A 54,267-nucleotide genomic window follows, 5' to 3' on the forward strand; every position below is an offset into this window, starting at 1 on the left:
CGAGAACTAATCGGCCAAGCCACACACTCATACACTACATCGCATTGGATCCGTGACGCGTGAACGGGTCCGGACGCAAACTGGACTACACGTACATTCGGTCTTGGACACACCACCGATATTGGCATGATCGCGGTTCGATTCCGTGAATCGGCGTTACGGCGGCCATAGCGGCGAGGTACCTCCCGTACCCATCCCGAACACGGAAGATAAGCTCGCCTGCGTTTCGGTCAGTACTGGAGTGGGCGACCCTCTGGGAAATCTGATTCGCCGCCACCATTCATACTCACATTCACCCCCGAACAGCCACTGCTATCCAGTGGCTGCTCGGGGTTTTCTGCATTTATCAGAAACCGAGACGGTTCCGATACTTCGATCGGTGCTATTAGAAATCGGGTAGCTACTGCACCGGGCTGAGTACCGAAAATTGATTCCCGCCTATTACATGCTCGTTCTTTCCCGCAGTCGGTAGCGAAGGATCTCAGTAGTAGTGGAAATGTCGCCCGGAACACTAACGTCCAGCCTCATCCCGTGGCGGCGTGCCGCGTCGGCTGGCTAACCCTCGTGCCGGGCGGAAGGACTCGAGGAGCCCTCCAGTAACTGACTGTCGCGTGCCCGGGTTCGCCGTGCTGTCATCGCACCCGAAACGGGTTTGCTCGGACGGGGACTGAAGGCACGCACCGGACCTATGCGCGTGGCCCGTTTAACTCTTGTAGCTCAGTCCCGTCCGCGAACGGAAGGTCAACCGGGGTCGGGTGCGTCCGTGATGGTGCCCTCGTTGGCTGCCAGCCATTCGTCGTAGGTGTCGCGCTCGACGACGACGATGGAGCCGTCCATCCGGGAGTGACCGGCCCCACAGAACTCGGCACAGACGGCGTCGTAGCGGCCGGGTTCGGAGACGGTCGTGCGGGCGCGAGTGTAGTCTCCCGGGAAGGCGTCCTGTTTGACACCCAGATCGGGGACGAAAAGCGAGTGGATGACGTCGTCGCTGGTGAGCCAGAACGTGACGTCCGTGTCGGCAGGGATCACGATCTCGGATTCGGTCGTGACGTTGGCCTCTGGGTAGGTGGCCTGCCACTCCCACTGGTAGCCCCGGACGTGAACCTCTTCGTCGTCGGTGTCGGGGAGGTCCGCGAACGAGTCGAACCCGTCCTGACTTGTGTCCTCGCCCTCGAGGGCCTGCGACGGGGAGACGTAGGGGTTGACGAGGACGCTGTAGCCCGAGAGGCCGACGAACAGGAGGATGAGCGCGGTCGCGACGGTCCAGGTGATCTCGAGGGCGGGATCCTCGGTGGTCGGTTGGGGGTCGTCGTTGTCGTGGAACTTGACGGCCGCGTAGACGAGGATCAGGAGGACAAAGAGCGTGAGCGGCAGGGCGACGTAGAGCAGTTGGTACTCGAGGCCGTCGATGAGGTCACGGTTTTCGGATTGGGCGGCGACCGTGCCCATCGCGAGAAGCAGCGAGAGCGCCGCGACGATGAGCGCGACGAGCGTGCGTCGACGGTCCATTGACGGGGCTTCGACGACTGGCGGGATATACGGCCTTCGTGGTTCGGTAAACTGTCACGACCGCGTAGTGGTCGTAAGCGGTGAATACTCCCAAACGGCGTATCACGGGCGGTGACAGTCAGGGAAACGCCGGCCCATATTTATTGGAACCGATGGTGAGGCAACCGCTATGTGCGGCCGAGAGCGGGGCGCTCGAGCGATGGGGGGTGACCGGTGGCGATGAACCGAGCGCTCGCGGAGGTGTCGCTGTTCGGCCTCGTCCTCGCGGGCTGTCTGCTGACGGTCGCGCTCGCCAGCCGGTGGCGAGCGGAGGCGTCGCCGGACGGCGGGTACGTCCGGGAGCAGCCGCGACGGATTTCGCTGGCCGACGCGAAGGCGGCGGCCGTTCGTTGGACGACGACGACCAATCATCGCGAGATCGGACTGCTTTACATCGCGTTCGGTACCGTCGCGGCGATCTGGGGCGGGATCGACGGGATGATGATCCGGACGCATCTGCTGACGCCCGAGGCAACTCTCTGGACGGAGGGGACGTACAACGAACTGTTCACGATGCACGGGCTCACGATGTTGATCTTCTTCGTGACGCCGGTGTTTTTCGGGATCGGGAACTACTTCCTGCCGCTGTTGATCGGGGCCGACGACATGGCGTTTCCGCGGCTCAACGCCGTCGGGTTCTGGCTGTTGCCGCCGTCGCTGTTGCTCGCTCGGTTCGGCATCATCGCCGAGGTGACGGGGGCGCTACTCGCGGTCGTGGTCCCGGCGGACCGGTTGTCGGTCTTGCTCGCGTTCAAGGAGCCGGCGATCGGCTGGACGGTGTATCCGCCCTTGTCGCTGGCACCGAACCCGCAGACGAACTTCCTGCTGCTAGGACTGCATCTGAGCGGGATCGCAACCACGATCGGCGCGCTCAACTTCATTACGACGGTCGTCTACGAGCGCGACGAGTCGATCGGGTGGGCGAACCTCGATATCTTTTCGTGGAATATGCTCGTCACGAGTGCGATCATCATCTTCGCGTTCCCGTTGCTCGGCACCGCCCTGTTGATGCTGTTGTTCGATCGTAACTTCGGGACGACCTTCTTCGCGGTTGAGGGCGGGGGACCGATCCTCTGGCAACACCTATTCTGGTTCTGGGGTCATCCGGAGGTGTACATCATCTTCCTCCCGGCGACTGGGCTGATGAGTCTGATCTTGCCGAAGTTCGTCGGCCGCAAGCTGTTCGGGTTCAAGTTCATCGTCTACTCGACGATCGCCATCGGCGTCCTCTCCTTTGGTGTTTGGGCCCACCACATGTTCGTCACCGGCGTCGACCCTCGAGTCCGGGCGAGTTTCATGGCGACGTCGATCGCCATCGCCGTCCCCAGCGCGATCAAGGTCTTCAACTGGATTACGACGATGTGGAACGGTGACGTTCGACTGGCCGCGCCGACGATCCTCTGTGTCGGCTCGATCGGCCTGTTTATCGTCGGCGGCGTCACCGGTATCTTCCTCGCGGTGATCCCGATCGACGTGATCTATCACGGCACCTACTACGTCGTCGGTCACTTCCATCTCATCCTCATGGGGATCATCCCGCTCATGATGTTCGCCGCCAGCTACTACTGGTATCCCCTGCTTACGGGTCGGATGTACGACCGCCGACTCGCGATCTTCCAGTCGTCGCTTTTGGTCGTCGGGTCCGCGCTCACGTTCATGACGCTGATGGCGCTCGGTTTCCTCGAGTTACCCCGCCGGTACGCAACCTATCCGGCCAAGTACTCGGGGCTGCAGGTCGTCGCGACCGTCGGTGCCTTCCTCATCGGCATCAGCGTCCTCATGTGGCTGTACAACATGCTCTGGTCGTACTTCCAGGGAACGCCGGTCGAGACGGCGGATCCCTGGGACCTGAAAGCAACCGAGCAGTTCACCCCCGAGTGGCAGTGGTTCGAGGACCGCCTCGAGCGCGAGCGCGGCGTCCCGCCCAGCGAACCCGAGGCGGTCCGGCCGTCGTACGTTCCGGCGCAGGGGGAGCGCCCGCTGTCGCTGTACGGCCGGATCGTCCCGGTGGCAAAGCGGGTGGCGAACGACGCCGGGACGGGCGCAGCCGGTGGGTTCGTCGGCACGATGTTGTTGACCGGTACCCTTCTCGTGGCAGTAGCCTTGGGATCGTTCGATCTCGAGGCGTTTGCGACGCTGGCGACGTTCATCGGGCTGCCGGCGAACCTCGCGCTCGGCTACGGCCTGTTCCTCCTCGGGGGGATGACGGTCTGGCCGCTGCTCTTTCTCTCGCTGGGCGAGTACCTGCCCGGCGAGTTGACCCTGGTGACGGGGCTGTGGTACGCGACGGTCATTGCCTCGGGCTTCGCGCTTGCCTTCTACACCGGCCAGTCCGGCCTCGAGTTGGTGACGTACGTCCTGTTCGTGATCGTCGCCCACTGGGTCTACGGGCTGGGTCTGGCCGGGACGATCGCGGTCTTGGGCGGCCGCCAGCGCCGTCCGTCGACGGGGGACGACGGATGAGTGCGGACGACGAGCGGGCGACCGACACGACGGAGTCCCCTGCCGCCGACGGGACGGGGCCGCTCGAGCCCACGGCGGCCGCGGAGTCGCTGGTGTTGACCTACGCTGTGCCCTTTCTCGGTGTCGTCCTGATCGCAGTAGGACTGCCGCTGGCGATCGTCGGCGGCTACGTCGTGGTTCAGGACGGGATCGGACTCTGTGGCGAACCGACGATCTCGGCGACGTCGGTCGACGAACGCGAGGGCTCGCCCTCGACCGTCGAAGAACTGCCCGCCGCGGCGCTTTCGACGGCCGAGCAGCGGGCCCTCGAGGAGGCGATCGACAGCCCGCTTCGGGAGGCGAAAGTCGACGGCGAGGTGCGAAACCGGGCGGCGCTGCTCGAGGGGGCGGTCGTCGAGTACGAGGGCCAACGCTACTACGTCCGGATCACGTCCCAAAACAGCTGTCTCGAGGTCGCGCCGCTTTTGTTCCCGATCGGGGCGATCGCGATCCTGATCGGGATCGTGGGCGTGTTGACGCCGCCGATCTATCGGAAGATGGCTGGCTTCGAGGAGCGGGTCGGCCGCGACCGGTCGGACTGAGATGACGCTCGCGTTCGGCGGCGGTCACTCGGCGGGGCGGCGCTACTGATCCGTCCGGTTCGGGTCGTCGTTTGTCATCGGATCCGGATCGGGGGCGGCGACGTCGCCGTCACCCGGCTGCTCGGCGGCATAGGAGAACTGGCCTTTCCCGTCGGGAGCCTCACCCTCCGTCCAGGGGTAGCCGGGGTCGGGCTGTTCCTCACGGCGGGTCGACATGAACGTGTAGTTGACGTCCTGATTCTCCTGTTCTTGCGGGAAGCTTGCGGGAACTGGAACCGGGTCGTCGAGGGTCTCGAGGGCCTGAAGCCACTGGTTCTGGTGCATCGTGTCCCGGGCGATGAGATAGGAGAGCATGTCCTTCATCCCGGGGTCGTCGGTGTAGTTCCAGAGCCGCGTCGCGAGGGTACGGCCGGTCGCCTCGGCCATCACGTTCGCGTAGAGGTCGCCGGCGAGGTTGCCGGAGGCGACGATGTAGTTGCCGGTAAAGGGTGCGCCGTTGCTGTCGACCGGCATCGCCGACTCGCCCGCCGAGAGGAACTGTCGCGGGCCCTGCGCGGTCATCGACTCGGCCATGTCTGCGGTCTCTCGGACCTCCTCGCTCATGCTCTTGGCGGACCCTCTGAGGTTCTTCGTGACTGCCGTCGCGAGCATCTCGATGTGGCCGAGTTCCTCCGCGGCGGTTTCCATCAGCAGGTTCCGATACTCCTCGTGCTGTTCCGGCACCGCCCACGCCTGGAACATGTACTGGAGCGCGACGCGCATCTCGCCTTCCTGTCCGCCGATCGCTTGCTGGAGGAGCTTCGCGAAGTGGGGGTCCGGTTCTTCGACGGTGACCTCGTACTGGAGTTCCGGTTCTTGGAAGAACATCCACTGGTCCTGCCCACGACCGAGGTGATAAACCACTGTTACGACCGGTGCTGAACGTGTAACCGACTGGTAACTAATCGATACGAACCACTCGGATGGCGTGGCAGACGGATCGAAGGCGGCAATCTCGAGCCCCGCCTCGTCGCCGACTCGCCGCGGGGGGAGATCGCTCGATCCACAGTGTCGGGGAGCGACATGGCCGTGAACTCGCCGGGCCCGAGTCCCGATACGCGTTCCTCGAGACGACGCGGTCCCCCGTCACGGAACGGCGGCCGGGGTTTTTCAACGGTGGCTGTGGTACGGTTCGCCGCGAGGTGACCCCGGTGGCTAACACCGATGAGAAACACAGAGCCGCCGCGACGTGTCCGCGTTGCGGGGAGATCGGTATCGTGCAGGTCTGGCCCGACGGAACGCTTCAACCGCTCGGCCAGTCGGACTTCTGTGAGTGTCCCTCGTCGACGCTCCGGGTCCTCGAGACCGACGCCGACGAACTCCCGTAGTGGCGGCCCCTGCCGATCAGACCGACGCCCCGACATAGAGGACGGCCACGAGGACGAGCCAGACGAGATCGACGAAGTGCCAGTACAGCGAGACGGTCGCGACGGAGGTGTTCCGGTCCGGCCCGTAGTGACCCCGCAGCGCCCGCCAGCACAGGACCGCGATGGCCCCGACGCCGAGGGCGACGTGAAACCCGTGGAGCCCGGTCAGGCCGTAGAAGGCAGTCCCGAAGGCACCGCTATCGAGGGAAAAGCCCTCCACGGCGACGAACTCGTAGTACTCGTAGGCCTGCCCGGCGAGGAAGACGAGCCCGAGGACCAGCGTCGTCCCGAGTAACCCGAGGAAGCGCCGCCGGTTCCCCGCCTCGAGGGCTGCGTGCGCGTAGTGAACAGTGACGCTGCTGGCGAGCAGGATCGCAGTGTTGACGGCGACGAGCGAGCCCACGAGCGGCGGGAGTTCCGCGGGCGGCCATGCGCCGACCCTGACGAAGGCGTAGTAGACGAACAGCGCCCCGAACGTCGAGACGTCGGTCGCCAGGAAGAGTACGGTCGTCGAGACGTACGACTCGCGGGACTCCGGTGACCCCGCGTCTCGAGCCGGTACCAGAAACGCCTCCCGGAGCCAGCCGCCGATGCCGGCCAGCAGGACGACCGCTCCGAGGACGGCGAGGGCGACCCCGACGAGCGGTGGTACGAGCCCGGTTTCGGTACCCAGAACGGCGATCGCGACGCCGGCATAGAGCCCAGCGGCTCCGGCGGCGGCGATCAGCGGCCACCGGCTTCGATGCTCGTGGTCGTCGCCGTCACCGCGTCCGCGGTGGTCGCCGTACTCCTCGGGTGCCTGCCCCTCGGGGACGTGATGGCCGGAGCCGTCGGCTCGAGGGGGCGGAGTGCGGTCGGAGCCGTCACCGGTTCCCATAGGCGCGCTTCCACGTCGACGCCGAAAAAGGGTCGCTGCGGACGCGTGGGTAGGGTCGGCGTACGGCGACGGTGCCGATCAGTAGAAGTAGTCGTCCTCGGCGAGCTGGACGTAGCCCCCGTCGCGGTACGTGAACTTCGTACGCTTGTAGGTCGCGGCGATCTTCGCGGCGTCGAACCCGGCAGTGTACTTCCGCGCGATCAGGCCATCGTCGGTGCCGTTGCCCTGCATGTCGTTGACGGTCGAGAACGCCCAGTCCCAGTCGTCGGGGCCGTAGTCGGCGACGATGTCGGCGAAGGCGACGTTGCGGAGGATCTCGTCGCCGATGGCGTCTTTCCAGATCTCGTTGTAGTTCTCGAGCGAGTCCGTTCCGGCGAGCCGGCCGGCGATCTTGCCGGTGCGGACGGCGACGTGGTAACCGCCCTCGTGGAAAGCCGAGGTAGTACCCATCGCACCGCCGGCGACGGCGATGTTCGCGCCGACGGGCGAGTCGATCGGCCGCGTCGAGGAGATCGGGTAGGTCTCGGTCCCCTTGGACTTGCCACGGTCCTCGACGCGGGGGATGTCTTCCTCGATATCGTACTCGTCGCCGTACTCCTGCTCGAGTAGGCGGCTGATGTACTCGGCACCGGAGGGAATCCGGTCGTCGTCCGGCCGCAGGAGCTTGTAGGAGCCGGGATCCTCGATGTCCTCGAGCGTCATCCCGATCGGCATCGTCAGCCCGACGCGGGCGACAGTACCGTCGTTGGGGAAGACCCACGGGTAGGCGGTTTCGCCGGGCATGTATCCCCACCAGAACTTGAGTCGGTCCTCGAACTCCGCGAACAGTTCTTCCGGGAACTCCCGGTACTCCTGATAGGCGATGTGGTTGGCTTCGGGCGGCGAGAGGTGGTCGGAGACGCTGCGGCCGGGCGCGGTGAACTGATCGAGGGCGTCGAGCGTGATCCGGCGCTGCGGGCCGTCGGCCAGCACGACGTACTGGGCCTCGATCTCGTCGCCGTTCGACAGCGTCAGCGTGTGGGTGGGCCCCTTCGGGCTCGAGGCCCGGAGATCCGTCTCGAGGTCCTTGACGCCGACGCCGACCCGGAGATCGGCCCCGGCGTCGGTCGCACGCTCGTGGAGCCAGTCGTCCATGCGGGCGCGATGGAAGGTGTAGCCGAACTTCGGATAGCTGGCGTCCATCCCGGTCGAGGTCAGTTCGACGGCGCTGTTCGGGCCGATGAACTCGGTGCCCTCGAGTTCCCGGTGGATGACGTCGTCGGGAATCTCGCGGTAGTCGAACTCCATGAGGTCGATCCAGTAGTCGAGCATTCCGGCGGCGTCGGTCGAGTCGGGACCCACTCCTTCCCGATCCTCTCGGGGGACCCCCTGCTCGAAGAGCACGGTTTCCGCGCCGTGGGCTGCCGCTTGCTCGGCCGCGGACGCACCGGCGGGGCCGCCGCCGACGATCGCGACGTCTACGCGTTCCATACGACGTTCGGACTCAGCGCGTCATTATAAAAACTGCGAGGCGGACTGTCCGTCGAACGGACCGGTCGCAGTTAGAAGAGGCCTCTGGCCAGGACGAGCAAGACGCCGGAACCGATGATGAACCCGAGAAAGCCCGCGAAGATGATCGCCGCCTGTCGTCCGGTGAGCGATTCGCCGTCGAGAAACTCGTCTGAAGGCATACTGTCGGCGTTCGTGGCTCGCTCGCTTAAACGTGATGGTCACGTCATTTGATGGGTGGGACGCTGCCAGCGACTCGACCCCTCGAGGGGCGGCCCCGACCGCCCGCAGTGCCGCGAGACGAACGCTTTTGATCGCACTGGACGAGGATGGGGACATGAGTGAGGCCGACGCGCCGGACGTGCTGGTCCTCCGGCGTGGCACCCACGGGATGCCGGTCGAACAGTACGCCGACGCGATCCGCGAGCGGCTCCCCGACCGCAGCGTCGAACTCGCGCGGACCCCTGCCGCGGAACGCGAGGCGATCCGGTCGGCGACGTTCGCGACCGGTATGACACTCGAGCGTGATCTCCTCGAGTCGGCCGACGCGCTCGAGGTCTTCGCCTGCGCCTACGCGGGGACGGGCCATCTCCCCCTCGAGGAACTCGAGGAGCGGGAGGTTGCGGTGACCAACGCCTCAGGCGTCCACGGGCCGAATATCGGCGAACACGTGCTGGGCGCGATCCTGGGGTTCGTCCGGCGGTTTCACGTCGGCCGGCGGCGACAGGATCGCCGGGAGTGGCGCCACTATCAGGCCCACGAACTGCAGGGGTCGGCGGTGACGATCGTCGGTCTCGGCGCGATCGGCGAGGCGGTCGCCGAGCGGCTCGAGCCGTTCGGCGTCGAGACGATCGGGGTGCGATATACGCCCGAGAAAGGCGGGCCGACCGACGAGGTAATCGGGTTCGAGGGTGAGGCGTTCGACGACGCGCTCGCGCGGACGGACTATCTCGTCCTCGCGTGTCCGCTCACCGAAACGACGCGGGGGCTGATCGACCGCGAGGCGCTGGTCACGCTCGACCCCGAGGCAGTGCTGGTCAACGTCGCCCGCGGCCCCGTCGTCGACACCGACGCGCTGGTCGCGGCGCTGCGCTCGAACCGGCTCCGCGGGGCCGCGCTGGACGTTACCGATCCCGAGCCGCTGCCGGAGGATCACCCGTTGTGGACCTTCGAAAACGTACAGATTACGCCCCACAACGCGGGCCACACGCCCGAGTACTACGAGCGACTCGCTGATATCGTCGCCGAGAACGTCCGCCGGCACGCGAACGGCGACGACGCCCTCGAGAATCAGGTCCGTCCCTGAGACGCGCCGGCCGTGCCGTCCGCCGCCAGTCGATTCGACGCACCTTTTTGCCCCTTTGCGACGAACGGCGCGTATGGACAGCACAGACTGTGTGACTCGAGCGGACGCGTCCGTGTGGACGGGAGGCGGACGATGGTACTAACGTTCGACGGCCGGGTCCTCGTGCCCGTCGCCGACCCCGACGACGGCGAACGTACGGCGGCGGCGCTGGCACCGTATCTCGGCCCCGAGAGTTCGGTACTCTTCGTCAACGTCATCGAGAAGGCGGGCGGTGCGCCGGACAAGGCCTCGGTCGAACAGCGCGAGGACTACGCCGAGGAGATCTTCGAGCGTGCCCGCGGGCCGCTCGCGGATCGAGCGGCCTCGGTCGAAACGGCGATCCTCTTCGGGACGGACGTCGTCGAAACGATCTTCGACGCGGCCGAGGAGCGCGATGTCGAAGCCGTCGTCTTCGAGCCTCGCGAAGGGAACCGGTTCGTGGAGCTACTTACCGGTGACGTGGCTCGACGACTGGTCAAACAGGCCACGATTCCGGTGGTCGCGCTCCCGCGAACGGACGACTGACGGAGCAACGTGAAACACTCACTCGAGGGCGGCGAGTTCGACGCGGCCGGTCTGGTCGACGCCGACCCGGTAGCCCGCGTACTCGAACGTGACCGACCCGACACAGCGGTCGGCCCCCGCCGTCGACTGGAAGAGCGAATCGAGCGCGGACGGGTCGATCACGTCGTACAGCGGGCCGAACTCGTCGGCGAGTTCGAGGGCGTCGAGCGACGAGTCGGTCGCGATCGCGTCGATGACGGCCTCGCTCGGGGGCGTGTCCGGGTCGGCCTGGTGCGTACTGGCAGATTCGTGAAGCGTCAACCGGTCGGTGGTCGGCTCAGTTTCCATACACACGATACCGGCCGGCCGCGGGAAGCAACCACGATTGGAGGGCCAACCCTTCAAGTGGGGGCCGGTCCGCCGATCGTGTTCCGCAGGAGGTTGGCCTGCCCCCGCCGGAGGCGGGCGGACAGCGCCTGATCCGAGATGTCGAGTTTCGCGGCGACCGCGGAGAGCGTCGTCTCGCGGGGTACGTCGAAGTAGCCCTCCTCGAGGGCGACGATCAGTGCCTTCCGCTGGCGTTCGGTGATCCCGTACCGGTCCCCGGCGGCGGCCGATTCCTCGAAGATACGCTGGATTCGAAACGGAATCTCTTTCTCACGACAGACGTCCCGATATGCGAACAGCGCCTCTCGGGTCGGAACGCGGGCCCGAATGCTCGTCTCCTCGGTGACGGTGATCTCCTGATATCCGATGTCGTACTTCGCCGCCGTCGGATACGTCAGATGGGCCTGTCCCCGCTCCGACAGCGTGACGCTGTAGAGACGGCGATCGCCTGGATCCTCGAGCAGCGAGACGGCCGCGACCGTGGTGTCGTCGGCGAGCGCGGGTTCGACGTCCTCGAGGTCGTCGCCGTACATCCAGCAGACGAGTTTCGTCGACCCCGTCTCCGACTGATAGATCTCCTCGACGTCGATCCGGGAGACGGCGTCGACGGTCCGTCGGAGGATCGGCGTCCCGATTTCGAACTCGACGATGAGTACCATGGGGCCTTCGCTCGAGGTACGTCGCCGGGACTGTTATACTACGGCACTAACTGGGTTGGTGCGTGTCGACGAGAGAACCGATCGACCACTCGGCGGACGATCGAGGGGGAACGGCGTGTGCCGTTCAGATGTAGCCGTGTTCGAGCAGCAGTTCGCCGTTGAGAACGCTCGCGCCGGCGGCACCGCGGATCGTATTGTGGGCCAGACAGTTGTACTGCAGGCCGAAGGGCGACTCCTGTAGCCCGCCCGCAGCGATGGCCATGCCGTCGCCCAGCGTGCGGTCCATCCGGGGCTGGGGTCGGTCGGGCTCCTCGAAGACGTGGATGAGCGGCTCGGGGGAGGAGCGGAGATCGAGCGACGGATACTCCCGCATGGCCTCGGCGGCCGCGTCGGCGGTCAGGTCGTCCGCGGTCTCGACCCAAACGTTCTCGAGGTGGCCGTCGATGGTCGGGATGCGGTTGCAGGAGGCCGCGACCGACATGTCGTTGTGCGATAGTTCGGCCCCGTCGAACTCGCCCAGCAGTTTGCGGGACTCGGTCTCGAGTTTGTCCTCCTCGCCGCCGATGTAGGGGATGGCGTTGTCGATGATCTCCATCGAGGACACGCCGTCGTAGCCCGCGCCGGAGACCGCCTGCAGCGTCGAGACGTGAACCTTCTCGAGGCCGAAGTCGGTCAGGGCGGCGAGCGTGGGGACGAAGGTGATCGTCGAGCAGTTGGGGTTTTTGACCATCGCGCCGTCCCAGCCGCGCTCGTCGCGCTGGACCTCGAGCAAGTCGAGGTGGTCGGCGTTGACCTCCGGGATCACGAGGGGGATGTCGTCGTCCATCCGGCCGTTCGAGGAGTTCGAGGAGACGACGTAGCCGGCCTCACAGAAGCCGGGTTCGACTTCCGCACCGACGCTCGACGGGAGCGACGAGAAGATCAGGTCGACGTCGTTGGGGACCTCGTCGGGGTCGGTCGCCGTGACGGTCGTCTCGGCGACGTCCTCGGGAATGGGGCTGTCGACGCGCCACTTCGATGCCTGTCGATACGTCTTGCCGGCGCTTGCGTCGCTCGCGGTCAGGGCCGCGATCTCGAACTCCGGATGGGGGTCGAGCAATTGAATCAGTCGCTGTCCAACCGCACCGGTCGCACCGAGTACGCCTACTCGTACTGCCATTTTCCGGCACTCCGAGTCGTGTCCGCAAAACCGTTTGGGTTTTCGGTAGCGAGTGTCAATCGTCGAAGTTGCACACGTCGCCAACGCCGGCCGCCGACCGGCCGCGAGGATGGCGCTCCGAACGGATAGAAGATATTAAGAAAACGGAGCGGTACCTATCGATCGATGTACGACCGACAGGACCGACTCGAGGCGGCAGGCCAGAGGTGGTTCCGATGACGAGTTCGACCGCGAGTACTGGCGGGCTGTTCGATACCCCCTTTAGTATCGGTGCGACGGTGCTTGCGGCCGTCGCGGCGCTGGTCGGCGTCCTCTTCGCGTGGACGGGCTACTCCGCCGCGGGCACCGACGAGGCGACGGCGGCGCTCCCGCTTTTGGGCTTCGAACTGAACATTCTGACCGGCTTCGTCGGGCTGCTGTTCGCCTTCGGCATCGCCTTGGTGGCGCTTGTCGCCGCGCTCTACATGGAACCCGGCTTCGGCGAGTAACTCGGGTTTGCCGGCCCGGCCGTCGACCACCGAGCGGCCCGGTCACAACGCGCGACGACAGCGTTACGATGACTCACAGTAGCCGCGACAGCGGTCGCGGCGGAGACGCGTCGCTTCTCGGCTTGTGCGATCGATCTCGAGGTGAGAAAGCGAGTTATGCGGGGACTTCCGAGCCCTTCTTTCGGGTGACGTAGCCGGCGATCCGGTTGCGAACGCCCTTGGACTCGACGTTGGTGAGCTTTGCGACGCTTTCCTTGTTCTGTTCGAAGTCGGTCGTGAACGCCTCCGGGTACCGCTCGAGGAGGAGGGTCCCCGTCTTCTTGACGTAGGCCGGCTTGATTGCCATATCGAGTGGTTCATGGAGCGCGCCCTAAAGCCATTCGTTCTGCGGCGGCGACCGGTCGCCCACGGCCCCGCCACGACCGCGGTCGTCCGCATCGGTTCCGCGCCGTCCCCTCACCACCGCGACTGGTCGCGAACCCGCTCGAGAGCCTCCCGCTCTCGGGTGCCGCCGGCCCGCTCGACGACCGCGGCACAGTACTCGAGGCGGTCGCGTAACTCGCCCTCGTCGTATTCGTCGACCCCGAGCCGCGAGGCGGCGACGGTCGCCTCGACGACGGCCCCGAACCCGCGGTCGATCGTCGGGACCGTCTCGCGCTCGATCGCCGACTCGACGGGGCGAAGCGTCCACTCCTCCCAGTCGGTGCTGCCTTCGCTGCCCGCGTCGATCCGCTCGACGGTGACCCGCGCCCAGGCGCTGGCCGACTCGAGGATCGGGTCCTCGCGCTCGAGGATCGAGCAGGCGGCGTCGGCGAAGACGACGGGGTCGTCGACGAACTGGACGTAGGCCTCGCCTTGTCGGTGGAAGTTCCGCCGGGTGCGGGTGTTCCCCCACGTCCGCGCGGTGACGGGATCGCCCGCGTGGAGCCCGAGCGCTGCGGCGTTCCACAGCCCGTTCGGGCCGAGCGTGGTCACGACGGTTTCGGTGACGCCGGCGAGGTCGACGGGCCACGTCGCGGCGTCGCCGGTCTCTGATCCGCGCTCGCCGCTCATACCGTGATCGACCCCCGCTCGAGCGCGACGAACAGTCCCGCGGCCGTGATATCGGCCGTGGTCCCGGGGTTGATCCCCCGCTCGACTAGGTCGTCGGCGAACCGGTCGACGGTCCGGCGATCGGTCTCGAGGGCGTCGTCGTCGACCAGTGCCGCCGCGCGCTCGGTCACGTCCCGCGCGGTCGCCTCCCCGTGGCGCGTCGCGACGAGGGTATCGGGCCGCTCGGCGAGCAGGGAGAGAAAGACGGTGGCGGTCCGGTCCGAGAGCGGGCCTTCGGCCGCGGCGAGTCGGTCGGCGGCCGCGAACGACCGCTCGAACCCGTCGACCCACTCGCGGGCAACGCCGTCGCCGGGAACCGACCGCTCCATGATATCCAGCAGCGTCAGCCCGCGTTCTTCGAGAGCCGGGACCGCGTCGGACCCCCGGCGCACGTCGAGGGCGTCCAGTTCCGCTGGCGGGTCGTCGACGGCGACGTCGACGTGGTCGAACGCACGGTAGAACCCCGCCGCGTCGGCGACGGTCGTCTCGCGGACGACGGCCTCGGCGGCCGATCGGGTGAGATCTTCCTCGGCGGCCCGGACCAGCGGCACGAGCAACAGGAGCGCTCCGAACTGCGTGTTTCCGCCTTCCTGGGCGGCCATCCCCTCGACGGCCCGTTCGAAGGCCGACCCGATTGCCGCGCCCGATGCCGCCCGCTCGAGTCCGTCCCGAGCGCCGACGGCCCCGGCGAGGAAGTGTTCGAACCGCAGGTCCGCGAGGTCGCGCTCGCGGTCGACGTTGCCCGGCTTGGGCGTCCCCGCGACCTCGAGGAGCAAGGCCAGTTCCGCGTTCTGGGCCGACGTTCGCATACGGATCGCTGTGTGCCGAGGCGGCTTAGGGGTGGGGGTTCGCGGCGACTCGAGTCGCGTCGATCGACGGGGCGAGGGCCGTTCCCTGCAACGGGTTCGCCGTCCCATCGATTTAAGCCTCGAGGCAAGCATTCATCGCGTATGGGCTACGACACCGTCGCCAAGACCGATCCGGACTCAGTCATCGACGAGGAGTGGGGCGGCATGTGGTTCCTCAAGGAGCCACTCGCCACCGAGGAGTTGGGCATCTCGATCCTCGAACTCGAGCCCGGCGGCAAGGGGATGGAACACGCCGAGGCGGAGTCGGGACAGGAAGAGGTCTACTACGTCGTCGAGGGACGGGTCGACGTCGACCTGACCGACGCGGGCGAGACCGTGACCCTCGAGACAGACGAGGCGATCCGGCTCGATCCCGAGGAGTCGCGCCAGATCCTGAACCAGTACGACGAGCGAGCGAAGCTCGTGTTGGTCGGCGCGCCGTTGTGATCAGTTAGAATCATCGACTGGTTTCGAGGTGGTACTTTTGTGGTCGTTCGACTGAACCCTGTCCCGGAGTGTATCCTGAGAGTCACTCGAATACCGCAACCGTCCTGCTATCGTGGCAACACGGCGTAGCCACGCCCTCCCCAGCCGATTCGTTCGCTCCTTACAGTCGCTCACTCATCCCTCGCACGAGTTCGAATCGCGGTTCGCCGGTCAGCGAACCGCGATACTGCGAGCGCCACCGCATGCCGGCTGTCGAACCCGGCTCATGCGCGAAGAGCTATCGGCTCGCCTCGAGCCCGAGCCGTCGATCCACGGCGTCGCGGACCCGCTCGAGGACGGCGGGGGTGTCGCTGGGGCGGCCGACGCTGACCGCGTCCGCGCCGTAGTCGACATACTCGCGGACGGTCTCGTCGTCGCGGACGCCGTTGTTGGCGATGACGAAGAGATCGCTCGCATCGACCACGTCGGCGACGACGGACTCGCTGTCCATCGCGTCGACGTGGACGAAGGCCGCGCCCGCGCGCTCGAGCCGGGCGGCGAGGGCGGGCAGGTCGACGCCGGGGACCTCTGCGCGGACCTTCACGCCGACGGTCGCGCCGGTGTCGGCTGCTCTGGCGACGTAAGTTGCGAGGCGCTCGCCGTCTCGCAGCAGGGTTTCGCCGCAGCCGACGGCACACAGCTCGTCTTGGCGGCAGTGGGCGTTGATCTCGAGGTACGCGTCCCGGTCGCGACAGCTCCGGGCGGCGTCGACCACCGGTTCGATCGTGGTACTGCGGACGTTGAACGCCGGCTGGATCGGGACGTCCGCGAGCGCGTCGAGTTCGCCCTCGAGAAAAGAGAGCGGATCGTCGGGGAGGAACTCCGTCCGATCGCGGGCAACGAGTTCTCGCGCGGCCGCACGTGAGTCGTCGTCGAGTGCGATCCCGCCGAGGAACGCGGCCCCCGCGTACTCGGCCCCGGCCCGCGCCCAGTCGGCGTCGGCCTCGCCGCTGAGGCTGGCCAGCGCGAGCGGCGGTGTGAACGATAGCTCGTGGCTCATGCCACGCGCTCGATCGCCGCCTCGATCGCGCGGATCACGCGGGCGGCGTCCTCTCGGGAGTCGATCCCGATGTCGGTCCTGACCGCCGGAGCTTCGAAGGTGGCGTCGTCGCTCTCGTCGATCACGAAGGCGTCGGCGAAGGGATAGGCGGTCGCCAACCCCGCAGTGCTTGGCTTTGCGTTGACCGCCGCCATGAGGTCGCCGGCGGGCCCGGAGAACGCGTCGTCCCCGAGGAACGGCGAGACGGCGACGACCGTGGTCTCGGCGAGCGCCTCGGCGACGCCCGGCAACGCGAGCATCGGTCCGATACTGGTGACCGGATTCGAGGGGCCGATGACGACGGTGTCGTCGAGCGCCTCGAGGACGCCCGGTGCGGGCTCGGCCTGTGAGGAGCCCCGAAACTCGACGGTGTCGACGGTCGGCTCGCCCCGGTGGGCGACCCAGTACTCCTGAAAGTGCATCAGCCCCTCGTCCGTGTGGACGAGGCTGGCGACGGGATCGTCGCTCATCGGGAACAGGTCGATCGTGAGTCCGAACCCGTCGGCGAGTTGCCGGGTCGCCTCGCTCAGCGTGTACCCCTCGTCGAGGAGGCTGGTCCGTGTGATGTGGACGGCCCGGTCGCGATCGCCGATCGTCATGAACTCGGCGACTCCCGAAAAGCGCCGCCAGTTCGCGAGGTCGCGGCCGTCGGTCTGTTTCTCCTCGGGGAGGTACTGCGGGCCGTCGGGGAGCCCCGCGGCCGACGCGATGTCTTTCAGCGCCGAGTTCGTTCGATGCGTATCGCCCTCGATGCCCCACCACGTCTCCCTGTCGAGGATCCCACCGCCCTGAAACAACAGCGTATCGACGTCCGGCGAGACGAAGAGTCCGCCGAGTTCGATGTCGTCGCCCGTGTTGGCGACGACCGTGGTCTCCTCCGGCGAGAACGCGGCGGCAGCGCCGTCTAACAGCTTCGGCGTGCCGGTGCCCCCGGAGAGGAAGGTTACCATACCCGCAACTCTCGAGCGAGGGTACTTAATCGCTTTCGGCCGACCGCGGATGTGGCCGGTGACGGAGTGTGCGTGGTCGGATCGACGCGACTCGGCCAGTCACTCGACGACGACGGTCCCGACCATCCCGGCCTTCTCGTGAGGAATACAGACGTACTCGTGTTCGCCGGTCGTCTCAAAGGTGTGGACGTAGGACTCGCCCGACTGAACCGCGCCCTTGCCGTTCTCCCAGCCCTCGCGGGCGGCGTCCTCGCCGTCGAACCCACCCGAGGCCCAGTAGTCGGCGTCGTCCGGAATCCGGTCCTCGTAGGCCGTGACGGAGTGGGGTTCGCCGGCCGCGTGTTTCCAGGCGACGGTGTCGCCCTGTGCGACGGTAAGCGTCTCCGGCTCGAACGCGACGGCCTGCATATCGACGACGTGGTCGGCGTCGTCCGGGACGCCCGCGACGACGTTCGGCCCGCCCTCGAGGTCGGTCTCCGAACCGGACCCCTCGCCGGAGTCGCCCGTTCCGTCGCCGCTCGGGGCGGCGTCGGGCGCGCCGGCGACCGCGAACTGCGCTCGCAGTGCCGCCGTCGCGAACGTCTCGGCGGCCGCCTCGACGTCCGACCCGTCCTCGAGCGCACCGATGTAGTCCTCGAGCGCCGCCTCGAAGCCCTCGTAGATATCGTGGTCGGCCTCCTCGAGGAGTTCGTGGGTCCGCGCTCCCTCGAACGACGCGAGCGCGTCCGATGCGAGCGACGCGGCGGCGTCTCCGAACGAGCCGCCCGCGTCCGCGGCGACGGTATAGGTCGCTTCGATCGCCTGCTCGTTGAACGCCCGGGCCGCCGCGCTCACGTCCCCGCCGTCGGCGGCGGCGTTTCTGGCGTCGCCGAGCGCGCCCTCGAACGATTCATACCGATCGTGGTCGGCCTCCTCGAGCGCCTCGTGGAAGCCGCCGGCACCGCGCTCGAAGTCCTCGAAGATCTCTTGCAGCACGGTTTCCGCACGATCCGCCGCACCGAGGACGTCCAGTGCGGCCGCGTCGAACGCCCGAGCCGCCATCGCGGCGCTCTCGACGGCGCTGACCTGTGCGGTCGTCCCCGCCGTCGTCTCGAACTCGAGCAGCGTCGCCGCGAGGCCGTCGGCGTGGTCGGCGACGGCCGCGTCGTCCCCGTTCTCGAACGCGTCGATCAGCCCGTTCAGGTGTTCGTCCTCGAACGTCTCGTAGAGGTCGTGGTCGGTCTCCTCGAGCGTCTCGTGGAAGTCGGCCTCGTTCGCTTCGAAGGTCTCGAACAGCCCGCTGGCGATTTCGGCGGCGACCTCGCTCTCGCCGAGCCGGTACCGTTCGACGGCGTCGCCGAGCCGGGCCCTGAAGAAGCTCGCCTCGAGCAGGGCGGGTTCGACGCCGGTTCCCAGCGCCTCGATTCCGGTCACGAGCCCCTCGTCGACGGCGGTGACGGCACTCTCGACGCCTTCTGGGTCGTCGTTTTCGATAGCCGTCGCGAGCGCGTCGAGTCCGTCCTCCTCGAACCGGTGGTAGGCGTCCTCGCTGGCTTCCTCGAGGGCCTCGTGTGCGCGAGCGCCCTCGAAGTGGGCGAAGGCGTTCTCGACGACTCGCCCTGCCGCGTCTCCGTGTCCGCGCTCGAAGAGCCAGACGGCGTCGTGGGCCCGTGCCCGATAGCCGGTCAGTGCGGCCGCGTGTGCGAACGCCGTCGACGGCCCGCCTAGTCCCGAAAGCGCCGCGGCGTCCCAGCCACGGGCCTGATAGGTAGCGATCTGACCGGCCCCCGCCGCCGACTCGGACGGTGCGAGGGCGTACGCGCCCTCGTTGGCCGCCGCGAGCGTGTCCGTCGCACTCGAGCGGACGCCCTCGAGGTCTTCTTCTCCCGCGGCCGCCGCGACGGCCTTGAGGGCGCTCTCGAACCGCTCGTAGATCTCGCCGTCGGCCTCCTTGATCGCGTCGTGGACCGCGGCCTCCTCGAACCGCTCGAGCGCGTCGGTCGCGACCGTTTCGGCGGCGTCGAAGGCACCGGCCTCGGCGGCGACGACGGCGTCGGCCGTCGACGTACCGATCGACTGGAGGTCGAGCGCCTGTGCCGTCTCCTCACCGACGAGCGCCGTTTGGGCCTGGCCGAGTTCGTCGCTGCCGATGACGGTCTCCTCGCGTGCCCGGCCGACGTCCCCGCGATCGAGGCCCTCCGTCCGGAGTTCGCCGAGGGCTTCCTCGAACGCCTCGTAGCGGTCGTGATCCGTCTCCTCGAGGACTTCGTGGGCGTTGTACTCGCCGCTTGCGGTCTCGAACCGTTCGAACGTGTCGCCGGCGATGGCGGCACCCGTTCCGGCCTCCCCGGCTTCGCCCGCCGTGAGCGCGTCCCACAGGCGGGCCCGCATCGCGTTCCACTCGGCGGCGACGGCCCGCTCGGCCGACTCGACCGTCACCGACTGCTCGTCGCTGCTCGGGCCCCCGTCGTCCGTCGACCCGTCGTCCCCGTCGCCGTTCCCGGAACAGCCGGCGAGGGCGAGACTCGCGATTGCAGCACCACTCCCCTTCAGCCACGTCCGTCGTGTCTGTCGCATATTTTTAGGCTAGCCTAAAAGTACAAATGGTCTTCGATACTTTCCGGACAGAGAGGCAGAATAATAGTGCAGGCGGCGCTCTCAATTCCTCGTCCGCGATCGGGACGGCGGATCCTTCACCGAATATTTAGGCCTACCTAAATAACCTATCGGAAGAATTGCCGGTAGCAACATGAACGTTTTCCCGAATATGTTGTGAGAATCGCGTCGTCGGGGTCATGTACGAGTCCATCCCGGTGATACCGGTTCGATGGACTCGTTCGGTAGGGGAATACGATCACACTCCTTTCCGTACCCCAAAACGGACTCGTTCATCGGAGCTACCCTGACACGCCGGTCCGCGAGTCTCTCCCGCCGGCGGACCTACCTTAATTATTAATAATGCACAACTACATGTCCAAGCGAGGCGTATAGATACCGAGGGACAATGGCAGTAACAACCACTCCCGTAGACGACGGTGCAATAGACGGATTCAGCGAGGGGCTTCACGGCGAGTTGCTCCGTCCCGGGGATCCGAACTACGACGAGACTCGAGCGATCTGGAACGGCATGATCGACAGGCGGCCAGCGCTCATCCTCCGCGCGATGGGCGTATCGGACGTGATCGCGGCGGTGAACTTCGCCCGCGACCACGACGTGGTACTCGCGGTCCGCGGCGGCGGACACAACATCGCGGGGAACGCGGTCTGTGACGACGGACTAATGCTCGACCTCTCGGTGATGCGGTCGGTTCGCGTAGATCCGACAGAGCGGACGGCTCGAGTCGAGGCGGGGGCGACCCTCGCGGACGTCGATCACGAGACGCAAGCGTTCGGACTGGCGACGCCGTTTGGGATCAATTCGACGACCGGCGTCGCGGGGCTCACGCTCGGCGGCGGCTTCGGCTGGCTGACTCGCAGGTACGGAATGACGGTGGATAACCTGCGGTCCGTGGACATCGTCACTGCCGACGGCGAACTGCGTCACGCGAGCGAAGACGAAAATTCGGATCTCTTCTGGGGGATTCGGGGCGGTGGCGGCAACTTCGGCGTCGTCACCTCCTTCGAGTTCGACCTCCACGAAGTCGGTCCCGAGATTCTGTCGGGACCGATCGTCTACGCGGGCGAGGACGCACGGGACGTCATCCGGCACGTCCGGGATTTCAACGAGGACGCACCGGAGGAAGCCGCTGTCTGGATCGTCCTCCGGAAGGCACCGCCCCTGCCGTTCCTCCCCGAAGACGTCCACGGCGTCGGCGTCGTCCTCGTCGTGACGTTCTACGCCGGTGACATGGCGGAGGGAGCGGCGGTCTTGGCTCCGCTCCGGGAGTACGGCGACCCGATCGCGGACGCCGTCGGGCCACACCAGTACGCGGCGTTTCAGCAGGCGTTCGATCCGCTACTCACCGAGGGGTCCCGGAACTACTGGAAGTCACACAACTTCAGTGAACTCTCCGACGACGCCATCGATACAGCAGTCGAGTACGCAGCCGATCTCCCGTCGCCCCTGTCCGAGATCTTCTTCGCACAGCTCGGCGGCGCGATGGCCCGCGTCCCGTCGGACGCGACGGCGTACCCCCACCGGGACGCCGAGTACGCGATGAACGTCCACACGCGCTGGGAGGATCCCGCCATGGACGACGAGTGCATCGCCTGGTCGCGGGCGTTCTTCGACGCGATGGCACCGCACGCGACCGGCGGCGTCTACGCGAACTTCATCAGCGAGGCGACGGGCGAAGAGGACCTCGCTTACGGGCGGAACGGGGACCGGCTGGCCGAGGTCAAGGCCGAGTACGATCCGGAGAACCTGTTCCGGCTGAACCAGAACGTCGAACCGGCCCGGTAACCCTTTTCGTCCGCGACCACCGCGCTTCGAGTCGCTACTCGCCGATCCAGTCCGCGAAGCTCCCCTCGAGCAGCGTCTCCGACTGGCGGGCGACGTACGTCTGCTGCATCGTCTCGATCGCCGCCTCGAGGTCGGCTCCGTCCGCGAGCGCGGTCTCGACCTGCTCGCGCTTCCAACTGGCCGGGGTCACGCCCTGTCGGACGCGTCGCCGGAGCGGGTAGAGGTACTTGGCGGCGTCTTCCTCGCTCAGGCCGCGGTTGGTCAGCCCGTCCTCGGCGTGAGCCAGCAGGTCCTCGTAGAGCGCGAGCGAATCGGACGTTTCCTTCCCGTCGTTGGTGATCCAGGTGAGATCGGCCTCGAGCCCGTCGACCATCGCGGCGTAGAAGTTTTCCCGGGCGAGCTGCCAGTCGAGTTCGACGACGGGATGCTCGAGTCGGGTGAGACTCTCCATCAGGCCGGCAAAGGCCGCGAGGAACGCGACCGAATCGCGGACCGTCGGCTGGGCGGGAATGGGGCGGAACTCGATGCGGGCGTTGGCCGCCGAGCGCGTCGGACCGCCGAAGACCGGGCGGATCCACCGCCAGTAGGTGCCGTGTTTCCGGCTGAAGTGGGGGAACTGATCGTCGAAGCGTTCGCCGGGTTCGACCGGCATCGGGACCATGGTGTCGTCGGCGGCGATCCGATCGATCGCCTCGTCGACGGACGCGAGATCGCGCGGGAACCGGACCTTCCCCTCGCCCGTCGTCGGATCGTTGAGGACGGTCTCGAAGACGCTGATGCGGTGTTCCATCCAGCCGTCCCGGAGGATCGCCTCGGGGCTCGCGTCCTCGTCGTAGAGGTCGGCGGGGAAAAACGGCGAGTTGACACCCAGTGCGAGCAGCGGGCCCGCGACCCGCAGCGCGTAGTTGAAGTACTCGGGCAGGTCGGGGGCGTGGGGTACCTGGTAGTGGGGCTGGATCGACGTGATCAGGCTCTCGGGCATGACGGTGTCGCCCTGCAGCGAGACGTGGGGCGCTTCGATTCGCATCCCCGCGGCCTCGGCTCGGTCCGTGTTCGCCATCGCGTGATACCGGGCCGAGTCGCTCATGTTCGTCGCGACCCGGACCGCGCGTTCGGTTCCGTCGTCGTCCGTCGTCGTTCGCTCGACGCTGTCGGTGAGGTAGGTCGCCGCGTCCTCGCCTTCCGGCGGGAGCGTCCAGAGCGCGTCGCTGACCAATCGCATCCGCTCGGACTGGGTCACGTCGAGTGCCGTCCGCAGGCGGGCCTTGACCTCCGCCTCCTGGGCCGTCAGCCCGTCGGCGTTCAGCGGCTGCGGGCTCGTCGTCATCTCGGCGTTGTGCAGCCCCAACTCCTTCTCGAAGCCGATCAGCTCGAGCAGCCGGCGCGGAACCCGCCGTAGGGCGCAATCGTCGGCCTTGACCGCGTAAAACTCGTACTCGAGGCCGACGATCGCCTGCGGATTGTCGAAGACTCCCTCCTCGACGCCCTCTTTGATCACCTCGGCGTCCGCTTCGGCCGACCGGCGGAAGTCGTCGGCATCGACCGACAGGACGTCCGCGACCCGCGCGGCGAGTTCCTCCTCTGACATACCACCGAGTGCGTACCCGATCATCTTTAAAGGCGGCCATCGGGCTCCTCTCCGCTACCGCGCGTCGGTCCGGTCCCGACGCTCCGTCCGGTCTCAGAACCGTTTTACTCCCCCCGGCGATACACACCGCCGATGGAGTTCGCCACGTTCGCCGACCGTGCCGGGACGATCGACGCCGAACCCGCCGACCTCGAGATCGTCGCCCACGTCAGGGACCTGCTCGCGGCGGCTGACGACGAGATCGAGGTCGTCGCGCGGTTCGTCCAGGGGCGGGTGTTCCCCGCCTGGGACTCGACGACGCTCGATATCGGCCCGAGCGCGTGTTACGAGGCGATCGCCCGCGCAGCGGGACAAAACGTCAGCGGCGACGATGTCGAGGAGCGACTCGCCGACGTGGGCGAGATCGGCGACGTGGCGGCCAGCTACGAGTTCGGCGGTCAGCAGGGCCTCGGTGCGTTCACGGACGACGCCGGCGGCACCAGTGACGATCTCACCGTCCGCGAGGTCGCCGATACTCTCACCGAACTGGCCGCCGCCGAGGGATCGGGCAGCCACGACCGGAAGGTCGACCTCCTCTTTGGCCTGTTCAACCGCGCCTCGAGCGAGGAAGCCCGATATCTCGCTCGGCTCGTCCTCTCGGAGATGCGCATCGGCGTCGGCGAGGGAACGGTCCGAGACGCCATCGCCGCGGCCTTCGAGGTCCCCGAGGACCGCGTCGAACGCGCCCTGCAGGTGTCGAACGACTACGGACGGGTCGCCCGAATCGCACGAGACGAGGGCGTCGCGGGGCTCGACGCCATGGACCTCGCGGTCGGCCGCCCCGTCCAGGCGATGCTCGCACAGGCCGGGACCGTGACCGACGCCCTCGAGGCGTGGGACGAGGCGGCGGTGGAGTGGAAATACGACGGCGCTCGTTGCATTTCTGGGTATACGCCGATTTACACTCGCGAACGAGGACAAATCGCCGTTCGTGACGTCGAAGTCGGGGACAGCGTTCTCACACACGAGGGTCGCTTCAGGGAGGTCGTAGCAAAAAATAGACGAAGCATAGATAGCAAGGAGAAAGTGTTTGAGTTCTCAACGTATTTCGGTACAGAGTTTAAAATAACAGAGGGACACGAGATGTTGGTTTATGATTCAGGTGATACCGAGTGGGTTCCGATCGAAGATGTTTCCGAGAATGAGACTCTCGCCTTTCCGGTCCCTACCATCCGTCCTACTTTGACACCTCCCGACCGCCTGCAACTCAGTACCATCGATAATTACACGAAGGAGTTCGAACTATCGCCGTCTTTCTACCGGTTTCTCGGCTATTGGGTCGGCGACGGCTCTACGAACGACTACAACGGCAACAACCGAATCGGATTGATGTTTAGTAACACCGATGCGGATTTATTAGAAGAATACCGGTCGATTGTCGTCGATGCTCTCGGAATCTCTCCTGAGAACGTCCACACCTATGACCACGGTAGTGCGACCGATATATATTGGACAGACGGTCCACTATTTAAATGGCTATGCGAAAATTTCAGAAAAAAGGACCAAGATGGATGGAGAGACAAAACAGTACCTGACTGGTTTTGGAACTTGTCGGAGGACCAGTTTGATGCATTTCTCACGGGTTGGGAGGAAGCAGACGGATACGAAGACCCACAAGAGAGACGGTATATCACCACGAAGGAACGATATCTCGCGTCCGTAATACAGCTTATCGGATTGACGTTCGGACGAATTTTCGGAATTCGACGAGTGAGAAAGAACGACAAAACGTACTATCGACTGACGATATCTCAGTCCGACCGGTATGCACGAATCGAGGACGACTTCGTTGTCGTCGATATACTCTCTAAAACGGAACTCTCTCGAAAGAACCCACGAGAGGTAGACCCGCGCCAAAAGGTATACAATCTACAGGTCGCAGAAGACGAAAGTTACTGCGTTCCGCTCACCGCGGTACACAACTGTCAACTCCATTTCGATGGTGAGTCGGTCAGCGTCTTCTCGAGAAACATGGAGGAGGTCACCGACGCCCTTCCCGAGGTCGTCGAGTTCGCCGACGAGACGCTCGAGGCCCCCGCAATCCTCGACGGCGAGGTCGTCGCCGTCGACGACGACGGCTCACCGCTGCCGTTCCAGGAAGTCCTCAAGCGGTTCCGCCGGAAACACGACGTCGCGAAGGCCCGCGAGGACGTCTCGGTGCGCCCGGTCTTTTTCGACTGTCTGCACGCCGACGGCGAGGACCTGCTCGAGGACCCGTTGACGACCCGCCACGACCGGCTCCGGTCGGTACTCGCGGATGCCGATTCCGACGGCGACGACGGCACCGATGGGACGGCAGACGCCGATATCGAGGGCCTCTCCCTGCTCCGACTGACCGACGATCCCGACGAGATCGAGTCGATCGACGCCGCGGCCCTCGAGGCCGGCCACGAGGGGATCATGCTCAAGGATCCCGAGTCGACCTACTCGCCGGGCCGACGGGGGAAACACTGGCGCAAGCGCAAGCCGGACGTGGAGACGATCGACTGCGTCGTCACCGGTGCCGAGTGGGGCGAGGGGCGACGGGCGACCTTCCTCGGGACCTTCGAACTCGCCGTGCGCGCGGGCGACGAGTTCGAGACCGTCGGCAAAGTCGCGACCGGGATCACCGACGAGAAATTAGAAGAGTTGACCGACCTGCTCGAGCCCCACATCGCCGCCGAGGACGGCCAGGCGGTCGACCTCGAGCCCGCGGTCGTCTTCGAGGTCGGCTACGAGGAGATCCAGTCCTCGCCGACCTACTCGTCGGGCTATGCGCTTCGGTTCCCGCGGTTTCTGGGCGTGCGGTACGACAAGAACCCCGAGGGCGCGGACTCGCTCGAGCGACTCGAGCGGCTCCGTGATCAGTGACCGCTGCCCTCGGCTCGATCGTTCGGTTCCGACGGTCGACAGCTCTTCTACTCACCGCGATCGAGGCCGGTTCGGTACCGGTGAGTCCGGCAACCGTTCAGAGCCCCTCCAATTCGTGTCGAACCTGAAATAATTTAACCGCATCCGTATTCTTTCGAGTATGTGTGGCGTGGAAGTCGTCCGAATCCTCCCGGCGACGCGGTCAGCCGTAACGGCGCTTTTGACTCCCGAGACCGTCGTCCGACTCGAGGGGTCGCACGAGCCCGGGCACGTCATCGAGTCGGACGGACGGACCGTCGTAACGGCCCGTCCGTCCGGTCGTCTCCTCCCTCTGCAGTATACCTTCGAGTCAACCGATACCGGATTTCACTACCGACGGGACGCCGACGGACGACCGCTCATCACCGTCGAAACGGCGGTAGAACTGACCGCCGCGAACGGCGAGACCGAGATTCGACTGCGTTCGTCGGTCGATCCGGCCATTCCCCTTCCGCTCCTCGGCTGGTACGCCGAACGGCGACGACGAAAGCGGCTCGAACGGTTCTGTGACCGTCTCACCGCTGCCCTCCGCCGCCGTTGAGTCGACCGTCCGGTTTTCGCGACGGACCGGAGCCGTCGCGGCAGCGTAGACGGTCAGTCCCGAGCCACTGACCACATGTAAGCACCCTTAAGAGCCGTGGGAAACTGGAATCGCGTATGCAACCGCGCGACCTGTCCGATCACGTCGCTTACGAGGCGGGTCGAGGCATCGAGGAGGTCGCCCGCGATCTCGACCGGGACCCCTCCGAGTTCATCAAACTCGCCTCGAACGAGAACCCCCACGGCCCCTCACCGGCCGCCGCCGTCGCCATTCGGGAGACGGCCTCGAGCGTGAGTTCCTACCCCAAAGCCGCCCACGCCGATCTCACGACCGCCGTCGCCGGCCGCTGGAACGTCACCGACGACCAGGTCTGGCTGGCAAACGGCGGCGACGGGGCGATAGACTACCTCCACCGGACGGCGCTGGAACCGGCCGATGACGTCCTCGTTCCCACGCCCGGCTTCGCCTACTACGGGATGAGTGCCCGATTTCACCACGGCGGCGTCCATGAGTACGCTCTCTCGAAAGCCGACGACTTCACGCAGGACGCCGACGCCGTTCTCGAGGCTTACGACGGCGAGCGCGTGATCTGGGTCACGAGCCCCCACAACCCGACGGGCTCGACGATGCCCCTCGCGGAGATCGAACGCCTCGCCGACGAGACCGACGAGGAAACCCTGATCGCCGTCGACGAGGCCTACGGCGAGTTCGCCGACGAGGAAAGCGCCATCGCGTTGCTGGACGGGTGGGACGAGTTCGAGGCCCGCGACGACGTCGCGGTCCTCCGGACGTTCTCGAAGGCCTACGGGCTGGCCGGCGTTCGTCTCGGCTACGCCGTCGTGCCCGACGAGTGGGCCGACGCCTACGCCCGCGTGAACACGCCCTTCGCGGCGAGCGAACTCGCCTGTCGGGCCGGGCTCGCGGCCATCGACGACGAGGAACACGTCGTCCGGACCGTCGAAACTACCCGCGAATCCCGCGCGTACATGCGCGACAACGTCGACGCCCACGTCTGGGAGAGTCAGGGCAACTTCGTCCTCGTCGACGTCGGCGACGCCTCGGCCGTCGCCGCCGAGATGCAGGAACGCGGCGTCATCGTTCGTGACTGCTCGAGCTTCGGGCTCCCTGGCTGTGTCCGCATCACCTGCGGAACCGAGGACGAAACGGAACGGGCCGTCGCAACGCTCAACGAGGTCCTCGCCGACCTCGACGTCGAATCGTCCCCTGCGGACGAGTCGGACACGGAGGTCGCCGACACATGAGAGTCGCCGTCACCGGCACGCCCGGCACCGGGAAGACGACCGCGACGGAACTGCTCGCGTCGCGGCTGGCCGATGCGGCGACGGACGCCGACGGCGAATCGGCTCCCGATCTCGAGGTGATCCACCTCAACCGCGTCCTCGAAGAAGAGGGCCTCTACACCGAGGTCGACGCCGACCGCGAGAGCAAGGTCGCCGATCTCGAGGCGCTCTCCGAGTGGCTCGCCGGCCGGGACGACGCCGTCGTCGAGTCCCACCTCGCGCATCACTTCGACGCCGACCGTGTGGTCGTCCTGCGGTGTCACCCCGAGACGCTCGAGAAGCGCCTGCTCGAGCGCGGCGAGACCGCCGCGAAGGCCGAGGAGAACGCCGAGAGCGAGGCGCTGGACGTGATCCTCTCCGAGGCGGTCGAGGAACACGGCCTCGAGTCGGTCTACGAGGTCGACACGACCGATCGCGATCCGGACGAGGTTGCGGCAGCACTCGAGGCGGTCGTCGCGGGCGAGCGCGAGCCAAGCGCCGGCGAGGTCGACTTTATGGGGTATCTGACATGACGCTCGACAAGTTCCGGCCGTACGTCTCGCGGTTTCTCGACCCCTTCGTCAAGGGGTTCGACCGCGTCGGCATGACGCCAAACGGCGTGAGCGTCGTCGCCTTCGGGATGGCGATCCTCGCCGCGGTCGCGTTCGCACTGGGCGGGCTCGAGGACCCGGTCTGGTACGCCGTGGCGGCCGCGCTGGTCTTTCTCAATGGCTGGCTCGACATCGTCGACGGCGCGCTCGCGCGCGAACAGGAGGTTGCGTCAGCCGGCGGCGACCTGCTCGATCACGTCCTCGATCGCTACGCCGACATCGTCGTCATCGCAGGGTTGGCCGCGGGCGTCGAGGACTACCTGCTGGGCTTTGCGGCCGTGACCGGCGTCGTGATGACCTCGTATCTCGGCACGCAGGCACAGGCCGTCGGCCTCGATCGGGTCTACGGCGGGCTCGTCGGGCGCGCCGATCGGCTGGCGATCATCGGGATCGTCGGCTTTCTGGCCTATCCGATCACGGGGCCGATCGTCGGCGGGTTCACGCTCGTTGGGCTCCTGTTGGTCTTCCTCGCGGTCGTCGGCCACCTGACCGCACTCCAGCGCTTCTATTACTCCTGGCAAGCCCTCGAGTGAGCGCCGCTGTGGCCCGCTTCCGCCCTTTTTGACGGGCGGGAGCGCGCCGCATGCTTTATCCCTGATCACGATATAGGAACGGACATGGTTCAGTGTGAGATGTGTGGGGCCGAGACGTCGTCCCCGAAGACGATCAAAGTCGAGGGCGCGAAGCTAGACGTGTGTTCCGACTGTACGGACTTCGGCACCGAGGTCAAACAGCCCTCGAGTTCGAGTTCGTCGACGAAGTACTCGACCGGCTCGAGTTCGTCGTCCTCGAGCGGGGGCGGCCAGTCGTCCGGCTCCACGAGTTCGTCGAGTTCGGGTGGCTCGAGCCAGCGCCGCTCGGACATGTTCGACGACATGGACGAGCTGGCGACCGACTACGACGACCGGGTTCGCAACGCCCGCGAGAGCAAGGGTCTCAGCCAGTCCGAACTCGCGAACGAACTCAACGAGAAGGCGAGCCTGATCCGCAAGATCGAACGCGGCGATACCCTCCCGAGCGACCGAGTGCAGTCCGAACTCGAGAGCTTCCTCGAGATCAACCTGAACGCCGAAGGGGCGTCCGGCGAGGACTCGGAGTGGTCCGGCGGCTCCTCGACCGGCAGTTACACGCTCGGCGACGTCGTCAAGCGCAAGGACTAACGGCGACGTCCGGTCCGCCCTCGGTTCCCGTACCGCCGACTCGCAAGCTATTTCTTTCGTGCGGGTGGGGTTGCGGATATGTTCGTCCTCGTCAACCTGAAGACGTATCCGTGTGATCCGGTCGCGGTTGCGGAAGCCGTCCGCGACGTCGACGAAACGACCGACGCACGCCTGGCGGTCGCACCCGCGGCGACCCACATCGAACGGGTCGCCGAGACCGGAGCCGAGACGTGGGCCCAGCACGTCGATCCGATCGATCATGGGAGCAACACCGGCCACGCCCTCGCGGAACACGTCGCCGACGCGGGCGCGGTCGGGACCCTGGTCAACCACTCCGAGCGGCGACTGAAACTGGCCGACATCGACGGGACGGTCCGTGCGGCCCAGCGGGCCGACCTCGAGACGATCGTCTGTGCGAACAATCCGGCCCAGATCGGTGCCGCGGCGGCGCTCGGCCCCGACGCCGTCGCCGTCGAGCCCCCCGAACTCATCGGAACGGGAACGCCGGTCAGTCAGGCCGATCCGGACGTCGTCGAGGACGCGGTCGCGGCCGCGGCCGACGTCGATCCCGACGTCTCGGTCCTCTGTGGGGCCGGCATCAGTACGGGCGACGACGTCGTCGCCGCGGGCGATCTCGGTGCCGGCGGGGTCTTGCTGGCAAGCGGCGTCGCGAAAGCCGACGACCCGAAGGCTGCCCTCGAGGATCTCGTCGCGCCACTGTAAGCTGCCTGCCGTCCCACTTTTCTCCCTGTCGCTCGAAGGTGTGTGTATGAGTGACAACAACTCCGCGTCCGACGGCGGGACGGAGACGGCGACGCATCCGGTCTCGGTCGCGCTCGAGAACCGACTGATGAGCCACGGCTACTACGTGACGTCGTTCGAGTGGCTGGACGGCGAGGGCGAGGCCACGACCCCCGACGACGGCGTCGGGATCGCCCTCGAGTACGAGGCCGTTTCCGACGCGCCCGCGGTCACGCGCGACGAGGTCGGGGCCGTCCTGCGGACGCTGCTGTCGATCGGCGAGGAGCGTTCGTGGACGCCCGGTCGTCTCGAGGTGACCTCGTTCGCGACCGACGGGGCGGTCCGGGGGCGCTGGCACGTCGAGCGCGAGTGGTTCGACCGGCTCGGGACCGACCTCTCGCAGGTGGCGTTCTCGGGGTTGGTCCTCGGGACGGTCCGGGACCGGCCCAGCGGACGTGACACCGATTAAATACGTCCCGGAGATAGATTAATAATGGTTCGCGTCAGTCCTTGTCGTAGACGATTCCATGACCGGAGAGCAGGTGTACGTCTCCCACGCGCCCGACGATCTCGACCTCGTGCAGGACCTGTTCTCGACGGTCAAGAACTTCCCCTTCGGCGTCCACATTGCACACGAGGAAGTCGAGTCCGGCCGCTCGCGAACGCGACTCGAAGGACGACTCGCCAACAGCGACCTCGTCGTCGCGGTACTGACCGAGGCGGCGGCCGACGACGAGTGGATCAATCAGGAAATCGGCTACGCGGTGGCCAAGGGAATTCCCGTACTGCCGCTGTTCGACGAGGGGATCGACCGGCGAGGGTTCGTCAGCGATGTCGACGGCGTGACGATCGACCGCGGTGATCTCTCCGCGACGATCTTCAACCTGCTGTGTCGGCTCCGAAGCGAACTCGCACCGCTGGGCGCGCTGTCGGTTCCGAACTGGTATATCCGGTTCCCGTGTACGATCCCCGACTGCAGGGAGCCGGTCACGCTCGAACTCGAACACGATCAGTCCAAGCTCTGGAAGCTCCATGCACACGGCAAGTTCCTGACGGCCTCGTGTGCGGACTGTGGGATCACGTACTACTTCGAGCCGGCGACGATCGGCTTCATGGGTCGTGAGAACGTGCCGGCGTCTCAGTCCTCGTCCCGAAGCCGGTCGTAGGCGTCCCGAACGAGTTTGAACGCCGATTCACTGCCGCTCTTGCGGTCGGGGTGGGCGCGTTTGACCTGCTCGTGAAACGCCTCCCGCAGCCGCTCGTCGCTGACGGCCCGCTCGAGGCCCAGTACGTCGCGGGCCTCGGTCTTTCGCATGGCGACGTCGGCGACGATGCCGCGCTCCTCGGCATCGGCTTTGCAGTCCGAACACAGCCGTTCGGTCCGCTCGTCGATCGTAGTCACGCGAAACCGCTCCTCGTCGACCCACTCCCGGCACTGTGTGCATCGGGTTCGCTCGTCGGTGTCGCCGGTATCGGTCGCGTCGTCGTTCCCGTCGGTCGCCGGGCCATCTCCTTCGGCCCCAGCATCGGGACCGGGGGCCTCGGCCGCACACGACGGACAGCAGGTCAACACGGTGCCGTCCGACAGCACGACGTCCTCGAGTTCGGTCGCGAGGAACGTGCCGGTACACCCGTCACAGGCGGCCCGCCGCTGATCGAGCGACGCGCCCTTTCGGGCGGCTGCCCTGGCGTGTGGCTCACACTCCGGACAGCACGCCACCCGTTCGCCGTCCGGCATCGTCACTGTCGTGAGGTCCTCGAGCGCGACCGTCCGGCCACATCCGTCGCAGCCGGCCTGTCGTTCACCGACCACTGCCATTACCCGGGCGGTTCGGGTTCGTCCCATATTAGTTCTTCTGCTGACAGTCACGGGTTCGGACGGCTCGGTTCGCCCGGAGGGAGGCCCCGATCGTCGGTCGGGGCCGGTGTGTAGGCTCCGACTACGTGTGGTGAAACGAGACCGGGCGGACGGCCGACCGGTCCGAACGGAACGGATAACGAAGTAGTCGGCCGGCTATGGATCGGGCGTGCGAGGGTCCCCTCGCACGGAGACGCGCTGTCCGTTGGACGGCACTCGGTGGCCGACGGCCGCCGAGTTCCTCCTCTCCTGTCAGGTATTTCGACGATCGAACCGGGACACCAATGGGCTCGCAGTCGTGAGTATCGCGTATGGACACAGCAGTTCGGACGGATACGCACGATGGCGCGGCCGACCGCGACCGCCTCGTCGCCGGAATCGTCGACGTCCTCTGTATCGTCGGGATCGTCCTCCTCGGCCGCATCAGTCACAGCGGCAATCCGATCGCCGAACCGATCGCCTCGCTCGAGACGGTGACGCCGTTCGTGGTCGGCTGGCTCGCCGTCGCGGCGCTGGCGGGGGTCTACGCGACCGAACGGGCGGGAGCGAGCCGCGAGTTCCGACTGCCGGCCGTCGCGTGGATCGCGGCGGCGAACGTCGGGCTCATGCTCCGTGGCTCGCCGCTGTTCGATGGCGGGACGACGTGGCCGTTTCCGGTCGTCATCACCGCGACCGGGCTGGCCGTGTTGCTCGGTTGGCGACTGGTCTATACCCTCTATCTATCAGCGACGAGGTAAGTAGTCGACGCGCCGGTTCGCGATCGATCTCGGTTCGAGGGTATAGTCATACGAAATTCGATACGTTATTCGGGACCGCGTTTCTGACGGTCTGTCTCTCGAGAACGTAATCGATCAGATACTGTGTCTGTCCGTCACGTCTCTCGAGCGAGCGGTGATCCGATCCTTCGCCCGTTCCGTACCTTCGATATAACTTATGCAGATCTAATCCCGATAATGCAAATCAGAAACTCATCCACCATGAGCTAATTATGGGAAACACTTATATGGCTATTCCTCATACTATAGGATAGATTATGACTGGATATTACGACATTGTTCTCGGCCTCATCCCAGTCGCACTGCTCGGTATCACCGCGGCCCTGACGTTCGTGGGGGTGTCGCTGACCGCGGCAGTGCCGCTCGGGGCAGTCGTCGCGATGGGGATCATCGGCCACGCAATGTTCGTCAATACGCCAGCTGACACCGCCGACGAGACCCGGTCGGCGCGTCCGCCGATCAACGCGGACTGATCCGTTCTTCCGCTTTCGGTTCCTTTTCCCATCTCCGCCGCGTTCGATCGTCTATGACTGAGACGCTGTTTCTGACCAGCGACGCCGTCGATGACCTCGCAACGCCGGCAGAATACGTCGACGCCGTTCGCGAGGGGTATCGACAGCGCGGCGAGGGCGCACCGGCCCACCCACGGTCGAAGTTCCTCCGTGCGGATCCCGCCGGGATGTTCACGAGCTACGCCGCCATCCTCCCGGAGACGGGCGCGATGGGTGGCTACATGTACAGCGCGGGGTTCGGTGCCGGCGACGGCTGGTTCATGACGCCGCTTTTCGACGCCGACAGCGGCGCGCCGCTGGCCCTGCTCGACGGCGCGAGCATGAACCCGTTCAAGACCGGCGCGGCCGGTGCCGTCGGCGTCGACGAACTCGCCCGCGACGACGCCGACACCCTCGCGATCATCGGGAGCGGCGCTCAGGCCCGCGGCCAGCTCCATGCGACCGCCACGGTCCGTGACTTCACCGAGGTGCGGGTCTACTCGCCGACTCCTGAGAACCGCGAGGCGTTCGCCGCCGACTTCGACGACACGCTCGCGGCCGACGTCCACGCGGTCGACTCGAGTACGGCCGCCGTCGCCGATGCGGACGTCGTGATCACGGCGACGCAAGCCAGCGAGCCGGTCGTCGACGGCGACGATATCGCGCCCGGGACCCACATCACCGCGATGGGCCAGTACTCGGCGGACGCACGCGAACTGGACACGGACACGATCGCGAACGCGACCTACGTTCCGGACCTCCGCGAGCGGGCGACGTTCGACGCCGGCTCGTTTATTCAGGCTCTCGAGGTGGGCGCGATCACCGAGGACCACGTCCACGCCGAACTGGGCGAGGTCGTCGCCGGCAACGCACCGGGCCGGACGAGCGACGACGAGATCACGGTCTTCGACAGCGGCGGGACGGGCATCGAGACGGTCGCCGCGGCGTATCTCCTCTACGAGCGCGCCAGCGAACGGGGACTCGGACAGACGATCGAGTTCGCCCCGGCGAGCGAGGCGCTGACGGGGAACTAGGGACTCGAGGGACGCGGGGGACTGGAGTGTGACATCCTCCCCACGCTAAAGGGCGGGGCTTCCCGAACCGCACAAGTGGCGGTTCCCGTCAATTCGGAAGGTTGGGAATCTAAGGTTTGCGATCGACGGCGCTGGCTCTGCCACGAAGCCGTTACTCCTACCGTGTTGACGGCTTGGAGGTATCTTGTTTTGTGTCGGTCGGCGCGGTCGGCTCACTTGTTTGATTTCGGCTCTCGCCGTGGCAAACACCGAGTCAACTGCCAGTTTCCCGCGCACAGTCCACAATACACCGCGTGGGACTGTGAAACTGCCGATTCACACGAAAGACAGACGATGACGGCGCTGTATCCCCGCCCTGAAAGACGGGGTTTTAGCGCCTGCAATTCAGATAAATAACTGTTTTCGAGCCGACGGGCGACTCGAGCCGGTTACTGCTCGGCCGGTCGCACTTTGAAGCCGTAGCGAGTGACGCCTTCCTGCGTGTAGACCCGGCGGATCGTCGTCTCGATGCGATCACCGACTCCGAACGCGTCAGGGTCAGCGTCGGTACCCATCGCCGGGGCACTGACGGCCTCGTCGCCGCCATCGGTCTCGAGCGCGACGATCGCGGCCGCGTAGTCGCCCGACTGGGCCTGCTGTTCGGCGAACTCCGGCGGTGCGCCGCCCTGCGAGATGGTCGTGACGGCCTCGATGGTTCCCTCGCCCGCGAGTTCGATGGGGTCGTACTCGGCGAGCGCCCCGCAGTCGTCACACGCGCCCTCCGGCGGGAACGACAGCGCACCGCACTCCGAACAGCGGCCGGCCTCGAGCCGGTAGCGCTGGGGGAGCGAGCGCCGCCACGAGGGGACGCTGACGTAGGCGCCGCCGCCCGACGGCGGGCCGGTGGTCACGACGCCGCGCTGGCGCAGGTACTCGGCGTAGGAAAGCGGCTCCGCCCCCTCGAGCGCGGTGACGGCCGGCACGTCGCCGTCGGCCGAGACGACGACCGCGTCGGCCCCCGCGCCGCTGCCGTGGGAGACGCCGAGGACGGAGTCGTCGCCGTCCGCGAGCGCGGTGGCGAGCGACAGGGGCACGCTCGCCGCGCCGGTATCGCCCAGCTCGTGGACCGTCGCGGCGGCCTGGATCTCGTCGGTGCCGACGCCGGCGGCGCCCGCCGCGCGGTAGGGTAACTTGCCGTCGGGGGCCTGGATCGCGGCCGCGTCGGGCTCGGGATCGATCTCGAGGCCATCGACCGCCCCGCCGATCGTTTCGGTGAAGGCCTGCCGGTCGTACTGGGTGATGCCCAGCCCCTGGGTCTCGTCCTCGCCGGTATCGCGGAACCGGGTACCGGGATAGGCCGCGGCGTATTCCGCGCGATCGACGATTTCCGCGGGGCCCTCGCGCTCGAGGACGAACGCGGCGCTGCCGGCTCCGGCGGCGTGGTCGATCCCGTCGTCGGGGTCGCCCTGCGGTGCGTCGGCGGCGACGACGAGCGCGGTCGTCGCGTCGGCCTCGAGGGCGTCCAACCCGGCCCAGAGCGCGCGGGTTCCCGCTCGAGTACTCCCCGAAAAGAGCTGACGGGTCGCCGATTCGGAGAGGGCCAGCATCGCGCCCAGTCGGGCGGTCAGGTCCTCCTCGGCCGCTGGCGGCCGCGAGGAAGCGAACGCCAGCCAGTCGACGCTCTCCGCGTCGACGTCGGCCGCCTCGAGCGCGCGGGTCGCGGCCTCGTAGCCCATGGTGAGGGCGTCCTCGTCGGCCGCGGGGACGGCCTTCTCGGTGACGCCGGCGGCGTGGAACTGCCCCCAGGCCTCCTCGAAGGCCTCGGCACTGATTCGGAATCGCGGTGCGTACGCACCGACACCGGTGATCGCGCTCATCAGGCGCTCACCTCCTGTTCCTTCTCGAAGACGTGAACGACGGCAGCACCACCGCTGCCGCCGACGTTGTGGGTCAGCCCGCGGGTCGGGTTCTCGACCTGTCGCTCGCCGGCTTTGCCGGAGAGCTGTTTGTAGGCCTCGACGACCTGGCCGGCGCCCGTCGCGCCGATCGGGTGGCCCTTGGACTTGAGGCCGCCGGAGGTATTCACGGGAAGGTCGCCACCGATCTCGGTCGCCCCGGATTCGATCAGTCGGCCGGCCTCGCCGGTCTCACAGAAGCCGAGATCCTCGTAGGCCAGCAGTTCGGCGATGGCGAAGCAGTCGTGAACCTCCGCGAAGTCGAGGTCGTCGGGGTCGACGTCGGCCATCTCGTAGGCCTGCTCGCCGGCCCGCTGGCTCGCCGGAATGCCGGTATAGGTGTCGCGCTGGAAGAGGCCGACGTTGTCGCTGCCGGCGCCGACGCCGGCCACCCGGATCGGATCGTCCGTGTACTCGTCGACCACGTCCTCGCTGACGATCAGCGCACAGGCCGCCCCGTCCGAGGTCGGACAGCAGTGATAGAGGTTCAGCGGGTCCGCGACGACCGGCGCCGACTGGGCGTCCTCGAGCGAACACTCGAAGCCTAACTGGGCGTGGGGGTTTTTCGCGCCGTTGGCGTGGTTCTTGACGGCGACCCGCGAGAGGTGTTCGCGCGTGGTGCCGTACTGCTCCATGTGGACCGACGCCATCTGGGCGTAGACGCCCGAGAAGGTGGTTCCCGAGAGTCGCTCCCACTCGGTTTCCCCGGAGACGCCGAGCCAGTACTTCGTCGCGTCCGAACTCATGTCGGACATGATCTCGAAGCCGCCGGCGAGGACGACGTCTGCCATCCCCGACTTGACGGCCTGGACGGCCTGTCGCACCGCGAAACCGCTCGCCGCACAGGCGTTTTCGACCCGCGTCGTCGGCACCCCGTCGAGGCCGACGTGTTCGGTCACGGCCGGCCCGGAGAGGCCCAGCTGCCGGCCGCCGACGCCGAGATTGCCGATGACGGCCTCGTCGACGTCGTCCGCCTCGAGGCCCTTCGGTACGCTGTCCGTCGCCGCGTCGAACGCCGTGCGGAACAGGGACCGGTAGCTCTCCGAGGGAAAGGCTCCGTAGTCCGACTGCCCCGCGCCGACGAGGTAGGCGTCTCGCATACCGGCCCCTCAGTCGTCCGGTGTGAAATAAGTACACACTTACCTACGGTCTTCGGGACCGATCGTGGCTGGACCCCGCTACCGCTCGGTCGGCTCCCGCGACGCGTCGAGGACCGCCCGGATCAGCGTCGACTCGGCCGCGCGGAGCCGCTGGGAGACCGCCGACTTCGAGATCGCCAGCTCATCGGCCAGCGTCTCGAGATCGACTCCTCGTGGCCGGTCGAAATAGCCTCGCTTGCCGGCCAGCTCGAGGGCCTCCCACTGTTTCGGCGTGAGTTCGCGGACGTCGAGCTGGAGCGACTCCGGACGACCCTGCTGGTCGGTGGTCCGGTCATCGACGGTGCGTGCGTCGACGACGTCGTCGACGCAATCAATCAGTTGTTCGATCGATTCGTCGTCGGTGACCGTTACCGTCACGCGTATTCGATTGCTCTCGGCGTTGTCAGTCATGGGTGGACACCGTCGTCCGCGCCGGAGTGGTGTGTCAGTCGTTCAGTCACGAGTCCGCCGTCGCCCGTCTTACCCTTTGTCATCGTTCTAACCAACTGGGTCTCGATCACAGCGGCCCGCTTACGGACCCCCGTCGTAGTTGACATCGAACCCTCGACCTGTGAAGGTATTGAATAGGAGTCCAGATTTCTCCCCGACGAGAACCGTACTGCAGGGGTACAGACCTCTTACTTCCCGCTGAGAACATTCCCAAATGTGTTCGAATATCATATGTAAGTGGGCTTGGCAGTGGACCGTACCGTCCCAGTGGGCGTTCGCCCGACCTCGAGCGGCGTCACTCACGCGGCACCCCCATCGCCGATCGATCGTTCGTCCGCACTGAGAGGCGACGCGGGTTTCAAACGTCTCGTCGCCGTATCTCACGTATGCCTCGCGCGGCCGACCTCGTCTCCGTCCTCGAGGCGACCGAGTCGCTGGCGATCGTCTGTCACGACAATCCCGACCCGGACTGTCTCGCCAGCGCGCTCGCCCTCGAGGCGATCGCACGCGACCACGACATCGCGCCCGTGACGATCGCCTACGGCGGTGAGATCTCCCACCAACAGAACCGCGCGTTCGTCAATCTCCTCGACATCAGCCTCCAGACGATCGAGTCGACGACGCTGTCGGAGTACGAGAGCATCGGGTACGTCGATCACAGCAGTCCGGGCGCGAACACGGAGGTGCCGGAACGTATCACACCGGACATCGTCATCGACCATCATCCCGGCGAGGCGAGCGGGGCCGACTTCGAGGACGTCCGCACCGAGTACGGCGCGACGGCGACGATCTTCGTGGAGTACCTCGGGGAACTCGAGATCGAACTGACCGCCCGGCTCGCCTCGGCGTTGCTCTTTGCGCTCCACCGCGAGCGACTGGACTTCGTCCGTGAACCGACGCGCCGCGAGTACGAGGCCGCGCTGGCGGTCTATCCCGACGCGGATCTCGAGACGCTCGAGCAGCTCTACGGCAGCGCCTTCTCCCCGGGGACCCTCGACGCGATCGGGCGGGCCATCGCCAGCCGGGAGCGACGGGGCTCGTCGCTGGTCGCCAGCGCCGGCAAGACCGGCGAGACGGACGCGCTGCCACAGGCCGCGGACTACCTGCTCAACCTCGAGGGAGTCGATACGGTGTTGGTCTACGGGATCGTCGGCGACGCGATCCGGCTGAGCGGCCGGTCGATCGATCCGCGGGTCCACATCGGCGAGGCGCTCGAGGAGGGGTTCGACGAACTCGGGGCGGCGGGCGGCCACCACGACATGGCCGGCGGGCGGATCGAACTCGGACTGTTCGCCGACGAAGACGGCGACGACGACGCGCTACTCGAGTTCGTCGGCGGACGGCTCGCTCGCCGGTTCTTCGACGCGTTGAACCTTGATGACTGAGGCCGTTGGTAGTCGATTTCTTTATTCGGAGCCGGTCGAACTCGCGGTAAGGACGGATGACTCACGTCCCACTCGATTCGCTCGTGAATCACAGCCAGTCGGTAGTAATGTCCGTCACTGTATCTATCGCCTCCGGATTGGGGAACGCTTCGATAACGCGCTGGATGATGTGGTAGAGTTCGTGCGGGGGAAGCGACTGGTCGGGGACGTAGAACACGCCACTGTGTGAGTCGATTGGCATCTGGACGAAATCATCGTCGCTGGACCAATGAGACGCCCCTCTTGGACGGCGTACAGGCGAATTGTGGTGTCGTCGACGCCTTCGCCCAACTCACTCACGGTGACGACACGCTCTACGTCGTGGCCTGCTTTGTCGAGTTTGGCAGCCAGCGGAGCTGCGATGTTCTCATCGAGCAGAAACGACACCTGCATGACTACGATTTCGGCAGGTCTTCGGGGCCGGTAATGACTCTCTGGTCTTCTTCTGCGGCTTCGTGAAGCTCTCGACGGTGTTCTTTGACCGCCCGCATCTCTTCGGGGTGGTCGTGATAGTACGCCAGTGCGTGGTAGACGTCCGAGGCGGTGAGATCAAAGCGGTCCGCAACCGTCTGCGCGTCGAGGCCGCGCTCTTCGACCAGCGCGTGGATGTGGCTCACGGTGATTCGCCGGTCCCGAATGTGGGGCTCGTCGTGGGTTTCCGACTCGTCACCTGAGACGACGGTGTTCATCTGCTTCGACATAGTGGAGAGTACCATTGCAGTGGCCTTCAGTTTTTGCCGGTACAGGCAGTCAGTCGCGGGTGTACCGGAACCGACTGACAGTTCTTCTCAGTCGATGTCGATCGAGCGCGCCTCCTCGTCCGGTTCGTGCTTGGGGAGCCGCACTGTCAGCACGCCGTTGTTGACGCTTGCCTGCACCGCGTCGGCGTCGACCGACGCCGGCAGGCGCACCTGCCGGCTGAACGACTGGGTCGTCCGTTCGTGTCGGATGTAGTTCGCCGCCTCGTCGTCGGTCTCCCGTTCGCGTTCGCGCCGGCCCGAGATCGCGAGGGTCCGGTCCCGGTCGGTGAGTCGCAACTCGAGGTCGGCGCTCTCGTAGCCGGGGACGTCGACGGTGGCGACGAACGCCTCGCCCTCGTCGGCGAGGTCCAGGCTCGTCTCCGCACCGCCCATCGAGAGGTCGAGCTGGCTCCGGTCGTCCACCTGCCGTTCCCACGATCGGGCCGCCGTCTCGACTTGGCGGTTCAGTCGCTCGAGGAGGTCGTCGATACCGTCGAACGGGCGAGGTCGGTCTGCCATGATTTCACCTACCGTAGGTAGGGGGCCGATAGCGAAAAAGGTCTCCCTCGGCCAGTGAAACGGTCACGCAGGCTTACCTATCGACGCGGTGACTTGCGGCAGAACCGAGGGGTGGGCTGGTCGTTTTTACGCTCCCCGTCTTAGGGGAGATGCATGACCGACGCACTATTCGTCGTCAGCGAAGAAGGGTACTGGGGAGAGGAATGTGTCGAGCCGCTCGAGACGCTGTCGGACGCGGGCGTCGAGGTCACGGTCGCGACGCCGTCGGGGAATCCGCCGGTTATCGACGAGCGATCGCTCGATCCCGACGAGGTCGGCGAGGAGACCGCCGAACACGTCCGCGAGGTCCACGAGACCGACGAGCGACTGAACGATCCGATCCCGGTCGCACAGGCCGACGCCGAGGGGTACGACGCCGTTGTCTTCCCCGGCGGGCACGGAACCGCATGGGACATCAACCAGGACAAACACGCACGGCAGCTCCTGCGGGACGCCGTCGAGGGCAACGGGAAGGCGCTCGTGGTCTGTCACGCCGTCGGCATTCTCGGGTTCGCCCGCGACAGCCACGGCGCGTTCATCGTCAACGGCCGTGACGTAACCGGCTTCCCCAACGCGTGGGAGCAGGGCATCGTCGACGAACAGGACCGCATGCCCGACGGCCGCAAGCTGCCCTACTGGACCGAGGACGAAGTGAAAGCCGCCGGCGGGAACTGGGACGCCGAACTCGATTCCGACACCAGCGTCACCGTCGACGGCGACCTCATCACCGCCCGCGGCCCCGGCTCTTCGAGCGCCGCGGCCGATACGCTGCTCGAGGAACTCGACGTCGAACTCGAGGCCTGAGCGACCCGCGATCGCCGGCCCGTACTGGACGACGAAACCGGCCACAACGACTCTCGTTCCGTCGTTCTGCTATCCCCCTGAACTGTTTCTACCCGTTCGTGTAGCGCCGTTCACATGCCGGCGATACGAACGCAGGGGACTCACGAAACGGTACGGGGCCGGCGACGAGGCCGTCGTCGCGCTCGAGACCCTCGAGCGCGAGTCGCGTCACCGGGACGGTGCTGCTCTCCCTGTCGGAGTGGGTCGCACCCGTCGTCTTGCTCGCGTGGTTCGTCATCCTGATCGCGATCGGCTACCGGCGGTTCGAGCGAGCCGATCCGAACTGATCGCCGGCCGGCGTCGCGGTCGGTCGGGGCTCGGTCGCCGCCTCCCTCGAGCCGGCGGGCGATCGGCGGCGAGAGGGGCGGACCGAGCGAGTTATGGGCGCTGACCCCCGAGGACGCCCGTGGAGCCAGCCCGATCGGAGACGACCGAACGGACCGATTCGCTACGGAGTCGCAGCTTCCGGATCACCGTCGACGACGGCCGCGACTCGTTTTTCGCACTCAGCATCGAGGACGTCTCGAGCGACGACGCGTGGCTCATGTCCGACACCGTCGTCGCCCTCGAGAACGAGCGCTGACCGCCCCCGCGACCGCCGGCTGCCGACAGTGGTCGCGATCGATAGCGACGGCGGGTCACGCAGGCTGCCCAGTGGCGAATCAGTCCCTTTTTACGCGACCGCGGGGAAATATCGGCTATGAGCTTCGAGGAAGACGATCGCGTCGTGCTGCACGACGAGCACAGCGAGTTCGACGGCGAAACCGGGACCATCACCCAGACGATGGAGTCGATGTTCGGTGACGTCACCTACACCATCAGCTTCGAGGACGGCCAGGAGGCCGGCGTTCCCGAGGACGACCTCGAGGCGGCCGACGACGAAGACGCAGACGAGGAGTAACGCCGCTCGAGGGCCGGTCCCGCGAGGCGACGTCGCACCTGCTACCGCCGTGCCGGCCGAACACTACCACACTACCCATTCGAATCGTCGATGCCACAGATCCCGCTTCACTACGTCGATTTACGGACGTTCTGCTACGCCACCGAGGACGAGAAACGCGTCGAGGAAGCGCTGCGAACGTTCCTCCCAGACGGTGACGATGACGACCCCTTCGAGATCGAACGCACCGAAAGCGAGGGCCACTACGGCGACCGTATCCTCGTCCTCTCGGCCCGCGTCGAGAACGCCGACGACGTTCGGCACGTCCTCTCGCGGCTCGCCGACCTCGAGACCTTCGACGACCTGATCGCCGAACTCGACGAGCGGGTCACGGAAAACACCGAACTCTTCCTGCGACTCGACAAACAGGCCGCCTTCGCGGGCGACGTTCGCCTCGGCGACGGCATCACCTTCCGCGGGAAGGTCGAGGCCTACCCCGCCAAGAAGGAGAAAGCCGTCGAAAACGCCGAGGACGTCCTCGAGCGCCTCCGCGAGCAGGACTGAGTCGCCGTTTCGCTGACGCTGCCGCGTCCCGCTTCGTTTCGTGACGCCGGCCGAACCCGAACGTGATCGTCCGGTTACGAAGCGCTTTTGACTGGCCAGTCAGTAAGTTAGTGTAGGAATCTTCTACATGACTGACGAGACGATCGACGATCTCATGGATGCGACGTACCGGGCGCTCTGCAAGCATGGGTATGCGGAGTTGACGATGCAGGACATCGCCGCGGAGTCGGACAAAAGCAAGGGAACGATTCACTACCACTTCGACGGCAAACAGGACCTTCTCGAGTCGTTTCTGGAGTTTTTGCTGGACGACTTCGAAGAACGAACCGAGACGATCCCCGGCGAGACGCCGAGCGAGCGACTGCACGAGTTTCTCGACCAGTTGTTGACTCCCAGCGACGAGGAGTCGTCCGAGGAGTTCCGAACGGCTATCCTCGAGATCAAGGCCCAGTCGCCCTACAATGAGGCCTACCGGGAGCGACTGCGTGGGTTCGACCGTGCCACCAGGGACCGCATCGCCGGTCTCGTCACTGATGGAGTCGAGGCCGAGGAGTTCCGATCGGACATCGATCCCGAGGCGACCGCCGACTTTCTGGTCACCCTGTTTCACGGCGCACAGACGCGAGCGGCCGCGGTGGATCGACCGCCGGAACGGACGCTGGAGTACATCCATGCGTACATCGACGACACGCTGTGTCTCGAGTCGGACGACCGGAACGGGTCGTCGCCCGAGGTTGACACGGGGGCCGAAAGATGAGCCTGCTGGCTCGACTCGTCGGCTGGATCAAACGGCGGTTGGCCCCAGTCTCCGGGCTGTTCAAGGGTCGCGAGGAGTTCGACCTGACCGAAGGCGGGATCGCGAAGCCGCTGTTCTATCTCTCGCTGCCGATCATCGTGACGAACCTGTTGCAGACCGCCTACAACCTCATCGACACGTTCTGGTTGGGCCAGTACAGCACCGAGGCGCTGGCGGCGATCAGCTTCGCGTTCCCGATGGTCTTTCTGCTCATCTCGGTCGGGATGGGGCTCTCGGTGGCCGGGAGCGTTCTCGTCGCCCAGTACATCGGTGCTGACGAGGAGTCCGAGGCGGAGTACGCCGCCTCCCAAACCGTCGCGCTGTCCCTGCTCGCGGCATTGCTACTCGGCGTCGTCGGCTACGTCTTCGTCGAGGAACTGCTCGGACTGCTCGGTGCCTCCGAGGCCGTGTTGCCGCTGGCGACCGACTACATGCAGGTCATCTCGCTCGGGATGCCGTTCATGTTCGGCTTCTTCGTGTTCATCGCCTTGATGCGCGGGTACGGCGACACGATCACGCCGATGCTCGTGATGTTCGGTTCGGTCCTGCTCAACGTGATCCTCGACCCGTTCATGATCTTCGGCTGGGGACCGTTCCCCGAACTCGGGATCGAGGGTGCGGCGATCGCGACGGTCTTCTCGCGCTCGCTCGCGCTCGTGGTCGGGCTGGCGATCATGTTCAGCGGCGTCCGGGGCGTCCGGATCCGACTGGCCCAGATGCGGCCCGACCTCTCGTTCGCGAAGCGGCTCGTGAACATCGGCTTCCCCGCTTCGATCGAGGGGATGGGCCGGGCACTGTCGATCAACCTGTTGCTGGTGATCGTCGCGTTCTTCCCGGACACGGTCGTGGCGGCCTACGGGATCGGGACCCGCGTCTTCTCGGTCATCTTCCTACCGGCGATTGCGGTCGCCCGCGGTGTCGAGACGATGACCGGTCAGAACGTCGGCGCGGGCAAACCCGAGCGGGCGAAAGCCGCGGCGGACTTTGCCGCCCGGACGATGTTCGTCATCCTCGGGGCGATGGGTATCGTGGCGTGGTTCGCCGCGGAGCCGATCACCGACGCGTTCACCGACAACACCGAAGTCATCGAGATCGGGACGACGTTCATTCGGTACGTCGCCCCCTCCTTTGGCTTCATCGGCGTGATGCGGGCCTACAACGGCAGCTTCCGAGGGACCGGCAAGACCCTGACCGCGGCCGCGATCGTCATCGTGATCTACGCGCTCGTGCGGCTCCCGATCGCCTACGGTCTCGCGACGACCTACGACTACCGGGGGATCTGGGTCGCCTTCGCCGTCTCGAACGTCGTCGGTGCGGTGCTTGCCTACGGCTGGTACCGCCGTGGCACGTGGCGGGACGCCGACGTCACCGACGATCCGATGGCTGCCGGTTCGGGCGACGACCTCGAGGTCGGCGAGGTAGACGCGAGTACCGACGACTAGCGATGCAACCCGAGACGTAATCTCGCTCTGGCACGTCGACCGATACCGTGACTGATCCGCTCCGGCGCGTCGCTCGCGGCGAACAGCTTCCCGGCCGTCCGGGCCGCCGAACGGTGGTGTGACCGATGGTCGAAGCCGTCGGTATCGACATCCTGAGTCTCCTGCTCGTCCTCTCGGTCGCGTGGGTGTTCGGCGCGGTCGCCGAGCGCTTTGGCTATCCGACGATGATGGGCGAACTGTTCGCCGGCATCGCCTTCGGCCCCGCGCTGCTCGGGCTCTTGCGCCCCTCCGAACTGCTCACGGTTCTCTCGGAGCTGGGCGTGTTCCTGTTGATGGTCTACGTCGGGATGGAGGTCGACCTGCGGGAACTGTTCGAACTCGGTCCCCAGTCGCTGTTGATCGCCTTCGGGGCATTCGTCATCCCCTTCGGACTCGGCTACGCTGCCGGCGTCTGGCTCGGCGTCTCCGTCGGCGCGGCGCTCTTTTTGGGCCTCGCGATGGCCGCCACGTCGCTGGCCACGAAATCGCGCATCCTCGCCGACCTCGAGTTGCTCGATACGCGGATCGCGAACGTGTTGCTCGGCGGGGCGCTGGCCTCGGACGTTGGCGTGTTGATCGCGTTCGCCGGCGTCGACAGCTACGTGACGGCGGGCGCGCTCGAGCCGTCCGAGATCGGCGTCATCCTGCTGCAGGCGGCGGGCTTTTTTGCGGCGACGCTGCTGATCGGCTACCGGTTTCTCCCGTACGCCTGGCGCTCCATCGAGCGCCAGCGCGAACGCTACGGGTTCGTCGATCGGACCACCGCCTTCACCTTCGCGCTGTTGGTCTCCCTGCTCTTCGCCCAGCTGGCGACGCTGGCAGACCTCCACATGATAATCGGCGGCTTCATGGCTGGGATGTTCCTCCGGCAGGCCGACGTCGAGCCCGGGCTCTACGAACACATGCACACCGTCATGTACGACCTCGCGATGGGGCTGTTCGCGCCGATCTTCTTCGTCACGGTCGGCTTCCAGATCACCTTCGACGTCTTCGCCGACTCCCTCGCCGTCCTCGCCGCGCTGGTGGCCATCGCCTTCCTCGGCAAGATCGTCGGCTCGTGGCTGTTCTCGCTGCCCACCTCGCTGACCTCTCGGGAGGGACTGGTCGTCGGCTTCGGCATGAACGGCCGCGGCACCGTCGAGATCATCATCGCCGAAGTCGCCTTTCAGGCCGGCGTTATCGACCAGTCGATGTTCTCGATTCTCGTGTTCATCGCCGTCTTCACGACTGCGCTCGTCCCCGTCACCGTCACCTGGGGCGTGCGGCTGCTCGAGTCCCGCGACGAACTCGTTTACGTCGATTCGGCGACGCCGGCCGAAGACTGATCCTCACGGGCGTTCCCGCGACGCTCGAGCGGGGCGTTTTTCCCGGCCGCGCGAGCAGCTAGGGGTATGCAAATCCACGTCGTGGGTGACGACCCGGTCCGCGAGGCGGTCGTCACCGCGCTCGAAGACGTCGACGTCGGCGTCCGGGAGGCAGAGGCGTCGGCGATCGGCGACGCTCGGTTCGCGGTCGTCAGCGATGTTGCCGGCGCGGCGACGTTCGAACGGGCCAACGAGGCCGCACGGGCGGGGGATACCCCCTGGATCGCCGTCGAGATCGGCGGCGTCGGTGGCTACCCGATCCCGACGGTCGACGCCGCGATTTCGGGGTTCGCCCCTGCGACCGCCTGCTTCGACTGTCTGCGCGCCCGCGTCGCGTCCCAGCTCGAGGAGCGGGCCGACGGCCCGCAGGCGGATCGGAGCGCGGCTCGGCTGGCCGGGGCCGTCGCCGGCCGAGAGTGTGTGCGCGTCCTCTCGGGCGACGAGCGCTCGATTATGGGCGCGGTCCGGGAGCTGCCCTACGCCCGCCGCGAACTGCTGCCGGCCCCTGGTTGTGACTGCGCCGACGACGGCCACCGGGACCGGTCCCTCGAGCGCGACGACGCGGACACGCTCGGTCTCGAGGCGGCCGTCGAGGCCGCCGAGCGGGCGATCGACGACCGGATCGGCCCGGTCGGGAGCATCGCCGAGGTGGAGTCGTTCCCGTCGCCGTACTACCTCGCGACGGTCGCGGACACGACCGCCTACAGCGACGCGAGCGCGCCGCGACAGGCCGCCGGCGTCGCCGACGATTGGAACGCCGCGTTGATGAAGGCCGTCGGCGAGGGCCTCGAGCGCTACTGCGCCGGCGTCTACCGCGAGCCGGACTTCGTCCGCGCGAGCGAGGGCGACCTCGAGAACCCGGTCCCGCCGACGGAGCTGGTCCGGCCGGACGACGGTCCTGCCTACGATCCCGCCGCCGAGCACCGCTGGGTTCCCGGCGAGGACCTCGTGAGCGGCGAGCAGGTCCACCTGCCGGCGGCCGCGGTCCAGTTCCCTCAGCCCGGCCCGGCGCTGGTCCCGGCGATCACGACCGGGCTGGGACTCGGCTCCTCGACGGTCGACGCGCTCGTCTCCGGACTGACCGAAGTCGTCGAGCGCGATGCGACGATGCTCGCGTGGTACTCGACGTTCGACCCGCTCGGGCTGGCAGTCGACACCCCGGCGTTCGACCGCCTCGAGCGCCGTGCGGAGAGTCAAGGCCTGTCGGTGACGCCGCTGCTCGTGACACAGGACGTCGACGTCCCCGTGGTGGCCGTCGCCGTCCACCGGAATCCGGCGGCCCTCGGGGACGGTCCGGTCGCGCCCGACGACGACGCGTGGCCGGCGTTCGCCGTCGGCTCGGCGGCCGGCCTCGACGCCGCGGCGGCCGCGACGGCAGCCCTCGAGGAGGCGCTCCAGAACTGGATGGAACTGCGGAGTCTCGGCTCCGACGAGGCCGGTTCTGCGGGCGGCGAGATCGGCGCCTACGCCGCCTTCCCGGAGCAGGCGCGATCGTTCGTCGACGTCGAGTCGACCGTCCCCGCCGAGAGCGTCGGCCCCGACCCCGTCCCGACCGGTCGCGACCGACTCGAGGCGTTGGTCGATCGGGTGGCCGACGCGGGGCTGACGCCCCACGCGGCGCGGCTGACGACCCGGGACGTCGAGCGGATCGGGTTCGAGGCCGTCCGGGTCGTCGTCCCCGGTGCGCAACCGCTGTTCACCGACGATCCCTACTTCGGCGAGCGCGCCGAGACGGTTCCAACGGACCTCGGCTTCGAGTCGCGCCTCGAGCGGGCGTTTCATCCCTATCCCTGACGCGTCGCTGTTCGGCCGTTCTCTCCTCGAAAAGCGGTCCCGGCCGCGTCAGCGAGTTATGTCGACCCGTCCGAGTCGGGAGTCGTCTCGTTCGTTTCGGTCGCGTTCGTCGAGTCCCCGTCACTCACGTTCGATTCGTTCCCGACGGGGCTGTCCGGCGGTTCGGACGGCGGTGTCGGCTCCCCGCCGGCCTCCTCCCCGCGTTCGATATCCAGTATCAGGTCGTTATCGGTAATCCGAACGGTCACGAGTTCGGTCTCGGGCCTGAGCGTCGCCTCCCTGCTCATTCGGTCGCCGTCCGCGTCCACGAACTTGGTCACCCGGAAGCTCTGCTCGATTGCATCGAGATGCGGTGCCGACACCGTCTGGTCGGGCGTAACGGTGTAGCTCTCGTCGTAGGTCTGTCGGTCGGACCCGGACTCGTAGGCCTCGAGGACGATGTTGTAGTGACGGTCGGCCTCGCTTTTGATTTCGAGCGGGATCAGTCCCTGAAAGCTGCCCTGATAGTGTTCCCGCAAGGTATCGAGACAACCCGATAGCCCGGCGACGGCGGCCACCCCGGCGGTTCGAAGTACCGTACGGCGGTTCACGTGGCTATCTCAGGCTTGGACGACCGTATGCGTTACTCTTCGGTACCGGGTCGCCGTCGGCTCCGATCCCCCATGCGTCAGCCATCGACACCCACTGTCTTTTTGGTCCACTATCCTAACTATCGTTCATGGAGAAAACAGCGATCGACGACGTCGAGATCGAAGTCAACCCGATGGACGTCCATTCGGTTCGCCGGCCGATTTCGGACGCGCTCGGCTTTACCGACTTCGCGATGAACTACTTCGAACTCGAGCCCGGCGAGTCGTTCTCGGGCGGGATGCACACTCACCACGATCAGGAAGAGGTCTTCTACGTCCAAGAGGGGACCGCGACCTTCGATACGGAAGCGGGCGAAGTCATCGTCGACGAGGGCGAGGTGATCCGGTTCGAGCCCGGCGACTTCCAGACCGGCTACAACGACACCGACGAGCAGGTCGTCGGCTTCGCCTTCGGCGCACCCAAATCGAAACACGACTGGGACCAGCTCGAGTCGCTGGTCTACTGTCAGGAGTGCGAGGAGGAGATCGGCCACGGTCTCGAACTCACCGACGACGGCAACTTCCGTCTGACCTGTACCGAATGTGGCAACACGTTCGTTCCGCCGTAACGGGGCGACACGGCGATTTAGTGCCGGCGTGAACTCGGCGGTCGACCCCGTCGATGACTCTCGTTCTCACCGATCCGGGTGCTTTCGCTCCCGAGGAAAGAGGGGAAAATTGTTCACTGGGGACTGAGAGTATCGACGTATGGCTGCACAAGAGGGTTCGACCGTCGACATCGACACGTCGCTTTTTATCACCGTCTCCGGACCGCCGGGTTGTGGAGCGACGACACTGTGTGAACAGCTCGCCGACGCGATCGGCTGTCCCTACGTCTCCGGCGGCGAGGTCTTCCGGGAACTCGCCGAGGACCGCGATATGAGCCTCAACCAGCTCATCGCCAAGGCCGACGAGTCCGACGAGATCGACCGCGCACTCGACCAGCGGCTCCAGCAGATCGCCGAGAAGTGGGGCATGTCGAACAAGCCGTTCATCCTCGAGTCGCGACTTGCGGGCTGGATCGCCGGCGACCGCGCGGACCTGCGACTCTGGCTCGACGCGCCGGAAGCCGTTCGCCTCGATCGAATCGACGACCGCATCGAGACCGAGGCGGAGATGCGGGTCCGCGAGGTCAGCGAGGCCGGCCGCTACGAGTCCTACTACGAGATCGACATCGACGACCGGGAGTTCTACGACCTGCACATCAACACGGCCCGCTGGAGCAAGCGTGCGGTCTTCACGATCGTTCGGTCCGCGATCGAGGAATACGATCCTGAGATCGACGAAGGGGCGTTCCGAACGCCGCCGATGAACCCCTAAGTGATTACTCGCCGTCGGGCGAGTAGTTGGGCGCTTCGTCGGTGATGACGACGTCGTGGGCGTGGCTCTCGGCCTGTCCGGCCGAGGAGACCCGGACGAACTCGCTGCGCTCTTTGAATTCGGGGATCGTCTCGGCACCGACATAGCCCATCCCCGACTGCATGCCGCCCGCGAGCTGGTGGAGTTCGGACTTGAGCGTTCCCTTGTAGGGGGTCGCCGCCTCGACGCCTTCGGGGACGTACTCGTCTTCCTCTTCGGGTTCGTCCTTGAGATAGCGGTCGCCGTCGCCGGATTTCATCGCGCCGACCGATCCCATGCCGCGGTACTGCTTGTACTTCTTGCCGTTCATCGTGACCACGCGGCCGGGCGCTTCGTCGGTGCCGGCGAAGTACGAGCCCAGCATGACCGCGTCCGCGCCGGCGGCGACCGCCTTGATCGCGTCGCCGGAGTACCGGATGCCGCCGTCGGCGATGACCGGCACGTCGTGTTCGGCGGCCACGTCGGCCACCTGTGCGACGGCCGTGATCTGGGGCATGCCGGAGCCGGAGACGATACGCGTCGTACAGATCGAGCCCGGCCCGATGCCGACCTTGAGGCCGTCAGCGAAGTCGACGAGGTCCTCGGCCGCCTCGCGCGTACCGATGTTGCCGACGACCACGTCGGCGTCGACGGACTCCGTGATGTCTCGAGCGCCGTCGATGACGTTCAGGTTGTGCGCGTGCGCGGTGTCGATGAAGAGGACGTCCGCGCCGGCTTCGTCGGCCGCGACCGCGCGATCGTGTTCGAACGGGCTGACGGCGACGCCACAGCGGAGTCGGCCGTCCTCGTCGCGGACCGCCTCGCCGTACTCGCGACGCTGGAGGATCCCCTGCATCGTCACGAGTCCCACGAGGAGGTTCTCGTCGTCGACGACCGGGACGCGCTCGATCCGGTGTTCGTACATCAGATCGAACGCCTCGCGGGCGTCGATGTCCTCGTGAGCCGTGATGACCTCGTCTGTCATCGCCTCGGTGACCGGGTCGTCCTCGTTGACCTCGAGGTGGGGCCGGATGTCCGTACTCGAGATGATGCCAAGCACCTCGCCGTTGGTGTTGACGACAGGTGCGCCGCCGACGCCCCGCCGGGCCATCCGTTCGTCGACCTCGCGGACGGACATCTCGGGATCGGCGGTGACGACGTCCTCCAGCGGGATGATGAGTTCGTCCGCGCTCTTGACGCGGCCGATCTCCTCGACCATCTGGTCGACGTTCATGTTCCGATGGAGGACGCCGAGCCCACCGTGGCGGGCCATCGCGATCGCCATGTCGCTCTCGGTGACGGTGTCCATCGCCGCCGAGAGGATGGGAACCGAGAGTTCGACGTGTTTCGAGACGTGCGACGTGAGGTCGGCGTCGTCGGGTTCGACGCGGCTCTCCTTGGGGCGGAGAAGGACGTCGTCGAAGGTTAGCGCTTCCGGTACCTGCAGTTTCGAAGAATAGGGCTCGTACTCGGGAACGTCGTTCGCCATGTAAGCCGTCCGTGGTCCCCGGGGAAAAACGTTGCGAGACAAACCCGGCTGTGAACGGTTGACGAGTCACTCAACGGGCGATTCGCCACGGTCCGGTCGTCGGCACCGTAGCGCCGCTCGAGCCGTTGCCCGCGCTCCGACCGGTCGCCCGTGTGTCCCGGCGGCTCGTTCCCGTGGTCCTGAGACGAACGCCCACCGCGAGCGCAGATCCGTCCGCTTTCGTCCACATCTGTGCGTCGTCGACGGGACGATCACCGAGTCGTGGAATCGTTTCTCACACAACGTTTATTGACAATCCCCCCGTCTTGCCGTGTATGTACGCTGTGAGTGCATTCGACGCCCGGACCGCCGGTCTGACGAGTTCCGACTCCGTCACGACGATGTTCGGGAATTTTACAGCGAAACTCACAGCTCGAGGCCCTAATCCGAATCCGATCGACTGGCCCACGGACCAGTCGGTGCGGGACCGCCCGTCCTCTTACCCATCGGCCTCGGGTCATGGCCATCGACCCTGACCGATGAGTACGTCCCAACACCCAGTCGCGCTCCAGATGGAGCGTATCGTGGGGGGCGACGCCAGGCTCCTGGCACTCGTGATGATGCTGCCGTTAGTCGACGGCGTCTTCCCCGCACTGATCCTGGCCGGTGCGCTCGACGAGCCACTCGGGGCCCTTCAGGTTGGATTGCTGATCTTCGGTGGCAGCGCCACCGTCGCGGTCATCCTCGCGGAGATGGAGGGGTCTCCCCGCGAGCAGGCGACGGTCGTCTTGCTAGTCGGGCTCCCACTGATCCTGCTGGCGGCGGTGCAGGCGGCGTTCGCCCCGGCGATCGCGAGCGTCATCGACATCGGCATCTTCGAGCGGTTCGCGGCGCTGGTCATCGCCACGATCGCGGCCCAGACCGCCAGCGCGACCATCGGCGAGTCCCTCCCCAACCCCGTCGTCGTCATCGGGTTAGGGCTGGTCGCGAGCGTCGACCCCTCGGGGGCGGAGTTCGCGGTGCTGACCGACCCCGCCCTCGTCGCGAACGCGACGCTGGCAGCGGGCGTCGGCGTCGGCTTCGCGCTGGCCATCGCGCTCTCGGGCCCCTACCTCCGGGAGTACATGGACATCGATCGGTTCCGCTTCGGCAGCGCCGTCGCCCTGGGCCTGCTCCCGCTATCCCTGCTCGGGATGGCCTTCGGACAGGCCCCGCTGGCGGCCCTGGTCGTTGCCGGCCTCTTCGCCGTCGATATCCCCTTCCGCACGGGCGAGGACGAGGACTCGAGCGCCGACGGGAGCGCGGCCGCCAAGATGGACGCGCTGGCCGACGGCGGGGACGCGACGGAGTCGCCGGCCGTCGACGGCGAGTCCGCGGACGACGGGACCGATACGCCGGGCCGTGCCCCGTGGCTGTAGGGCGATTCTGAATCGAAACCACTTTAGGGATCATCACCCAACGAAGACTCGAGGGGTCGTGGCCAAGCCAGGCATGGCGGCTGACTCCAGAGGCAACGCGCCCGGGACGACACTCCAGACTGATATACTGATCGGGCACCTGATCAGTGTCCGTGTGATGACCCTCTGGAGTTCCGAGGCGCACCGGAGATATCAGTAGATCGGGGGTTCAAATCCCTCCGACCCCATATTCTCGCCGCTCGCAAACTCGCGAGCGGCGCGTATTGGACGAGGAGGATTTGAACGAGACTGCGGTTCTGCGACCGTAGTGAGCAGGTTCGCAGGCGTTGTTCAAATCCCTCCGACACCTATTCGAGACAACGGTCGTGAGTGACGGTCTCGAGTTCTCAATACGGCTAGCAGTAGAACCGCTGTCGGCTCTCGAAGAACAGTGTCATACTCGAGTTCGACGAAAACGGTGATCCGCGACAGATGCGGATCGATACGATCCTCTCGCGACTGAAGGCCGACAGCTTCGAGACCGTCGTGACGATCGCCAGCGAAGCCCTCGAGAAGTGGTCGCAGTCGGGGAACGACGGTCCTCCGCAGCACTGAGCTGACCTGGAGGACTCCGGGCGGTGGGACTGAAACCGGATTCGTCGGCGCTGTTGCGGATCGATGAGCCGGCCCGCGTAGTGGCAACACTCTCGCGTTTGCTATTTTCTACAAGTTCGCTTGACTAACAGCCGTGCTTAGACA

Annotated in this window: 55 protein-coding genes, 1 tRNA gene, 1 rRNA gene and 5 pseudogenes; 37 read left to right on the forward strand and 25 right to left on the reverse strand. The window is 66.4% G+C overall.

All coding sequences use genetic code 11. From position 1 onward, the window contains the following. Positions 1–157: 157 nt before the first annotated feature. Positions 158–279 (forward strand): 5S ribosomal RNA (gene rrf, locus ACERIM_RS11105). A 462-nt stretch (positions 280–741) separates the two neighbouring features. Here the strand turns inward: rrf and coxB are convergent. After that, on the reverse strand, positions 742–1,509 hold the full coding sequence (gene coxB, locus ACERIM_RS11110; RefSeq protein WP_373632614.1) for a cytochrome c oxidase subunit II: 768 nt from the start codon (positions 1,507–1,509) through the stop codon (positions 742–744). A gap of 219 nt (positions 1,510–1,728) precedes the next feature. Here coxB and ACERIM_RS11115 point away from each other — a divergent pair, with 219 nt between their 5' ends. Both ACERIM_RS11115 and ACERIM_RS11120 read left to right on the forward strand, forming a co-directional pair. Beyond that, the gene (locus tag ACERIM_RS11115; protein ID WP_373632615.1) at positions 1,729–4,011 is read left to right on the forward strand and encodes a DUF6789 family protein; all 2,283 of its coding nucleotides are present in this window, start codon (positions 1,729–1,731) and stop codon (positions 4,009–4,011) included. Beyond that, entirely contained in the window at positions 4,008–4,592 is a 585-nt protein-coding gene (locus ACERIM_RS11120; RefSeq protein ID WP_373632616.1) for a hypothetical protein, read from the forward strand. The genes ACERIM_RS11115 and ACERIM_RS11120 overlap by 4 nt, the downstream gene beginning before the upstream one ends. 42 nt (positions 4,593–4,634) lie before the next feature. On the opposite strand, the gene ACERIM_RS11125 is transcribed toward ACERIM_RS11120, so the two are convergent. Next, positions 4,635–5,459, reverse strand: a complete 825-nt coding sequence (locus ACERIM_RS11125) for a manganese catalase family protein (RefSeq protein ID WP_373632617.1) — start codon at positions 5,457–5,459, stop codon at positions 4,635–4,637. Positions 5,460–5,782: 323 nt separating this feature from the next. Here ACERIM_RS11125 and ACERIM_RS11130 point away from each other — a divergent pair, with 323 nt between their 5' ends. Then, the gene (locus ACERIM_RS11130; RefSeq protein ID WP_162834905.1) at positions 5,783–5,959 is read left to right on the forward strand and encodes a hypothetical protein; all 177 of its coding nucleotides are present in this window, start codon (positions 5,783–5,785) and stop codon (positions 5,957–5,959) included. A gap of 16 nt (positions 5,960–5,975) precedes the next feature. On the opposite strand, the gene ACERIM_RS11135 is transcribed toward ACERIM_RS11130, so the two are convergent. The 3 genes from ACERIM_RS11135 to ACERIM_RS11145 form a co-directional block, all read right to left on the reverse strand. Then, positions 5,976–6,875 (reverse strand): heme-copper oxidase subunit III, encoded by a 900-nt coding sequence (locus ACERIM_RS11135; protein WP_373632618.1) that lies wholly within the window; start codon positions 6,873–6,875, stop codon positions 5,976–5,978. A gap of 78 nt (positions 6,876–6,953) precedes the next feature. Next, positions 6,954–8,345 (reverse strand): NAD(P)/FAD-dependent oxidoreductase, encoded by a 1,392-nt coding sequence (locus ACERIM_RS11140; protein WP_373632619.1) that lies wholly within the window; start codon positions 8,343–8,345, stop codon positions 6,954–6,956. Between the two features lie 71 nt (positions 8,346–8,416). Continuing rightward, positions 8,417–8,545, reverse strand: a complete 129-nt coding sequence (locus tag ACERIM_RS11145) for a hypothetical protein (RefSeq protein WP_006180473.1) — start codon at positions 8,543–8,545, stop codon at positions 8,417–8,419. A 155-nt stretch (positions 8,546–8,700) separates the two neighbouring features. Between ACERIM_RS11145 and ACERIM_RS11150 the strand changes: the two genes are divergently transcribed. Then, positions 8,701–9,669 carry a D-2-hydroxyacid dehydrogenase gene (locus ACERIM_RS11150; protein WP_373632620.1) on the forward strand — a complete coding sequence of 323 codons (969 nt, stop codon included), beginning with the start codon at positions 8,701–8,703 and terminating at the stop codon, positions 9,667–9,669. Between the two features lie 132 nt (positions 9,670–9,801). After that, on the forward strand, positions 9,802–10,233 hold the full coding sequence (locus ACERIM_RS11155; protein ID WP_006651272.1) for a universal stress protein: 432 nt from the start codon (positions 9,802–9,804) through the stop codon (positions 10,231–10,233). A gap of 18 nt (positions 10,234–10,251) precedes the next feature. Here the strand turns inward: ACERIM_RS11155 and ACERIM_RS11160 are convergent, their stop codons facing one another. From ACERIM_RS11160 to asd, 3 genes are all read right to left on the reverse strand, one after another. After that, on the reverse strand, positions 10,252–10,560 hold the full coding sequence (locus ACERIM_RS11160; RefSeq protein ID WP_373632623.1) for a HalOD1 output domain-containing protein: 309 nt from the start codon (positions 10,558–10,560) through the stop codon (positions 10,252–10,254). Between the two features lie 53 nt (positions 10,561–10,613). Beyond that, positions 10,614–11,258 (reverse strand): helix-turn-helix domain-containing protein, encoded by a 645-nt coding sequence (locus tag ACERIM_RS11165; protein ID WP_373632625.1) that lies wholly within the window; start codon positions 11,256–11,258, stop codon positions 10,614–10,616. A 124-nt stretch (positions 11,259–11,382) separates the two neighbouring features. Further along, positions 11,383–12,417, reverse strand: coding sequence for an aspartate-semialdehyde dehydrogenase (gene asd, locus ACERIM_RS11170; protein WP_006651269.1), 1,035 nt, complete (start codon positions 12,415–12,417; stop codon positions 11,383–11,385). 206 nt (positions 12,418–12,623) lie between these two features. On the opposite strand from asd, the gene ACERIM_RS11175 reads away from it, so the two are divergent. Next, a complete protein-coding gene (locus ACERIM_RS11175) occupies positions 12,624–12,905 on the forward strand; it encodes a hypothetical protein (RefSeq protein ID WP_006651268.1) in 282 nt (93 codons plus the stop codon). Between the two features lie 154 nt (positions 12,906–13,059). Here the strand turns inward: ACERIM_RS11175 and ACERIM_RS11180 are convergent, their stop codons facing one another. The 3 genes from ACERIM_RS11180 to ACERIM_RS11190 form a co-directional block, all read right to left on the reverse strand. Continuing rightward, positions 13,060–13,251: a 30S ribosomal protein S17e gene (locus ACERIM_RS11180; protein ID WP_006651267.1), complete on the reverse strand. Its 192-nt coding sequence runs from the start codon at positions 13,249–13,251 to the stop codon at positions 13,060–13,062. Between the two features lie 110 nt (positions 13,252–13,361). Further along, entirely contained in the window at positions 13,362–13,958 is a 597-nt protein-coding gene (locus ACERIM_RS11185) for a DUF447 domain-containing protein (RefSeq protein WP_373632626.1), read from the reverse strand. Next, the gene (locus tag ACERIM_RS11190) at positions 13,955–14,806 is read right to left on the reverse strand and encodes a triphosphoribosyl-dephospho-CoA synthase (protein WP_373632627.1); all 852 of its coding nucleotides are present in this window, start codon (positions 14,804–14,806) and stop codon (positions 13,955–13,957) included. Before ACERIM_RS11190 ends, ACERIM_RS11185 begins: the two co-directional genes overlap by 4 nt. A 141-nt stretch (positions 14,807–14,947) precedes the next feature. Here ACERIM_RS11190 and ACERIM_RS11195 point away from each other — a divergent pair, with 141 nt between their 5' ends. After that, entirely contained in the window at positions 14,948–15,292 is a 345-nt protein-coding gene (locus ACERIM_RS11195) for a cupin domain-containing protein (RefSeq protein ID WP_006180483.1), read from the forward strand. Between the two features lie 277 nt (positions 15,293–15,569). Here the strand turns inward: ACERIM_RS11195 and ACERIM_RS11200 are convergent, their stop codons facing one another. The 3 genes from ACERIM_RS11200 to ACERIM_RS11210 form a co-directional block, all read right to left on the reverse strand. Beyond that, entirely contained in the window at positions 15,570–16,331 is a 762-nt protein-coding gene (locus ACERIM_RS11200) for a dihydropyrimidine dehydrogenase (protein ID WP_373632629.1), read from the reverse strand. Then, complete coding sequence (gene cofD / locus ACERIM_RS11205) at positions 16,328–17,320, reverse strand: 2-phospho-L-lactate transferase (protein ID WP_006651263.1); 993 nt, start codon at positions 17,318–17,320, stop codon at positions 16,328–16,330. Before cofD ends, ACERIM_RS11200 begins: the two co-directional genes overlap by 4 nt. 99 nt (positions 17,321–17,419) lie before the next feature. Then, positions 17,420–19,876, reverse strand: a complete 2,457-nt coding sequence (locus ACERIM_RS11210; protein WP_373632631.1) for a DUF5059 domain-containing protein — start codon at positions 19,874–19,876, stop codon at positions 17,420–17,422. 427 nt (positions 19,877–20,303) lie between these two features. On the opposite strand from ACERIM_RS11210, the gene ACERIM_RS11215 reads away from it, so the two are divergent. Next, complete coding sequence (locus ACERIM_RS11215) at positions 20,304–21,701, forward strand: FAD-binding oxidoreductase (RefSeq protein ID WP_373632633.1); 1,398 nt, start codon at positions 20,304–20,306, stop codon at positions 21,699–21,701. Positions 21,702–21,735: 34 nt separating this feature from the next. Here ACERIM_RS11215 and ACERIM_RS11220 read toward each other — a convergent pair whose 3' ends face one another. Beyond that, on the reverse strand, positions 21,736–23,289 hold the full coding sequence (locus tag ACERIM_RS11220; protein WP_373632635.1) for a hypothetical protein: 1,554 nt from the start codon (positions 23,287–23,289) through the stop codon (positions 21,736–21,738). Positions 23,290–23,421: 132 nt separating this feature from the next. Between ACERIM_RS11220 and ACERIM_RS11225 the strand changes: the two are divergent. From ACERIM_RS11225 to ACERIM_RS11275, 11 genes and pseudogenes are all read left to right on the forward strand, one after another. Continuing rightward, positions 23,422–24,208: pseudogene (locus tag ACERIM_RS11225) on the forward strand (DNA ligase); the annotation flags it as partial. 449 nt (positions 24,209–24,657) lie between these two features. Continuing rightward, positions 24,658–25,092, forward strand: a pseudogene (locus ACERIM_RS11230) (LAGLIDADG family homing endonuclease); the annotation flags it as partial. Positions 25,093–25,281: 189 nt separating this feature from the next. Next, positions 25,282–26,178: pseudogene (locus ACERIM_RS11235) on the forward strand (ATP-dependent DNA ligase); the annotation flags it as partial. 160 nt (positions 26,179–26,338) lie between these two features. Beyond that, positions 26,339–26,758 (forward strand): hypothetical protein, encoded by a 420-nt coding sequence (locus ACERIM_RS11240; protein WP_049966858.1) that lies wholly within the window; start codon positions 26,339–26,341, stop codon positions 26,756–26,758. Between the two features lie 116 nt (positions 26,759–26,874). Further along, positions 26,875–28,020, forward strand: coding sequence for a histidinol-phosphate transaminase (gene hisC / locus ACERIM_RS11245; RefSeq protein WP_373632637.1), 1,146 nt, complete (start codon positions 26,875–26,877; stop codon positions 28,018–28,020). Continuing rightward, the gene (locus ACERIM_RS11250; protein WP_373632639.1) at positions 28,017–28,571 is read left to right on the forward strand and encodes an adenylate kinase family protein; all 555 of its coding nucleotides are present in this window, start codon (positions 28,017–28,019) and stop codon (positions 28,569–28,571) included. Before hisC ends, ACERIM_RS11250 begins: the two co-directional genes overlap by 4 nt. After that, on the forward strand, positions 28,568–29,182 hold the full coding sequence (locus ACERIM_RS11255; RefSeq protein WP_006180493.1) for a CDP-alcohol phosphatidyltransferase family protein: 615 nt from the start codon (positions 28,568–28,570) through the stop codon (positions 29,180–29,182). Before ACERIM_RS11250 ends, ACERIM_RS11255 begins: the two co-directional genes overlap by 4 nt. Before the next feature lie 84 nt (positions 29,183–29,266). Then, the gene (locus tag ACERIM_RS11260; protein WP_015299030.1) at positions 29,267–29,809 is read left to right on the forward strand and encodes a multiprotein bridging factor aMBF1; all 543 of its coding nucleotides are present in this window, start codon (positions 29,267–29,269) and stop codon (positions 29,807–29,809) included. A 78-nt stretch (positions 29,810–29,887) separates the two neighbouring features. Continuing rightward, positions 29,888–30,532 (forward strand): triose-phosphate isomerase, encoded by a 645-nt coding sequence (gene tpiA / locus ACERIM_RS11265; RefSeq protein ID WP_373632641.1) that lies wholly within the window; start codon positions 29,888–29,890, stop codon positions 30,530–30,532. A gap of 46 nt (positions 30,533–30,578) precedes the next feature. Continuing rightward, positions 30,579–31,019: a hypothetical protein gene (locus ACERIM_RS11270; protein WP_373632642.1), complete on the forward strand. Its 441-nt coding sequence runs from the start codon at positions 30,579–30,581 to the stop codon at positions 31,017–31,019. A 58-nt stretch (positions 31,020–31,077) separates the two neighbouring features. After that, a complete protein-coding gene (locus ACERIM_RS11275; protein ID WP_373632644.1) occupies positions 31,078–31,716 on the forward strand; it encodes a toll/interleukin-1 receptor domain-containing protein in 639 nt (212 codons plus the stop codon). On the opposite strand, the gene ACERIM_RS11280 is transcribed toward ACERIM_RS11275, so the two are convergent. Continuing rightward, complete coding sequence (locus tag ACERIM_RS11280) at positions 31,689–32,369, reverse strand: J domain-containing protein (protein ID WP_373632645.1); 681 nt, start codon at positions 32,367–32,369, stop codon at positions 31,689–31,691. The genes ACERIM_RS11275 and ACERIM_RS11280 overlap by 28 nt on opposite strands. Before the next feature lie 350 nt (positions 32,370–32,719). Here ACERIM_RS11280 and ACERIM_RS11285 point away from each other — a divergent pair, with 350 nt between their 5' ends. The 3 genes from ACERIM_RS11285 (at position 32,720) to ACERIM_RS11295 (ending at position 34,709) form a co-directional block, all read left to right on the forward strand. Continuing rightward, positions 32,720–33,145, forward strand: coding sequence for a DUF3054 domain-containing protein (locus ACERIM_RS11285; RefSeq protein ID WP_006651250.1), 426 nt, complete (start codon positions 32,720–32,722; stop codon positions 33,143–33,145). 296 nt (positions 33,146–33,441) lie between these two features. After that, complete coding sequence (locus ACERIM_RS11290) at positions 33,442–33,657, forward strand: hypothetical protein (RefSeq protein WP_049966852.1); 216 nt, start codon at positions 33,442–33,444, stop codon at positions 33,655–33,657. A gap of 53 nt (positions 33,658–33,710) precedes the next feature. Continuing rightward, the gene (locus ACERIM_RS11295) at positions 33,711–34,709 is read left to right on the forward strand and encodes an ornithine cyclodeaminase family protein (RefSeq protein ID WP_373632647.1); all 999 of its coding nucleotides are present in this window, start codon (positions 33,711–33,713) and stop codon (positions 34,707–34,709) included. Positions 34,710–35,137: 428 nt separating this feature from the next. Here ACERIM_RS11295 and ACERIM_RS11300 read toward each other — a convergent pair whose 3' ends face one another. The 3 genes from ACERIM_RS11300 to ACERIM_RS11310 all read right to left on the reverse strand — a co-directional run bounded on the left by ACERIM_RS11300 (position 35,138) and on the right by ACERIM_RS11310 (position 38,193). Continuing rightward, the gene (locus tag ACERIM_RS11300; RefSeq protein ID WP_373632648.1) at positions 35,138–36,565 is read right to left on the reverse strand and encodes a zinc ribbon domain-containing protein; all 1,428 of its coding nucleotides are present in this window, start codon (positions 36,563–36,565) and stop codon (positions 35,138–35,140) included. Further along, the gene (locus ACERIM_RS11305) at positions 36,565–37,743 is read right to left on the reverse strand and encodes a thiolase domain-containing protein (RefSeq protein ID WP_373632650.1); all 1,179 of its coding nucleotides are present in this window, start codon (positions 37,741–37,743) and stop codon (positions 36,565–36,567) included. Before ACERIM_RS11305 ends, ACERIM_RS11300 begins: the two co-directional genes overlap by 1 nt. A 78-nt stretch (positions 37,744–37,821) precedes the next feature. After that, the gene (locus ACERIM_RS11310) at positions 37,822–38,193 is read right to left on the reverse strand and encodes a helix-turn-helix domain-containing protein (protein ID WP_006180505.1); all 372 of its coding nucleotides are present in this window, start codon (positions 38,191–38,193) and stop codon (positions 37,822–37,824) included. A gap of 425 nt (positions 38,194–38,618) precedes the next feature. Between ACERIM_RS11310 and ACERIM_RS11315 the strand changes: the two genes are divergently transcribed. Next, positions 38,619–39,617 (forward strand): bifunctional oligoribonuclease/PAP phosphatase NrnA, encoded by a 999-nt coding sequence (locus ACERIM_RS11315; RefSeq protein ID WP_373632652.1) that lies wholly within the window; start codon positions 38,619–38,621, stop codon positions 39,615–39,617. 88 nt (positions 39,618–39,705) lie between these two features. Here ACERIM_RS11315 and ACERIM_RS11320 read toward each other — a convergent pair whose 3' ends face one another. The 4 genes and pseudogenes from ACERIM_RS11320 to ACERIM_RS11335 all read right to left on the reverse strand — a co-directional run bounded on the left by ACERIM_RS11320 (position 39,706) and on the right by ACERIM_RS11335 (position 40,915). Further along, positions 39,706–39,858, reverse strand: a complete 153-nt coding sequence (locus ACERIM_RS11320; RefSeq protein WP_373632865.1) for a hypothetical protein — start codon at positions 39,856–39,858, stop codon at positions 39,706–39,708. 86 nt (positions 39,859–39,944) lie between these two features. Beyond that, positions 39,945–40,049, reverse strand: a pseudogene (locus ACERIM_RS11325) (hypothetical protein); the annotation flags it as partial. A gap of 2 nt (positions 40,050–40,051) precedes the next feature. Next, a complete protein-coding gene (locus tag ACERIM_RS11330; RefSeq protein ID WP_373632653.1) occupies positions 40,052–40,357 on the reverse strand; it encodes a DUF433 domain-containing protein in 306 nt (101 codons plus the stop codon). Positions 40,358–40,444: 87 nt separating this feature from the next. After that, on the reverse strand, positions 40,445–40,915 hold the full coding sequence (locus tag ACERIM_RS11335; protein ID WP_373632655.1) for an Hsp20/alpha crystallin family protein: 471 nt from the start codon (positions 40,913–40,915) through the stop codon (positions 40,445–40,447). A 153-nt stretch (positions 40,916–41,068) separates the two neighbouring features. Here ACERIM_RS11335 and ACERIM_RS11340 point away from each other — a divergent pair, with 153 nt between their 5' ends. From ACERIM_RS11340 to ACERIM_RS11375, 8 genes are all read left to right on the forward strand, one after another. Further along, the gene (locus ACERIM_RS11340) at positions 41,069–41,758 is read left to right on the forward strand and encodes a type 1 glutamine amidotransferase domain-containing protein (RefSeq protein ID WP_373632657.1); all 690 of its coding nucleotides are present in this window, start codon (positions 41,069–41,071) and stop codon (positions 41,756–41,758) included. A gap of 445 nt (positions 41,759–42,203) precedes the next feature. Further along, positions 42,204–42,380 (forward strand): hypothetical protein, encoded by a 177-nt coding sequence (locus tag ACERIM_RS11345; RefSeq protein ID WP_006651239.1) that lies wholly within the window; start codon positions 42,204–42,206, stop codon positions 42,378–42,380. Between the two features lie 117 nt (positions 42,381–42,497). Next, the gene (locus ACERIM_RS11350; protein ID WP_006651238.1) at positions 42,498–42,698 is read left to right on the forward strand and encodes a hypothetical protein; all 201 of its coding nucleotides are present in this window, start codon (positions 42,498–42,500) and stop codon (positions 42,696–42,698) included. A 90-nt stretch (positions 42,699–42,788) separates the two neighbouring features. After that, positions 42,789–43,241 (forward strand): RNA-binding protein, encoded by a 453-nt coding sequence (locus ACERIM_RS11355; protein WP_006651237.1) that lies wholly within the window; start codon positions 42,789–42,791, stop codon positions 43,239–43,241. A 127-nt stretch (positions 43,242–43,368) separates the two neighbouring features. Continuing rightward, entirely contained in the window at positions 43,369–43,998 is a 630-nt protein-coding gene (locus tag ACERIM_RS11360; protein WP_373632659.1) for a TetR/AcrR family transcriptional regulator, read from the forward strand. Then, on the forward strand, positions 43,995–45,479 hold the full coding sequence (locus tag ACERIM_RS11365) for an MATE family efflux transporter (RefSeq protein WP_373632660.1): 1,485 nt from the start codon (positions 43,995–43,997) through the stop codon (positions 45,477–45,479). The genes ACERIM_RS11360 and ACERIM_RS11365 overlap by 4 nt, the downstream gene beginning before the upstream one ends. Positions 45,480–45,604: 125 nt before the next feature. Beyond that, on the forward strand, positions 45,605–46,843 hold the full coding sequence (locus ACERIM_RS11370) for a cation:proton antiporter (protein ID WP_006651234.1): 1,239 nt from the start codon (positions 45,605–45,607) through the stop codon (positions 46,841–46,843). Between the two features lie 66 nt (positions 46,844–46,909). Next, the gene (locus tag ACERIM_RS11375) at positions 46,910–48,676 is read left to right on the forward strand and encodes a YcaO-like family protein (protein ID WP_373632662.1); all 1,767 of its coding nucleotides are present in this window, start codon (positions 46,910–46,912) and stop codon (positions 48,674–48,676) included. A gap of 56 nt (positions 48,677–48,732) precedes the next feature. Here the strand turns inward: ACERIM_RS11375 and ACERIM_RS11380 are convergent, their stop codons facing one another. After that, entirely contained in the window at positions 48,733–49,266 is a 534-nt protein-coding gene (locus ACERIM_RS11380) for a hypothetical protein (protein ID WP_373632664.1), read from the reverse strand. Positions 49,267–49,394: 128 nt separating this feature from the next. On the opposite strand from ACERIM_RS11380, the gene ACERIM_RS11385 reads away from it, so the two are divergent. Both ACERIM_RS11385 and cmk read left to right on the forward strand, forming a co-directional pair. After that, complete coding sequence (locus ACERIM_RS11385; RefSeq protein ID WP_006651231.1) at positions 49,395–49,874, forward strand: cupin domain-containing protein; 480 nt, start codon at positions 49,395–49,397, stop codon at positions 49,872–49,874. 139 nt (positions 49,875–50,013) lie between these two features. Next, positions 50,014–50,625: a (d)CMP kinase gene (gene cmk, locus ACERIM_RS11390; protein ID WP_006651230.1), complete on the forward strand. Its 612-nt coding sequence runs from the start codon at positions 50,014–50,016 to the stop codon at positions 50,623–50,625. A 4-nt stretch (positions 50,626–50,629) separates the two neighbouring features. Here cmk and guaB read toward each other — a convergent pair whose 3' ends face one another. Further along, positions 50,630–52,132 carry an IMP dehydrogenase gene (gene guaB / locus ACERIM_RS11395; RefSeq protein ID WP_373632666.1) on the reverse strand — a complete coding sequence of 501 codons (1,503 nt, stop codon included), beginning with the start codon at positions 52,130–52,132 and terminating at the stop codon, positions 50,630–50,632. Between the two features lie 518 nt (positions 52,133–52,650). Here guaB and ACERIM_RS11400 point away from each other — a divergent pair. The 3 genes and pseudogenes from ACERIM_RS11400 to ACERIM_RS11410 form a co-directional block, all read left to right on the forward strand. Continuing rightward, positions 52,651–53,529 (forward strand): DUF5794 domain-containing protein, encoded by an 879-nt coding sequence (locus ACERIM_RS11400; protein ID WP_049966838.1) that lies wholly within the window; start codon positions 52,651–52,653, stop codon positions 53,527–53,529. Positions 53,530–53,581: 52 nt separating this feature from the next. Further along, positions 53,582–53,756 (forward strand) — tRNA-Trp (locus tag ACERIM_RS11405). 205 nt (positions 53,757–53,961) lie between these two features. Further along, positions 53,962–54,190 (forward strand): annotated as a pseudogene (locus tag ACERIM_RS11410) (DNA-binding protein); the annotation flags it as partial. Between the last annotated feature and the right edge of the window lie 77 nt (positions 54,191–54,267).

The organism is Natrinema sp. H-ect1 (assembly GCF_041821105.1).
Classification (GTDB): domain Archaea; phylum Halobacteriota; class Halobacteria; order Halobacteriales; family Natrialbaceae; genus Natrinema; species Natrinema thermotolerans.

Coding starts and splice junctions, on each gene's coding strand:
- ACERIM_RS11305 (WP_373632650.1), bottom strand. CDS start 37,743: ATGCGAGACGCCTACCTCGTCGGCGCGGGGCAGTCGGACTACGGAGCC.
- ACERIM_RS11210 (WP_373632631.1), bottom strand. CDS start 19,876: ATGCGACAGACACGACGGACGTGGCTGAAGGGGAGTGGTGCTGCAATC.
- ACERIM_RS11195 (WP_006180483.1), top strand. CDS start 14,948: ATGGGCTACGACACCGTCGCCAAGACCGATCCGGACTCAGTCATCGAC.
- ACERIM_RS11295 (WP_373632647.1), top strand. CDS start 33,711: ATGACTGAGACGCTGTTTCTGACCAGCGACGCCGTCGATGACCTCGCA.
- ACERIM_RS11185 (WP_373632626.1), bottom strand. CDS start 13,958: ATGAGCGGCGAGCGCGGATCAGAGACCGGCGACGCCGCGACGTGGCCC.
- ACERIM_RS11155 (WP_006651272.1), top strand. CDS start 9,802: ATGGTACTAACGTTCGACGGCCGGGTCCTCGTGCCCGTCGCCGACCCC.
- cofD (WP_006651263.1), bottom strand. CDS start 17,320: ATGGTAACCTTCCTCTCCGGGGGCACCGGCACGCCGAAGCTGTTAGAC.
- ACERIM_RS11360 (WP_373632659.1), top strand. CDS start 43,369: ATGACTGACGAGACGATCGACGATCTCATGGATGCGACGTACCGGGCG.
- ACERIM_RS11285 (WP_006651250.1), top strand. CDS start 32,720: ATGGACACAGCAGTTCGGACGGATACGCACGATGGCGCGGCCGACCGC.
- ACERIM_RS11300 (WP_373632648.1), bottom strand. CDS start 36,565: ATGAGCGCGATCACCGGTGTCGGTGCGTACGCACCGCGATTCCGAATC.
- tpiA (WP_373632641.1), top strand. CDS start 29,888: ATGTTCGTCCTCGTCAACCTGAAGACGTATCCGTGTGATCCGGTCGCG.
- ACERIM_RS11120 (WP_373632616.1), top strand. CDS start 4,008: ATGAGTGCGGACGACGAGCGGGCGACCGACACGACGGAGTCCCCTGCC.
- asd (WP_006651269.1), bottom strand. CDS start 12,417: ATGGCAGTACGAGTAGGCGTACTCGGTGCGACCGGTGCGGTTGGACAG.
- ACERIM_RS11275 (WP_373632644.1), top strand. CDS start 31,078: ATGACCGGAGAGCAGGTGTACGTCTCCCACGCGCCCGACGATCTCGAC.
- ACERIM_RS11330 (WP_373632653.1), bottom strand. CDS start 40,357: ATGTCGAAGCAGATGAACACCGTCGTCTCAGGTGACGAGTCGGAAACC.
- ACERIM_RS11220 (WP_373632635.1), bottom strand. CDS start 23,289: ATGTCAGAGGAGGAACTCGCCGCGCGGGTCGCGGACGTCCTGTCGGTC.
- ACERIM_RS11165 (WP_373632625.1), bottom strand. CDS start 11,258: ATGGTACTCATCGTCGAGTTCGAAATCGGGACGCCGATCCTCCGACGG.
- ACERIM_RS11355 (WP_006651237.1), top strand. CDS start 42,789: ATGCCACAGATCCCGCTTCACTACGTCGATTTACGGACGTTCTGCTAC.
- ACERIM_RS11255 (WP_006180493.1), top strand. CDS start 28,568: ATGACGCTCGACAAGTTCCGGCCGTACGTCTCGCGGTTTCTCGACCCC.
- ACERIM_RS11310 (WP_006180505.1), bottom strand. CDS start 38,193: ATGACTGACAACGCCGAGAGCAATCGAATACGCGTGACGGTAACGGTC.
- ACERIM_RS11240 (WP_049966858.1), top strand. CDS start 26,339: ATGTGTGGCGTGGAAGTCGTCCGAATCCTCCCGGCGACGCGGTCAGCC.
- ACERIM_RS11365 (WP_373632660.1), top strand. CDS start 43,995: ATGAGCCTGCTGGCTCGACTCGTCGGCTGGATCAAACGGCGGTTGGCC.
- ACERIM_RS11140 (WP_373632619.1), bottom strand. CDS start 8,345: ATGGAACGCGTAGACGTCGCGATCGTCGGCGGCGGCCCCGCCGGTGCG.
- hisC (WP_373632637.1), top strand. CDS start 26,875: ATGCAACCGCGCGACCTGTCCGATCACGTCGCTTACGAGGCGGGTCGA.
- coxB (WP_373632614.1), bottom strand. CDS start 1,509: ATGGACCGTCGACGCACGCTCGTCGCGCTCATCGTCGCGGCGCTCTCG.
- ACERIM_RS11135 (WP_373632618.1), bottom strand. CDS start 6,875: ATGGGAACCGGTGACGGCTCCGACCGCACTCCGCCCCCTCGAGCCGAC.
- ACERIM_RS11145 (WP_006180473.1), bottom strand. CDS start 8,545: ATGCCTTCAGACGAGTTTCTCGACGGCGAATCGCTCACCGGACGACAG.
- ACERIM_RS11315 (WP_373632652.1), top strand. CDS start 38,619: ATGCCTCGCGCGGCCGACCTCGTCTCCGTCCTCGAGGCGACCGAGTCG.
- ACERIM_RS11350 (WP_006651238.1), top strand. CDS start 42,498: ATGAGCTTCGAGGAAGACGATCGCGTCGTGCTGCACGACGAGCACAGC.
- cmk (WP_006651230.1), top strand. CDS start 50,014: ATGGCTGCACAAGAGGGTTCGACCGTCGACATCGACACGTCGCTTTTT.
- ACERIM_RS11125 (WP_373632617.1), bottom strand. CDS start 5,459: ATGTTCTTCCAAGAACCGGAACTCCAGTACGAGGTCACCGTCGAAGAA.
- ACERIM_RS11400 (WP_049966838.1), top strand. CDS start 52,651: ATGAGTACGTCCCAACACCCAGTCGCGCTCCAGATGGAGCGTATCGTG.
- ACERIM_RS11340 (WP_373632657.1), top strand. CDS start 41,069: ATGACCGACGCACTATTCGTCGTCAGCGAAGAAGGGTACTGGGGAGAG.
- ACERIM_RS11215 (WP_373632633.1), top strand. CDS start 20,304: ATGGCAGTAACAACCACTCCCGTAGACGACGGTGCAATAGACGGATTC.
- ACERIM_RS11180 (WP_006651267.1), bottom strand. CDS start 13,251: ATGGCAATCAAGCCGGCCTACGTCAAGAAGACGGGGACCCTCCTCCTC.
- ACERIM_RS11385 (WP_006651231.1), top strand. CDS start 49,395: ATGGAGAAAACAGCGATCGACGACGTCGAGATCGAAGTCAACCCGATG.
- ACERIM_RS11190 (WP_373632627.1), bottom strand. CDS start 14,806: ATGCGAACGTCGGCCCAGAACGCGGAACTGGCCTTGCTCCTCGAGGTC.
- ACERIM_RS11115 (WP_373632615.1), top strand. CDS start 1,729: ATGAACCGAGCGCTCGCGGAGGTGTCGCTGTTCGGCCTCGTCCTCGCG.
- ACERIM_RS11200 (WP_373632629.1), bottom strand. CDS start 16,331: ATGAGCCACGAGCTATCGTTCACACCGCCGCTCGCGCTGGCCAGCCTC.
- ACERIM_RS11375 (WP_373632662.1), top strand. CDS start 46,910: ATGCAAATCCACGTCGTGGGTGACGACCCGGTCCGCGAGGCGGTCGTC.
- ACERIM_RS11160 (WP_373632623.1), bottom strand. CDS start 10,560: ATGGAAACTGAGCCGACCACCGACCGGTTGACGCTTCACGAATCTGCC.
- ACERIM_RS11270 (WP_373632642.1), top strand. CDS start 30,579: ATGAGTGACAACAACTCCGCGTCCGACGGCGGGACGGAGACGGCGACG.
- ACERIM_RS11280 (WP_373632645.1), bottom strand. CDS start 32,369: ATGGCAGTGGTCGGTGAACGACAGGCCGGCTGCGACGGATGTGGCCGG.
- ACERIM_RS11335 (WP_373632655.1), bottom strand. CDS start 40,915: ATGGCAGACCGACCTCGCCCGTTCGACGGTATCGACGACCTCCTCGAG.
- ACERIM_RS11370 (WP_006651234.1), top strand. CDS start 45,605: ATGGTCGAAGCCGTCGGTATCGACATCCTGAGTCTCCTGCTCGTCCTC.
- ACERIM_RS11260 (WP_015299030.1), top strand. CDS start 29,267: ATGGTTCAGTGTGAGATGTGTGGGGCCGAGACGTCGTCCCCGAAGACG.
- guaB (WP_373632666.1), bottom strand. CDS start 52,132: ATGGCGAACGACGTTCCCGAGTACGAGCCCTATTCTTCGAAACTGCAG.
- ACERIM_RS11290 (WP_049966852.1), top strand. CDS start 33,442: ATGACTGGATATTACGACATTGTTCTCGGCCTCATCCCAGTCGCACTG.
- ACERIM_RS11320 (WP_373632865.1), bottom strand. CDS start 39,858: ATGCCAATCGACTCACACAGTGGCGTGTTCTACGTCCCCGACCAGTCG.
- ACERIM_RS11250 (WP_373632639.1), top strand. CDS start 28,017: ATGAGAGTCGCCGTCACCGGCACGCCCGGCACCGGGAAGACGACCGCG.
- ACERIM_RS11150 (WP_373632620.1), top strand. CDS start 8,701: ATGAGTGAGGCCGACGCGCCGGACGTGCTGGTCCTCCGGCGTGGCACC.